General features: G+C 57.1%; 43 protein-coding genes, 1 tRNA gene, 2 rRNA genes, 1 pseudogene and 1 riboswitch (2 of these 48 running past the window's edge). Of the genes and pseudogenes, 29 read left to right on the top strand and 18 right to left on the bottom strand.

The features are described 5' to 3' along the window. From AGR13A_RS20745 to AGR13A_RS20755, 3 genes are all read left to right on the top strand, one after another. Window positions 1-1,093: ribosomal RNA gene (locus tag AGR13A_RS20745) — 23S ribosomal RNA — on the top strand; it begins 1,706 nt to the left of the window's first position. A 254-nt stretch (window positions 1,094-1,347) separates the two neighbouring features. Further along, a 5S ribosomal RNA gene (rrf, locus tag AGR13A_RS20750) occupies window positions 1,348-1,462 on the top strand. Between the two features lie 236 nt (window positions 1,463-1,698). Further along, window positions 1,699-1,775 (top strand) — tRNA-Met (locus AGR13A_RS20755). Between the two features lie 597 nt (window positions 1,776-2,372). Here AGR13A_RS20755 and AGR13A_RS20760 read toward each other — a convergent pair. Both AGR13A_RS20760 and AGR13A_RS20765 read right to left on the bottom strand, forming a co-directional pair. Then, the gene (locus tag AGR13A_RS20760) at window positions 2,373-2,999 is read right to left on the bottom strand and encodes a GDSL-type esterase/lipase family protein (protein WP_080839092.1); all 627 of its coding nucleotides are present in this window, start codon (window positions 2,997-2,999) and stop codon (window positions 2,373-2,375) included. A 68-nt stretch (window positions 3,000-3,067) separates the two neighbouring features. Beyond that, the gene (locus AGR13A_RS20765) at window positions 3,068-3,979 is read right to left on the bottom strand and encodes a 2-dehydro-3-deoxygalactonokinase (protein WP_080839095.1); all 912 of its coding nucleotides are present in this window, start codon (window positions 3,977-3,979) and stop codon (window positions 3,068-3,070) included. 115 nt (window positions 3,980-4,094) lie between these two features. On the opposite strand from AGR13A_RS20765, the gene AGR13A_RS20770 reads away from it, so the two are divergent. The 9 genes from AGR13A_RS20770 (at window position 4,095) to AGR13A_RS20810 (ending at window position 13,822) form a co-directional block, all read left to right on the top strand. Next, window positions 4,095-5,003 carry a dihydrodipicolinate synthase family protein gene (locus tag AGR13A_RS20770; protein WP_080839099.1) on the top strand — a complete coding sequence of 303 codons (909 nt, stop codon included), beginning with the start codon at window positions 4,095-4,097 and terminating at the stop codon, window positions 5,001-5,003. Further along, a complete protein-coding gene (locus AGR13A_RS20775) occupies window positions 5,000-6,166 on the top strand; it encodes a mandelate racemase/muconate lactonizing enzyme family protein (RefSeq protein WP_080839101.1) in 1,167 nt (388 codons plus the stop codon). Before AGR13A_RS20770 ends, AGR13A_RS20775 begins: the two co-directional genes overlap by 4 nt. A 24-nt stretch (window positions 6,167-6,190) precedes the next feature. Continuing rightward, window positions 6,191-7,462 (top strand): ABC transporter substrate-binding protein, encoded by a 1,272-nt coding sequence (locus AGR13A_RS20780; RefSeq protein WP_065116468.1) that lies wholly within the window; start codon window positions 6,191-6,193, stop codon window positions 7,460-7,462. 83 nt (window positions 7,463-7,545) lie between these two features. Next, complete coding sequence (locus AGR13A_RS20785; protein WP_080839103.1) at window positions 7,546-8,472, top strand: carbohydrate ABC transporter permease; 927 nt, start codon at window positions 7,546-7,548, stop codon at window positions 8,470-8,472. A 10-nt stretch (window positions 8,473-8,482) separates the two neighbouring features. Beyond that, window positions 8,483-9,313, top strand: a complete 831-nt coding sequence (locus AGR13A_RS20790; RefSeq protein ID WP_046800465.1) for a carbohydrate ABC transporter permease — start codon at window positions 8,483-8,485, stop codon at window positions 9,311-9,313. Window positions 9,314-9,315: 2 nt separating this feature from the next. Beyond that, window positions 9,316-10,398, top strand: coding sequence for an ABC transporter ATP-binding protein (locus AGR13A_RS20795; RefSeq protein WP_080839105.1), 1,083 nt, complete (start codon window positions 9,316-9,318; stop codon window positions 10,396-10,398). Then, complete coding sequence (locus AGR13A_RS20800) at window positions 10,395-11,378, top strand: NAD-dependent epimerase/dehydratase family protein (RefSeq protein WP_080839106.1); 984 nt, start codon at window positions 10,395-10,397, stop codon at window positions 11,376-11,378. The genes AGR13A_RS20795 and AGR13A_RS20800 overlap by 4 nt, the downstream gene beginning before the upstream one ends. Then, window positions 11,375-13,057, top strand: coding sequence for an SMP-30/gluconolactonase/LRE family protein (locus tag AGR13A_RS20805; RefSeq protein WP_080839107.1), 1,683 nt, complete (start codon window positions 11,375-11,377; stop codon window positions 13,055-13,057). The genes AGR13A_RS20800 and AGR13A_RS20805 overlap by 4 nt, the downstream gene beginning before the upstream one ends. A gap of 3 nt (window positions 13,058-13,060) precedes the next feature. Further along, on the top strand, window positions 13,061-13,822 hold the full coding sequence (locus AGR13A_RS20810) for an SDR family NAD(P)-dependent oxidoreductase (protein WP_080839109.1): 762 nt from the start codon (window positions 13,061-13,063) through the stop codon (window positions 13,820-13,822). A 40-nt stretch (window positions 13,823-13,862) separates the two neighbouring features. Here AGR13A_RS20810 and AGR13A_RS20815 read toward each other — a convergent pair. After that, window positions 13,863-14,454 (bottom strand): annotated as a pseudogene (locus tag AGR13A_RS20815) (IS6 family transposase); the annotation flags it as partial. A 454-nt stretch (window positions 14,455-14,908) separates the two neighbouring features. Here AGR13A_RS20815 and AGR13A_RS20820 point away from each other — a divergent pair. From AGR13A_RS20820 to AGR13A_RS20840, 5 genes are all read left to right on the top strand, one after another. Next, complete coding sequence (locus tag AGR13A_RS20820; protein WP_080839111.1) at window positions 14,909-15,595, top strand: aspartyl/asparaginyl beta-hydroxylase domain-containing protein; 687 nt, start codon at window positions 14,909-14,911, stop codon at window positions 15,593-15,595. 129 nt (window positions 15,596-15,724) lie between these two features. Then, complete coding sequence (locus AGR13A_RS20825; protein WP_080839113.1) at window positions 15,725-16,093, top strand: hypothetical protein; 369 nt, start codon at window positions 15,725-15,727, stop codon at window positions 16,091-16,093. Between the two features lie 105 nt (window positions 16,094-16,198). Next, window positions 16,199-16,540, top strand: a complete 342-nt coding sequence (locus tag AGR13A_RS20830; protein ID WP_080839115.1) for a hypothetical protein — start codon at window positions 16,199-16,201, stop codon at window positions 16,538-16,540. A gap of 152 nt (window positions 16,541-16,692) precedes the next feature. Next, the gene (locus AGR13A_RS20835; RefSeq protein WP_080839117.1) at window positions 16,693-17,571 is read left to right on the top strand and encodes an SDR family oxidoreductase; all 879 of its coding nucleotides are present in this window, start codon (window positions 16,693-16,695) and stop codon (window positions 17,569-17,571) included. A 214-nt stretch (window positions 17,572-17,785) separates the two neighbouring features. Beyond that, window positions 17,786-19,207, top strand: coding sequence for an ATP-binding protein (locus AGR13A_RS20840; protein ID WP_080840378.1), 1,422 nt, complete (start codon window positions 17,786-17,788; stop codon window positions 19,205-19,207). 58 nt (window positions 19,208-19,265) lie between these two features. On the opposite strand, the gene AGR13A_RS20845 is transcribed toward AGR13A_RS20840, so the two are convergent. The 3 genes from AGR13A_RS20845 to AGR13A_RS20855 all read right to left on the bottom strand — a co-directional run bounded on the left by AGR13A_RS20845 (window position 19,266) and on the right by AGR13A_RS20855 (window position 21,819). Beyond that, complete coding sequence (locus AGR13A_RS20845; RefSeq protein WP_080839119.1) at window positions 19,266-20,012, bottom strand: response regulator; 747 nt, start codon at window positions 20,010-20,012, stop codon at window positions 19,266-19,268. A 157-nt stretch (window positions 20,013-20,169) separates the two neighbouring features. After that, a complete protein-coding gene (locus tag AGR13A_RS20850) occupies window positions 20,170-20,988 on the bottom strand; it encodes a MipA/OmpV family protein (RefSeq protein ID WP_308400308.1) in 819 nt (272 codons plus the stop codon). 201 nt (window positions 20,989-21,189) lie between these two features. Beyond that, window positions 21,190-21,819, bottom strand: a complete 630-nt coding sequence (locus AGR13A_RS20855; protein ID WP_080839124.1) for a fused DSP-PTPase phosphatase/NAD kinase-like protein — start codon at window positions 21,817-21,819, stop codon at window positions 21,190-21,192. Between the two features lie 288 nt (window positions 21,820-22,107). Here AGR13A_RS20855 and AGR13A_RS20860 point away from each other — a divergent pair, with 288 nt between their 5' ends. The 5 genes from AGR13A_RS20860 to AGR13A_RS20880 all read left to right on the top strand — a co-directional run bounded on the left by AGR13A_RS20860 (window position 22,108) and on the right by AGR13A_RS20880 (window position 31,362). Then, complete coding sequence (locus AGR13A_RS20860) at window positions 22,108-24,744, top strand: glycosyltransferase family 39 protein (protein ID WP_080839126.1); 2,637 nt, start codon at window positions 22,108-22,110, stop codon at window positions 24,742-24,744. Window positions 24,745-24,951: 207 nt separating this feature from the next. Further along, on the top strand, window positions 24,952-25,986 hold the full coding sequence (locus tag AGR13A_RS20865) for an efflux RND transporter periplasmic adaptor subunit (protein ID WP_308400351.1): 1,035 nt from the start codon (window positions 24,952-24,954) through the stop codon (window positions 25,984-25,986). After that, complete coding sequence (locus tag AGR13A_RS20870) at window positions 25,983-29,063, top strand: efflux RND transporter permease subunit (RefSeq protein WP_080839131.1); 3,081 nt, start codon at window positions 25,983-25,985, stop codon at window positions 29,061-29,063. Before AGR13A_RS20865 ends, AGR13A_RS20870 begins: the two co-directional genes overlap by 4 nt. A gap of 235 nt (window positions 29,064-29,298) precedes the next feature. Continuing rightward, window positions 29,299-30,489, top strand: a complete 1,191-nt coding sequence (locus AGR13A_RS20875; protein ID WP_080839133.1) for a patatin-like phospholipase family protein — start codon at window positions 29,299-29,301, stop codon at window positions 30,487-30,489. A 12-nt stretch (window positions 30,490-30,501) separates the two neighbouring features. Then, complete coding sequence (locus AGR13A_RS20880) at window positions 30,502-31,362, top strand: DUF3313 domain-containing protein (RefSeq protein WP_308400309.1); 861 nt, start codon at window positions 30,502-30,504, stop codon at window positions 31,360-31,362. Window positions 31,363-31,767: 405 nt separating this feature from the next. Here AGR13A_RS20880 and AGR13A_RS20885 read toward each other — a convergent pair whose 3' ends face one another. The 3 genes from AGR13A_RS20885 to AGR13A_RS20895 all read right to left on the bottom strand — a co-directional run bounded on the left by AGR13A_RS20885 (window position 31,768) and on the right by AGR13A_RS20895 (window position 39,164). Beyond that, complete coding sequence (locus tag AGR13A_RS20885) at window positions 31,768-33,024, bottom strand: hypothetical protein (RefSeq protein ID WP_080839135.1); 1,257 nt, start codon at window positions 33,022-33,024, stop codon at window positions 31,768-31,770. Window positions 33,025-33,090: 66 nt separating this feature from the next. Then, window positions 33,091-35,994 (bottom strand): MAC/perforin domain-containing protein, encoded by a 2,904-nt coding sequence (locus AGR13A_RS20890; RefSeq protein ID WP_167377608.1) that lies wholly within the window; start codon window positions 35,992-35,994, stop codon window positions 33,091-33,093. A 62-nt stretch (window positions 35,995-36,056) separates the two neighbouring features. Beyond that, window positions 36,057-39,164, bottom strand: coding sequence for an IPT/TIG domain-containing protein (locus AGR13A_RS20895; RefSeq protein WP_080839141.1), 3,108 nt, complete (start codon window positions 39,162-39,164; stop codon window positions 36,057-36,059). Between the two features lie 384 nt (window positions 39,165-39,548). On the opposite strand from AGR13A_RS20895, the gene AGR13A_RS20900 reads away from it, so the two are divergent. Together AGR13A_RS20900 and AGR13A_RS20905 are read left to right on the top strand one after the other, a co-directional pair. Next, window positions 39,549-41,501 (top strand): sensor histidine kinase, encoded by a 1,953-nt coding sequence (locus tag AGR13A_RS20900; RefSeq protein WP_080839143.1) that lies wholly within the window; start codon window positions 39,549-39,551, stop codon window positions 41,499-41,501. 67 nt (window positions 41,502-41,568) lie between these two features. After that, window positions 41,569-42,330 (top strand): response regulator transcription factor, encoded by a 762-nt coding sequence (locus AGR13A_RS20905; RefSeq protein WP_080839144.1) that lies wholly within the window; start codon window positions 41,569-41,571, stop codon window positions 42,328-42,330. Window positions 42,331-42,684: 354 nt separating this feature from the next. On the opposite strand, the gene AGR13A_RS20910 is transcribed toward AGR13A_RS20905, so the two are convergent. From AGR13A_RS20910 to AGR13A_RS20930, 5 genes are all read right to left on the bottom strand, one after another. Further along, window positions 42,685-43,470 carry an SDR family oxidoreductase gene (locus AGR13A_RS20910; RefSeq protein WP_080839147.1) on the bottom strand — a complete coding sequence of 262 codons (786 nt, stop codon included), beginning with the start codon at window positions 43,468-43,470 and terminating at the stop codon, window positions 42,685-42,687. A gap of 23 nt (window positions 43,471-43,493) precedes the next feature. Further along, complete coding sequence (locus AGR13A_RS20915; RefSeq protein ID WP_046798190.1) at window positions 43,494-44,453, bottom strand: sugar-binding transcriptional regulator; 960 nt, start codon at window positions 44,451-44,453, stop codon at window positions 43,494-43,496. A 20-nt stretch (window positions 44,454-44,473) separates the two neighbouring features. Beyond that, a complete protein-coding gene (locus AGR13A_RS20920) occupies window positions 44,474-45,943 on the bottom strand; it encodes an FGGY family carbohydrate kinase (RefSeq protein ID WP_080840382.1) in 1,470 nt (489 codons plus the stop codon). A gap of 116 nt (window positions 45,944-46,059) precedes the next feature. Next, window positions 46,060-47,016, bottom strand: a complete 957-nt coding sequence (locus tag AGR13A_RS20925) for a transketolase family protein (protein ID WP_080839151.1) — start codon at window positions 47,014-47,016, stop codon at window positions 46,060-46,062. Then, window positions 47,016-47,825 carry a transketolase gene (locus tag AGR13A_RS20930; protein WP_080839157.1) on the bottom strand — a complete coding sequence of 270 codons (810 nt, stop codon included), beginning with the start codon at window positions 47,823-47,825 and terminating at the stop codon, window positions 47,016-47,018. Before AGR13A_RS20930 ends, AGR13A_RS20925 begins: the two co-directional genes overlap by 1 nt. Before the next feature lie 230 nt (window positions 47,826-48,055). On the opposite strand from AGR13A_RS20930, the gene AGR13A_RS20935 reads away from it, so the two are divergent. From AGR13A_RS20935 to AGR13A_RS20950, 4 genes are all read left to right on the top strand, one after another. Further along, entirely contained in the window at window positions 48,056-49,036 is a 981-nt protein-coding gene (locus AGR13A_RS20935; RefSeq protein WP_080839159.1) for an ABC transporter permease, read from the top strand. Between the two features lie 132 nt (window positions 49,037-49,168). Next, the gene (locus AGR13A_RS20940; protein ID WP_080839162.1) at window positions 49,169-50,098 is read left to right on the top strand and encodes a sugar ABC transporter substrate-binding protein; all 930 of its coding nucleotides are present in this window, start codon (window positions 49,169-49,171) and stop codon (window positions 50,096-50,098) included. A 117-nt stretch (window positions 50,099-50,215) separates the two neighbouring features. Beyond that, window positions 50,216-51,694 (top strand): sugar ABC transporter ATP-binding protein, encoded by a 1,479-nt coding sequence (locus AGR13A_RS20945; protein WP_080839164.1) that lies wholly within the window; start codon window positions 50,216-50,218, stop codon window positions 51,692-51,694. A 14-nt stretch (window positions 51,695-51,708) separates the two neighbouring features. After that, the gene (locus tag AGR13A_RS20950; protein WP_080839166.1) at window positions 51,709-52,497 is read left to right on the top strand and encodes an SDR family oxidoreductase; all 789 of its coding nucleotides are present in this window, start codon (window positions 51,709-51,711) and stop codon (window positions 52,495-52,497) included. Between the two features lie 273 nt (window positions 52,498-52,770). Here the strand turns inward: AGR13A_RS20950 and ribB are convergent, their stop codons facing one another. The 3 genes from ribB to AGR13A_RS20965 all read right to left on the bottom strand — a co-directional run bounded on the left by ribB (window position 52,771) and on the right by AGR13A_RS20965 (window position 55,963). Beyond that, window positions 52,771-53,412: a 3,4-dihydroxy-2-butanone-4-phosphate synthase gene (gene ribB, locus AGR13A_RS20955; protein ID WP_080839168.1), complete on the bottom strand. Its 642-nt coding sequence runs from the start codon at window positions 53,410-53,412 to the stop codon at window positions 52,771-52,773. A 119-nt stretch (window positions 53,413-53,531) separates the two neighbouring features. Then, window positions 53,532-53,681, bottom strand: a riboswitch (FMN riboswitch). A 400-nt stretch (window positions 53,682-54,081) separates the two neighbouring features. Then, window positions 54,082-54,621, bottom strand: coding sequence for a carboxymuconolactone decarboxylase family protein (locus AGR13A_RS20960; RefSeq protein WP_080839170.1), 540 nt, complete (start codon window positions 54,619-54,621; stop codon window positions 54,082-54,084). Window positions 54,622-54,637: 16 nt separating this feature from the next. Beyond that, entirely contained in the window at window positions 54,638-55,963 is a 1,326-nt protein-coding gene (locus tag AGR13A_RS20965) for an aspartate aminotransferase family protein (protein WP_080839172.1), read from the bottom strand. A 220-nt stretch (window positions 55,964-56,183) separates the two neighbouring features. On the opposite strand from AGR13A_RS20965, the gene AGR13A_RS20970 reads away from it, so the two are divergent. Continuing rightward, a complete protein-coding gene (locus AGR13A_RS20970; protein WP_208612411.1) occupies window positions 56,184-57,083 on the top strand; it encodes a MurR/RpiR family transcriptional regulator in 900 nt (299 codons plus the stop codon). A 12-nt stretch (window positions 57,084-57,095) separates the two neighbouring features. On the opposite strand, the gene AGR13A_RS20975 is transcribed toward AGR13A_RS20970, so the two are convergent. Further along, window positions 57,096-57,671, bottom strand: the 3' portion of a protein-coding gene (locus AGR13A_RS20975; protein ID WP_080839175.1) for a MurR/RpiR family transcriptional regulator. It continues 357 nt past the right edge of the window; only the last 576 of its 933 coding nucleotides appear in the window; its start codon lies off the right edge, out of view — the gene reads right to left on this strand; it ends in the stop codon at window positions 57,096-57,098.

Raw genomic sequence — 57,671 nt, forward strand, 5'->3', positions numbered from 1 at the left:
ACACAGGGCTCTGCGAAGTAGCAATACGACGTATAGGGTCTGACGCCTGCCCGGTGCTGGAAGGTTAAAGGGAGGGGTGCAAGCTCTGAACTGAAGCCCCAGTAAACGGCGGCCGTAACTATAACGGTCCTAAGGTAGCGAAATTCCTTGTCGGGTAAGTTCCGACCTGCACGAATGGCGTAACGACTTCCCCGCTGTCTCCAACATAGACTCAGTGAAATTGAATTCCCCGTGAAGATGCGGGGTTCCTGCGGTCAGACGGAAAGACCCCGTGCACCTTTACTATAGCTTTACACTGGCATTCGCCAAGGCATGTGTAGGATAGGTGGTAGGCTTTGAAGCAGGGACGCCAGTCTTTGTGGAGCCATCCTTGAAATACCACCCTTATCTTCGTGGATGTCTAACCGCGGTCCGTTATCCGGATCCGGGACAGTGTATGGTGGGTAGTTTGACTGGGGCGGTCGCCTCCGAAAGAGTAACGGAGGCGCGCGATGGTGGGCTCAGACCGGTCGGAAATCGGTCGTCGAGTGCAATGGCATAAGCCCGCCTGACTGCGAGACTGACAAGTCGAGCAGAGACGAAAGTCGGTCATAGTGATCCGGTGGTCCCGTGTGGAAGGGCCATCGCTCAACGGATAAAAGGTACGCCGGGGATAACAGGCTGATGACCCCCAAGAGTCCATATCGACGGGGTTGTTTGGCACCTCGATGTCGACTCATCGCATCCTGGGGCTGGAGCAGGTCCCAAGGGTATGGCTGTTCGCCATTTAAAGCGGTACGTGAGTTGGGTTCAGAACGTCGTGAGACAGTTCGGTCCCTATCTGCCGTGGGTGTAGGAATATTGACAGGATCTGTCCCTAGTACGAGAGGACCGGGATGGACGTATCTCTGGTGGATCTGTTGTCCTGCCAAGGGCATAGCAGAGTAGCTATATACGGAATGGATAACCGCTGAAGGCATCTAAGCGGGAAACCAACCTGAAAACGAGTGTTCCCTATCAGAGCCGTGGAAGACGACCACGTTGATAGGACGGGTGTGGAAGCATGGCAACATGTGAAGCTTACCGTTACTAATAGCTCGATCGACTTCTTCGTTCCCATTGAATATGTTCATCAAGCAAAGCTTGATGACATCATCTTCTGTCCTCACGGGCCACAAGGCCCTGCGGACGGCGCGCCAAACGATTGGCGACGGACTAGCGTCCTGTATGGCTGCCAAACTCAACATCGAGCAAGGCAGGCAAACGGACCAGTCAAAGAAAGACGTGTAAATTAAAACGAAGCGCAAGCTTCCCAGCTTCTCGAAACAACACGCATGTGAAAACATGTTCAATGTTGCGTTTTGCCGACCTGGTGGTTATCGCGGGGCGGCTGCACCCGTTCCCTTTCCGAACACGGCCGTGAAACGCCCCAGCGCCAATGGTACTTCGTCTCAAGACGCGGGAGAGTAGGTCGCTGCCAGGTCTGCAAAACGCAACATTCTATCTTCTCTAAGCAAACTTCGGCCCAGCCGATACATAGGGCCGCTTACGCGGCCTTTTGCAGTTTAAGACAAAGCTTTAAAAGCAATAAAACAGCGTACAAAAATCATGTGCGCCTCTTACAGGAGATAAATTGCTCCGCAATTTACTCCGCCAGAAATCCGTCGTCGCTAAAGCAACGACGTAGTCGCGACATTCGGCTTCACCGAATGCGCTGGACGCGGGGTGGAGCAGCCCGGTAGCTCGTCAGGCTCATAACCTGAAGGCCGCAGGTTCAAATCCTGCCCCCGCAACCAATATCTCATAAGACATTCAAGACTTATCAAAGGGCCCGAGGAAGCTCAGGGCCCTTTTGGCGTTGTGCGGAAATTGTCATTCAAGCAGCCAATCCGGCCGGGCCTAAACGGGTGAATGCAGAAATGCAGGCATGGAACCGCCCTCTGATCGCCTGGCGCGATAGAGGCGGGCGGTGTCGAGTGCCTCCCGGATGGTCACGTCCATGTCGAGCTGTCGAATATGGGCTTCAATACGAGGCTTGACGTGATGAGAGGTCGTTTTTGGTTATGCTCATTCCGTTTCCCTCGGCGTCATTGCCGAGGTCGCGCGGGAATATGAAGCGAGCTTTAATAAAGGACGTATCAGGTGTGACACTTTAAGTGCCGCCTGGTCATCGCATTTATGCTCCTAATGCAAGATCACTTTGAATAAGTGGCCGGAGTTAAAGGTTGGTGCGTTAATTAAGCACGCTTATCCAATAGTGTTGCTTAATTAAATTAAGTGCTCCTTGTTTAAACAAGGGGCAGGGCTGATACTGGGTTATGTCTGCTTCCCGAGCCAAACATCGTCTGGGTCGTTTTGTCGAGACAATCGATGCAAGTGAAACAGTACGCGCCTCAGTTCAGCAGACCCAACGTTTTTCTGAGCGCTTCTGACCAGACCGCATAGCCTGCTGCATTCAGATGAACCAGATCTGGCAAATAACAACGGAACACCGGCAGGCCATTTTCACCGATGAGGCCGGCGTTCGGATCAAGCCATGTCGTGCGTTCGCGGCCGTTGCACCAGTCGCGCGCCGTCTTGTTGAAGAGACCGAATTCATGGCGGTATATCCAGCGCGCCGGACTGTGCTTGATCGCCAGAACAAACACGTCCGCCTGCGGTAGCGTTCGAGAGATGCGATCCCGCAAATCCTGCAGGTGCCGAAGCGTCGTCTGAGCCTTGAGGCCGTCGCTGGCAATATCGTTTTCGCCGAAATAAAGCACCACTCTGCCTGGCTTCAAGGGAACCAGGAGTTGGTGCAGGTAGTGGCTGGCGGAGAGGTAAGTGCCGCCGCCAAATCCCAGATTGACGATATCCAGCGAGCCGAGATCCTCGGTGACGGAGCTCCAGATTCGAAACGAGGATGAGCCATAAAAGGCGATCGGATTGTCTGGAAGGCCGATGCGCTGGAGGCGGGCCAGAATGGCAATGATATCGTTTTCGTGACGGCTGGTGCCGATATTGGCCGGGAAGTCGTACATGACGGTCCTAAAAACATGTGGTTTGAAAGCCGGATGCCGCCATTTCGGCATCCCGCGGTCGGCTGAGGTTACGAAAGCGCTTGGTGCAGGACAGCCAAGGCCCCTTTCGTCAGGGCGTCATCCGCACCCATGGATGTGTTGAGGCCGAATACATCCGCGGCAACCAGGTAGAGGTCGTTCAGCCCGTCATTACCGATGACAGCTGCTTCGTCTCCTTCCGCATACCATCCCGCCTCACGGGCCTGCAGAAACTCCTGCCCGATGACCAGTCCCCTCACATAGGAGCGCAGTTGGTCCGGCGAAAGCTGGCCGGCAAGCCCGCCGGTTCGCGCCGAAAACAGCAGCGACAGCATGACGGCGGATCGTTTTGCCTCTTTCAGACCCCAGCGATAGGCCTCCGGATCATCGACCGGCGGCTGTGTTGAACCGCGCGCGATGAAGGAATGATTGATGAGCAGGTTGAAGATTTCACCGGTCACGAATGTCTGGAAACCGTCGATCCGCCCCGCCTTCACCCGCGCCCATTTGCTATGGGTTCCGGGGATGATGAGGGTGGCGTCTTCACCAAGGCCACGGCCGACGATCTGAGTTTCTTCGCCGCGCATCACGTCTGGAAAGGGCTGGCGGGCGGGGTCGTTGAGACCCGGCAGGAAGACGAGATCGGAGCCGTTCGGCAGCGACCTGCGCACCGTGCCGGCGGCAAGTTCCGCCGGGCCTGCCGGGCACGGCACATAAGCGACTTCGACCCAGCCGTTGCGGCTGGTGATCATGCCGAGGGCGGCGACGGGCAGGGGCCCGTGGCGCGAGAACCAGGGTGCGAGTGCAGCCATCAGCGCCGCCTCGTGCTCACCCTTGCCAAGGCTCGAAATACCGTCGGCGGTTTCCAGATGATCGAGTTCTTCGCCGCCTTCACCGACAAGCGCCGCCCTCAGTGATGTCGTTCCCCAATCAACGATGATCGATGTCGCCGTTGCAGCCATGTCTTGAACCTCCTCGTTCATTTCATCTTGGGGCTTGTCATAGGGTGCGAGTCTATGTAGTGTCAATTAATGAATTCAAGGTATCAATATATGATACTCAATTGGGAGGAGAAAGATGGTGGCTGGCCTCAAGGGGATTTTGCCTGTTCTGCCCACGCCGTTTCTGGCTGATGGCGGCATTGACGAAGCGGGTATGAAGCGGCTGGTGGTCTTTGCGCTCGACAAGGGCGTGGATGGTGTCGTGTTTCCCGGTTTCGCCAGCGAGGTGGAGGCTTTGAATGCCACCGAGCGCGCAACGCTGCTGAAGATCGTCGTGGATGCGGTGGCCGGTCGGGTGCCTGTTGTGGCCGGCGCCAGTGCGGCCGACTGGCGTGAGGTGGTCGAGCATGGGCGGGCGGCATCGGCGCTTGGCATTCGCCACCTGATGGTGCAGCCGCCGAAATCGGTCGGCACGGATGCACCGGCGCTGATCGAATTCCTCGGCAGGATTGTCGAGGCGCTGCCCGAAGTCGAAATCATCCTGCAGAACGCGCCTGCGCCGCGCGGCTCCGACCTCTCGCCGCAGGCGATCGTGGAAATCGTGCGGGCGTTGCCGCAGGTGACCTATGTCAAGGAAGAGACCCTTCCGGCCGGCCCGGCCATCAGCCACATCATCGCCCATGCGCCTTCGACCCTGAAGGGCGTCATCGGTGGCGGCGGCGCGCGTTACATTCTCGACGAATATGCCCGAGGTGCTACGGCAGCGATGCCGGCGCTGGAGATCGCCGAGGAACATGTGGCCATCGACAGGGCGCTTGTTGCCGGGCGGCAGGAAGAGGCTCGCCGGATTTATGTCCGCACCTTGCCGCTTCTGGTGTTGCAGGCGGTCTATCGCATGCGGCTGACCAAATATGTACTCGCCCGTCGCGGCGTGATCGAAGGCGTCGGCGTGCGTGCGCCGACACCCGAGCTTGATGCGGCGGCCATTGCCGATATTGACGCCAATCTGGTCGAACTCGGCCTTGTTGCCGCGGAGGCCGCATGAACAGCCCCATCGCAACCGTCGAAGTCTTCACGCTGACCCAGCCGCGCAAGGTGCCCTATCTTGGCGCGCTCAGGGAAGGCGAGGTGGTCAATCCCAACGGCTACATCGTGCGCAAGGGTAATCGCACGGTCTACCCCACCTTCGACCGCAGCGTGCTGGTGCGCATGACCACCGAGGCCGGCACTGTCGGCTGGGGCGAGACCTATGGCATCGTCGCCCCCGGTGCGGTCGCCGCCCTCATCAATGATCTTCTCGCCGGTTTCGTGATCGGCCGCGATGCGTCCGATCCTTCGGCTGTTTATGACGACCTCTACGACATGATGCGGGTGCGTGGTTATACCGGCGGCTTTTACGTCGATGCGCTCGCCGCGCTCGATATTGCCCTCTGGGATATTGCCGGGCAGGAAGCCGGAAAATCGGTTCGCGACCTTCTCGGCGGCGGGGTGGATGCGTTTCCGGCCTATGTTTCCGGCCTGCCTGAAAAAACGCTGAAGGCGCGCGGGGAACTGGCGAAATACTGGCAGGATCGCGGTTTCAACGCCTTCAAATTCGCGACGCCGGTGGCCGATGACGGCCCGACGGCGGAAATTGCCAATCTCCGGCAGGTGCTTGGGCCGCAGGCCAAGATCGCCGCCGACATGCACTGGAACCAGACGCCGGAAAGGGCGCTGGAACTGATTGCCGAAATGCAGCCCTTCGACCCGTGGTTCGCCGAGGCGCCCGTCTGGACGGAGGACATTGCCGGTCTGGAGAAGGTTTCGAAGAATACCGACGTGCCGATTGCCGTCGGTGAGGAATGGCGCACCCATTGGGATATGCGCGCCCGCATCGAACGCTGCCGCATCGCGATCGTGCAGCCGGAAATGGGCCATAAGGGCATCACCAATTTCATCCGCATCGGTGCCCTTGCCGCCGAACACGGCATTGACGTGATCCCGCACGCCACCGTTGGCGCCGGCATCTTCCTTGCCGCCAGCCTGCAGGCGTCGTCGACATTGTCGATGCTGAAGGGACACGAATTCCAGCACTCGATCTTCGAGCCGAACCGCCGCCTGCTGGACGGCGACATGGATTGCCGCGAAGGCAGGTATCACCTGCCGTCCGGACCGGGACTTGGGGTAAGACCGTCGGAGGCGGCGCTCGGTCTGATTGAACGTATCTGATTTGGTTTTTTGGAGGAGGAAACCATGACCAAAAGAATGAAAAAGCTGGCGCTCAGCACCGCGACCGCCGTGTTGATGACCATGGGCGCTGTTGCGCCCGCCATGGCCGATACCGTGCTGAAGTTCATTTCCTGGCAGACCGATGATGCCGGAACGGGTGAATGGTGGCATTCCGCCATCGCCGCCTTCGAGAAACAGCATCCGGGGGTGAAGATCGAATTCACCAAGGCGGAGCGCAGTTCCTACGCGGATACCATGACCACGCTTTTTGCCGCCAACCAGCCGCCGCAGATCGTGCATCTGGCGTCCTTCGAATTCCAGATGTTTGCCGATAGCGGCTGGCTGGAACCGCTCGACCCGTGGCTGAAGAAGGATGGCATCGACATGACCGGCTGGGCCGGCCAGCAGAAATGCGAATGGAACGGCGAAACCGTCTGCATCATGACCAACTATTTCGGTTTCGTCATGGCCTATAACAAGAAGCTGCTGGAAGAAGCGGGCGTTGCGGTTCCGAAAACCTATGACGAGTTTCTGGCCGCTGCAAAAGCCACGACCAAGGATCTGAACGGCGACGGCATCATCGACCAGTTCGGCACCGGCCACGAAACCAAGGGTGGTCCGGGGCAATATCTGACGGAAATGCTGAACTACATCATCGATGCCGGCGCCTACTGGACCGACAAGGATGGCAACATCACCATCGACACGCCCCAGATGGTCGAGGGCCTTTCACGCTGGAAAACCGTGATGAAGAGCGGCATCAGCCCGGTGGACATGAGCGCCAGCGACGTGCGCAAGCTGTTTGCCGATGGAAAGATGGCCATGCGGCTCGATGGACCGTGGCTTTATGGTACGACCGAAAAGGGTTCGGCCAAGAGCGACATCGTTTATGTCGCGCCGCCGCTTCATCCGCCGCTTGGCGGGTCTTCCAACGTACTGGCCATGCCGGCCGATATTCCCGATGACCAGAAGGCATTGGTCTGGGATTTCATCAAGCTGACGATGACGCCGGAATTCCAGCGCAGTTACGCCACCCTTGGCGGCAACACCCCGCCAAGCCCGAAGGCAGATGTCTCGGGTGTTGAAAAGACCATCCCGCATTTTCCGGTGCTGATCGAAACGATGAAGGCCGCATCTGAAGCCGGTATCGACCGCATTCCGACCGGGCTTGAGCTTTTCTACAACGAGTTCAGCAAGATGGTGATGGAAGAAAGCCAGCGGATGATCATTCAGGATCTCGATCCGGCGGAGGTGGCGAAAACCATGCAGGCAAAGGCCGAAGCCATCAAGGGTTGATCCCCCATCGTCCTGATCTTGTTGTCCTGCCATGGCCCGTAAAGGGCCATGGCCATCATTCGCATCCGGCAGGAGGACCATCCATGACCGAACCCGTTCGGGCTGGGCGTCGCAAGTTCTTCGATCTTGCGCGTCCCAGCCGGCAACATCTCCTCGGCTATATTCTGATCGCGCCCGCGGTCCTGATGGTTGCTGCCATCATCGTCTGGCCGCTCGTGCTGGCCGTTGACCTTTCGTTTCAGCAGGTCAAGATACCAAGGCTTGGCGGCGCCACCCGGCCGTTTTCGCTGAGCAATTACACCTGGCTGTTCTCGTCGCCGGAATTCTGGCTGGCCTGCTGGGTAACACTGAAACTGGTCATCGTCGTTACCGCCGGCAGCGTCGCCGTCGGTCTCAGCACGGCGCTTCTTGCCAATAACCGTTTCAAGGGCCGCACCGTCGCACGGCTGGGAATGGCGCTGCCCTGGGCCGTGCCGGAAATCATCGCGGTCGTCATCTTTGCGTGGATGTTCGACACTTCCTTCGGCCTGTTCGGCTGGCTGGCGATCAAGCTCGGTTTCACCGATCAGATGATCCCGTGGGTCAGCAGCTCCACGGCCGCATTCTGGGCCGTGGCGATCACCATGGTATGGAAGGGTTTTCCTTTCGTCTCGATCATGTGTCTGGCTGGCCTGCAGTCCATCCCCGCCGATTATTATGCGGCGGCCAAGGTCGATGGCGCGAGTGTGTGGCAGCGTTTCCGCTGGATCACCATGCCGCTTTTGATGCCGGTGCTGGGCGTGACGCTGGTGCTGACGCTACTTTGGGTATTCCGCGACTTTTCCATCATCAAGGTTCTGACCGGCGGCGGGCCGCTGCGTTCAACCCAGACGCTGTCGATCATGACCTATGACCAGGCCTTCCAGTATCACAATTTCGGTCGTGCCGCCGCCGTCGGCGTGCTGACGCTGGTGATCTGCATCGTCGCGAGCCTCCTGATGCTCGGCCGGCGTTCGAAATCGATCTATTGAGGAGGCTTTGATGAAACGGACATTTTTACAGAGCCTTGCCCTTTACGCGACTGTGATTTTCACGCTGGTGATGATCCTGTTCCCGGTCTACTGGCTGCTGGTCACGGCACTTTCCACCACCGATGAGCTTTACCGCCTGCCGCCGACCTTCTGGCCGGACGATCCGCAGTGGGACATCTTCGCCCGCGTCTGGGCGGCAAAACCGATCCTGCTGTGGCTTTGGAATTCGATGCTTGCGGCCATCGGCTCGGTGGCGCTGTCGATGCTGGTCTCGGTCAGCGCCGGTTATGCGCTGTCGCGTTATTCCATGCGGGGTGGCGCGACCATGGGTCTCTTCGTCCTGACGGCGAAGATGCTGCCCGCGACGCTGCTCGTCATTCCGCTGTTTTCGATATTTTCCAGCTTCGGCCTGATCGGCAGCCTGTGGACGCTGGTTCTGGCGCATTCGACAATGATCATTCCTTTCGCCACATGGATGCTGAAAGGCTATTTCGACACCATTCCGAAGGAACTGGAACAGGCTGCCATGGTCGACGGATGCTCGCCGATCGGCGCGATGGTGCGCGTCGTGCTTCCTATCGCCACACCGGGGCTTGCCGCCACCGCACTTTATGCCTTCGTGCTCAGCTGGGCAGACTATGCCTATGCGCGCACCTTCCTTGTCAACTCGCCGGACAACTGGACGGCCAATCTCGGCATCACCACGATGCAGGGCGAATATGTCACCTACTGGAACGACATTTCCGCCGCATCCGTGTTCATCGCACTGCCGATCATCGCAATCTACCTGTTCCTGGAACGTTATTTGGTCGGCGGCCTCACCGCTGGCGCGGAGAAATAAGCATGGCCAATATTTCCATTCGCAACGTCAGCAAGTCCTATGGCGCGCTCAACGTGCTCAGGCCGTTTTCGCTTGAGATCGAGAACGGCGAGTTCGTGGTGCTGGTCGGGCCTTCCGGCTGCGGCAAGTCGACGATGCTGAAAATCCTCGCCGGCCTCGAACCGGCAAGCGAAGGCCAGATATTCATCGGCGACAACGAAGTGACGGATCTGGCGCCGGGTGACCGCGACATCGCCATGGTGTTCCAGAACTATGCGCTCTATCCGCACCTCACCGTTCGCCAGAATATCGGCTTCGGCCTGAAAATGCGCGGCACCGACAAGGCCGGGATCGACCGCCGGGTTGATGATGCGGCGCGCATTCTGGAAGTGACGCCCTATCTTGATCGCAAGCCCAAGGATCTCTCGGGCGGCCAGCGGCAGCGCGTGGCGCTTGGCCGTGCCATCGTGCGCCAGCCCCAGGCCTTCCTGATGGATGAGCCGCTGTCCAATCTCGATGCCAAGCTGCGCGTCCACATGCGTGCCGAAATCGGCGCATTGCACAAGCGCATCGGTGTCACCACCGTTTATGTGACGCATGATCAGGTCGAGGCGATGACGATGGCGGACCGCGTCGTCATCATGCAGGGCGGCATCATCCAGCAGATCGCCGCACCCGACGAGCTTTTCAACAATCCGGCCAATCTTTTCGTTGCCGGTTTCATCGGCTCGCCGGGCATGAATTTCCTCAATGCGGAACTGCGTGACGGCACTGTTACCCTGTTTGGGCAACAGGTCTCCCTGCCGGGTGCCGTCGGCCGCCAGGGCAGCGTGATCGTCGGCCTGCGGCCGGAACATCTCGTTCTGGGCGATGCGCCTGTTACCTTCGATGTCCGTCCGACGCTGGTGGAAAGCCTGGGATCGGAAAAATACGTCTATTTCGATGCGGAAGGCGCAAGGGTAGCGGATGGCGAGGAGGGCAAGTCCAAGGGGCTGATCGCCCGCGTCTCGCATACCGGCAGCCTTCCCGGCAATGAGGCGCTCCGGCTCGGTTTCGATCCGGCCCAGCTTTATCTCTTCGATGCAAAGACCGGAGCACGGCTATGATTCTCGTTACCGGATCGGCAGGCCGTGTCGGCCGTGCCGTTGTCGCCGCCTTGCGCGCGCAGGGCCGCGCCGTTCGCGGTTTTGATTTGAGGCCATCGGCAACCGGCGGCGAGGAAGTCGTCGGGTCGCTGGAGGATGCGCAGGCACTGTCCGAAGCCATCAAGGACGTGAGTGCCGTCCTGCATCTGGGCGCCTTCATGTCATGGGCTCCGGCGGATCGTGACCGCATGTTCGCCGTCAATGTCGAGGGCACGCGCCGGCTTCTGGATGCGGCTTCGGCGGCTGGCGTGCGGCGGTTCGTCTTCGCTTCGTCGGGTGAGGTCTATCCGGAAAACCGGCCGGAGTTCCTGCCGGTCACCGAGGACCATCCGCTCTGCCCCAATTCGCCCTATGGGCTGACCAAGCTTCTGGGTGAAGAGCTGGTGCGCTTTCACCAGCGAAGCGGCATCATGGAAACGGTGATCCTGCGGTTTTCGCATACGCAGGATGCGGCGGAACTGCTGGATGAGGAGAGTTTCTTTTCCGGTCCCCGGTTTTTCCTGCGGCCGCGCATTCGCCAGCAGCAGAATTTCGGAAACACTGCCATCGCCGAATTGCTCCAGTCCCGCGATATCGGTGAGCCGTCACACATTCTGGCGCGCAATGAAAACGGCCGGCCGTTCCGCATGCATATAACCGATACGCGCGACATGGTGGCGGGCATTCTGCTTGCTCTCGATCACCCCGGGGCGGCGGGCGGCACCTTCAATCTCGGCGCCGATGAGCCGGCCGATTTCGCCGCGCTTCTGCCGAAAATTGCGGCGCTGACCGGCCTGCCCATCGTGACAGTCGATTTTCCCGGCGACGGCGTTTATTACCATACGTCCAACGAGCGGATCAGAAACACTTTGGGGTTTGAAGCGGAATGGACGATGGACCGGATGCTGGACGACGCGGCGGCCGCAAGGCGGCAGCGACTCGCGAAGGAGCAGAGGCAATGAAACCGGAGACGCCGGGCGGCACGGCGGCATTGGCCAAGGGCCTGACCCTGCTCGACATGGTCGCCGATGCGCCGGAACCGCTGCGTTTTGCCGAGCTGCTGCGGGCCTCCGGTCTGCCGAAGCCGACATTCGCGCGCATCCTGCGCACTCTTATCGCTTATGGCCTCGTCCGTCAGGATGAGGCCCGGGGCACCTATGTGCTGGGCCAGCGTTTTCTGGAAATGTCCCATAAGGTCTGGGAGAGCTTCGATCTCGTCTCAGCGGCGACCCCGGAACTGGAGCGGCTGGCGGCTGAACTGGGTGAGACGGTTGCACTGTGCCGGCTTGACGGCACCATGACGCAATATCTGGCCGAACGTTCTCCGAACGGTCTTTCGGTGCGCGTCGAGGTGGGACGCCGCGTTCCCCTGCATTGCACCGCGCCGGGCAAGGCGCTGCTCGCCTTTCAGGACCCCGCCGTTGGCCGCGCGCTGCTGGATCGCCTGACGCTCGATCTGCAGACACCCAAAACCATTACCAGCCTCGATGCGCTGCAGGCCGATCTGACGCTGACCCGGGCGCGGGGCTATTCGATTTCCTACGAGGAGCATCTGCCGGGCGTGAATTCGGTCGCCGCCCCTGTCATGGGCCGTGACAATACGCCGATGGGCGTGCTCGTTGCGCTTGGGCCGTCGTCGCGGCTGGATTCCTCCAATATCCATCCCGCCGGGCGTGAATTGATTGCTGCCGCTCGCCGCATTACCGGTGCAGCCGGGGCCGTGGCGATCAGCTCGCGGCCACGCCCGCGTTCGGCAACAGGCCGCCCGAGCGCCGAACTCAGCTGCATTCTGCCGTGGGGTGCGCAGCTGGGGGAAAGCCCGGTCTGGCACGAGGGGGAAAACGCGCTCTACTGGGTGGATATCCTGCATCCGGCGGTGCACCGCTTCGATCCTGCCACTGGCCGCAACGAAACCTGCGAGACCGGCAAGCTGGTCAGCGCCGTCATTCCGGTCACCGGCGGGCGGTTGCTGGTGGCGTCGCAGGATGGCGTCGAATGGCTGGATTTTGCCTCCGGCCGGCTGACACCCTTCGTCAGTCCGGAAGCGGGCATTGCCGACAACCGCCTGAACGATGCCAAATGCGGGCCGGATGGCGCGATCTGGGTCGGCTCGATGCGCATCGATGCCTCCAAGCCCACGGGTGCGCTTTATCGCATCAATGCCAATGGCGCATCCGAGCGCAAGGAAGGCGGCATCATCGTTTCCAACGGTCTCGGTTGGAGCCCGGATGGCAGGACCTTCTATTTCGTCGATACCGTGCCTGGCCTCATCCATGCCTATGATTGTGATCCGGCGACGGGCGCGCTGTCGCAGCGCCGTGAATTCGCCCGCATTCCGGTGGCCGATGGCCGGCCGGATGGTCTGGCCGTGGATGCCGAAGGCGGTGTCTGGTGTGCCATCTGGGATGGCTGGTGCGTGCGCCGTTATCTTCCGAACGGCAAGCTGGACCAGGTGATCGACATGCCGGTGCCGCGCCCTTCCAGCATCGCCTTTGGCGGGCCGGACCTGTCGACGCTGTTCATCACCAGCGCCCGCACGCGCCTGCCTGCCTCTACACTCGCCGATGCGCCACTCTCCGGCGGCCTGTTTTCCTGCCGCCCGGGAATTGCCGGCGCGCGCATCTCGCTGTTTGAAGGATAAAGGATGCGTCTCGAAAACGTCTTTGGGTTGAAGGGCCGCACGGCGCTCGTCACCGGTTCCAGCCGTGGCATAGGCGCCGCCATTGCCGAGGGGCTGGCGGGCGCGGGCGCTAATGTCATCCTGCATGGTGTAAAGCCGGGTGCCGCCGCAGCCGTGCAGCACCGGATCGTCGCAAGCGGCGGCACGGCGCAGGACCTGGCGGGCGATTTGTCCGAACCCGGTGCCGGTCGTGACCTCATTGAACGGGCCGAGGCGATTGCACCGGTCGATATTCTTGTTATCAATGCCAGCGCCCAGATCAACGCCGTGCTTTCGGAACTGACACCTGACGATCTGGCGTTTCAGCTGGCGGTCAATCTGGGCTCGACGGTGGATATGCTGCAGGCGGCCCTGCCGCGCATGGCGGCCCGCAAATGGGGCAGGGTGGTTTCCATCGGCTCGGTCAACCAGCTGCGGCCAAAAGGCGTCGTAACCGTCTATGCCGCGACCAAGGCTGCGCAGCATAATCTGATTCAGAGTCAGGCGCGTGATTATGCGCGTGATAATGTGTTGCTCAACACGCTCGCTCCTGGCCTCATAGACACCGACCGCAATGCCCACCGCCGTGATGAGGATCCCGAAGGCTGGGCAGACTATGTCCGGACGCTCAATTGGATGGGCCGTGCCGGGCAGCCGGAAGAAATGGTGGGCGCCGCCATCTTCCTGTCGTCAGAGGCTTGCAGTTTCATGACCGGCGAGAACATTTTTCTGACGGGTGGATATTGACGGATCTTGGAAATTGGGTTGCTGACGCTACGACCACAGGCCCGTCACGGCATTTCCAATGCGCCATCGCGCGGATGCGGTGAATGTGCGTGGCCAGGGCGGATCGTTTGTGATGCGGGGTGACGAAGAGATTTCGGAGCGCCGAGAAGATCGAGATGAACCGCTGCAAGCTGCCGGCTGATCGGAAACCCTGCATCGTGCGTTCTCGTTTTCGGAGCGGCAGATGAGAATTTTCCACAGCCGGCATAACGTCTCGCTTGGCCGCGCCATACGAACGGAGCTTGTCGGTGACGATCCGCTTGGGCGGCATGCCTGCTTTCTTCAGTAGCCTGATCAGCAGTCACCTCGCGGCTTTCTTATCGCGCCGGCTTTGAACGATCTCATCGAGAACATAACCATGTTGGTCAACTGCTCGCCAAAGCCAGTGTTTGCGGCCAGCGATGGAAACTACCATCTCGACCAGTGCGACGGCTGCCGGCGACGGATTTACTTTGCTTAGGCGGTCCGAATTTCCGCCTCCATCGGCGGATCGTTTCATACGAAACGACGATGCCCCGCTCCAGCAGAAATTTCTCGACTGGGCGCAGGCTCAGCGGGAACCGAAAGTACAGCCAGACCGCATGGGCGATGATCTACTGCGGAAACGGTGGCGCTTGTAGCAGATGGCTGAATTCTTCGTCCCACCATCTATACGCCCCACTCACTGACAGCAGGTTTATGTGACAACACCGCCTGACGTTCTGAAGCAGCTCCGGATGCTGCCGGATCCCACCGACGTCCGCGCGAGATAGTGCTTGGGCGACCATCAGCATGTCTTCTTCCCACTTGGTGTGAAAGCCAAGTCGCTGTTCCCGCCACTGCAGATACGATTTGCCCGTTTTCATGGCGCGCCCGAATACAATTCTTAACAAGAACGAACACAACGAAACGATATTTCAGAATAGAACAACGGCGTCGGTTGCGGGAAGATACGGGCGACAGGTGAGCCTCGTTTCGTAACTCCTCCGATATGACAGCCAGCAGAACTTTGGTGCCCGCAGCTAAACTAGTTCAGGTGCGGAACAAAAATATATCGAGGCCAGTGGAATGTCGCGTATCTATGATTTCGGAGCAAATCTCGTCAGGCTTATTTACGAAAAGCGTATAGATGCACCGGAAATTCTCGACACAGATCGTGAATTTCCCAACGCAATCAAGTTCACTTCCGCTTGGCAGGACATTCGAGAAGAAGCGCTCGCTATAAGGGTGAGTAAGGTACCGCGGTTTCACGACATCATGCCGGAACAGGGCGAAATTTCCGCGCAGGATGGCCTCGATTGGAGAATGTTTGTTCTCAAAGCTTATGACATGACGATATCTGAAAACATGGCGCGCATGCCTGTGCTCAGTCGACTGCTGGAGGAATGCCCGGAGGTCAAGTCCGCTGCCATTTCCTTTCTTGCGCCCCATAAGCATATCCCTGTCCATAAGGGGCCTTTTCGCGGAATCATGCGATTTCATCTCGGATTGGTCATTCCGCGCGGGCAGGACGGTCTGCCGGCAACAGTCATGATGATCAACCGCCAGGAGAAGCGTATCGCCGACGGTGAGTGCCTCCTGTGGGATGATACCTTCCCACATGAGGTCACAAACAACGCTGGGGAAATTCGCGTCGCACTTCTTCTTGATGTTTGGCGGCCTCGGATGCCAGTGGATATGGAAATGCTGTCCCGGCTCATCGTTCGGGTGGTGCAGATAGGAATGCGATACAGAGGCGTATCTTTTGCTGGATGACCTGATTGGAAAATCGGTCTCAAAAAACGCTCACTCCTGTTCAGGCTGGGAGGATGTGTGACCACAGATGCGGGCCGCTGAGGCGATTTAGGGCCTTCATGCCAAACAATACTCTAATTGGATCAACCCATGTATTCCCGCCTTTCAGCACGATACTCTTCCGGTTTAGCTGCCCTGTTAACTCTCGCTTTTCTACTTTCCGTCGGTACACAAGTCCGGGCAGATGAAAACCTGGCTGGCATCGTTGCTGATGGCAAGGCATGGGAGATGTATGTCGTCAAACGCAAGGTTTACAATATTCTGGTGCTGCGCCCTGATGGCAGCGGTGAATTAAGCGACGGTCTCGTGAACATCAATCCGACCTGGCGTGCTATTTCAGGCGGTATTTGTATGACGCCGCGTCGCGGAGATAAAGAACGATGTGTGCAGTTGAAGCGCATGGAAGGCGGCATTGTTGCTTCACAAGACGGAGCTGCCATATGGCAACTCAGCCGTTGACGGCGGCATGGTAATGAAGGCTTCGACACACGTCTTAACAAAACGAAATCCACCTTCGAATGGGAATGGTTAAGCTCGAGGACATCTCAAAAAAGGAATTGGTCGATGACCATCGAGCGCCTCTTTCATCCCGTTATAATCTATATTCCCGAGGAGCGGGCATCGTTGCTGGCGGCAGATGTCCTTACAAAGGAAGGGTTTGACGTCATTAGAACAAGCAGCAAAATCGACTTGGAACTACACGTTCCTTTCGGCAAGGTTGTCGTGACCGTCACCTGGAAAATCGTGGAAGTCCGGGAAGTTTGCGCTCTTCCTGTCGTCAATATTCAGGCGTTCGTTTTGCCTGCTGACATATGGTCGCAACCCTCGTTGCCGGGAAAATTTGATCGGCAGGCGTTCCTCGAGCGGGTGAGGGCCGGATTGAAGTCAGAGCCAGCTCGCCACTGAACTCATCAACGTGTCAACGGTCTCTGGGCCAAGGCCCGCGATCCAGCACGTTCGTTCGTTGTGCGGTCTGTGCACGACACCGGCAAGGGAGAGGCTCATCGTCTGTCTTGGTCCATCACATTCTCCGTCAAACTCTCTTATCAGGAGCGCATATGCTTGTCGCAGTCACTGCCGCATCGGGACAATTGGGTCGTAAAGTCGTTAAAAGCCTGCTTGAAAAACTGCCGGCATCAGACATCGTTGCAATCGTGCGTGAACCCGCTCGTGCTGCCGATCTGGGCGTTGCCGTTCGCGTTGCCGACTATAGGGATCCTGCCGCGCTTCGAGCAGCCCTTGCTGGCGTCGAAAGGGTTCTCTTGATCTCCGGCAGCGCGGATTTCGGAAAACGTGCCGCTGAGCACGAAAATGTCGTGAACGCCGCAAAAGCGGCCAATGTCGGGCGGATCGTCTATACGAGCATCCTGCACGTGGATGAATGGTACCTGCCAATCGCCGAGGATCATCGGAGAACAGAAGCCTTTCTCATGATTTCCGATATTCCTTTCACGATACTGCGCAATGGCTGGTATTGGGAAAATCACACTTTCAGCGCTGTAGCCGCACTTGAGAACGGCGTTTTGCTCGACGCCGTCGGAAACGGTAGAATATCCTGGGCTTCCCGCCGGGATTTCGCAGACGCGGCCGCCGCCGTGTTGGTGAATGAAGGTCATACAGGTAAAATCTATGAGCTTGCAGGTGACACTTCCCACACACTGGATGATCTCGCCTTCGAGGTTTCCCGGCAAACTGGAAAACCCTTGATATACAGGGATCTCAGCGAAGCAGAGCTCGCGGATTTTTTTCACAGGATCGGTATGCCGGCGGATTTCGCCGCTATATTGGCCGAAACCAATGCTAAAGGTCTGCGGAAAAATATTCTGCGTGACGACAGTGCTACCCTATCGACGCTGATCGGGCGTCCCACGACAAGTCTTGGTGAAGCGGTGGACGAGGCATTGAGATCTCGTCCTGTGGCTACGGTTCTTCCCTGATCCAACGTTAATAAATAAAAATAACTATATACGTGACATTGCGTGGCATTTCTTCTCATAGTGAGTTGGCTGCAAATTGGTGATTTTCCCTTGAGTACGAGGGAATCGTCGTTCTGAGATCCTTTCGGATCGGCCGGATTTTTAGATTCGCCGGAACTAGACGATCCCACCTCGCCTCGTCGGGAAATTTGCTCTTATGGTAGGGGTACCTTTGATGTTGGCGCGTTTTTTGGCGGGGTCCATTCACAGGCAATTGGTAGCTTTGGCCGTGGGGCCGGTGATGTTGCTGGTCCTGCTCGGGACCATCAGTGAAAGCTTGATGGTGCAGGATTCGGAAAGCATTTCTCAAGCACGCACCGTCGCCATGCGTATCGAAATGGCTCGCGACATGATGTTGTCCGCTGCCACGACAGAGGAGAGGCGCGAAGTCCTCAACGCCGTGACCAAGAGTGGATTGGCGATTCATGAGGTTCCTGTCGCAGAAGCTTTTGGGGGCGTGCAACCAGCGGTGACCGACGACTTCATGTCGGAGATACTGAAGAATCTCCCGTCCGACCTCAAAGCCAAGCTTGGTGGTACGATTGATAGCCAATCGTTGAAGAACGTGCTTCTTGTCACTCTTGACGATAAGAACGCCCTTGCCATCGTGCCGCCGCCTCCAGTCTCCGATTCATGGATTACGGATCGGCAGGTTTCCGGTTTTCTCAAGACGCTCGCTGTTTTTGTACCGGTTATCCTCCTCTCTCTCTTTGGAAGCCGCATGATAGCTTCGCCATTGTTGCAATTCGCGCGCGAGGCTCAAAAACTTGATCCGGGGAATGGACCTGAACATCCTTTCGAGGAAAAAGGCGCTCTGGAAGTCCGGCTCCTTGCCAGATCCCTGAACGACATGCGAAGCCGCGTGCGGGCGATGATCGATGCGCGCACACGCATGCTGCGTGCCATAAGTCATGACCTGCGCACGCCGCTCACCCGCTTGCGTCTGAGAGCCGAACGCTCCACGCAACCGGAACTGCGCAGCGCGCTTTTGGCGGATATAGATTCACTGACGATGATGATGGAGGAAACGCTTACCTACTTGCGGCGGGACAAATCGCGCGACGAGCTGCTTAAAGTCGACCTGCCGAGCCTGCTCGTCACCGCCTGCAACGATTTTGCCGATATGGGGCATTCCGTCAGCTATCAGGGACCGAAGCGCTTCACCTACCGGTGCCGGCCGCATCAACTAAAGCGCGCAATCGCCAATCTGATCGAAAACGCTACCAAATTTGCTGAAAACGTGATTGTGGAGCTTGCTTTCGCGGAAGATGGCGCTCCAATCATCCGGGTATCGGACGATGGTCCGGGGATACCTCCGGAACACCGCTCCGCCGTTCTGGAGCCTTTTTTTAAACTCGATGCCGCGCGGAGTGATCGTGGAGGTTTCGGACTGGGGTTGTCCATTGTCCATGATACCGTTCAGGCCCATTTGGGCGATATGAGGCTGGCGGAGGCGCTGCCACATGGGCTTCTGGTGGAGATAAACCTACCGGCACAAGGCAATACAAAAATAACGCCGCAAGAAGTGAAACGCGACGTCCAATCAAAAAAGACGGTGGGGGACGATAAGAACGGGCTCACGAAAACAAGGAGCTAAAGTCGAGCATCGAAGCGTCATGATGGCTTTGAACATGCCATCTGGAGAAATGTCGCACTCATGAGACGATGGAAACTTCCGGGGTGAAGATGTAGCCGCCAAGGCGAACTGTTTTGATCAGCGTCGGATCCTTGTAGTTGGGCTCGATCTTCTGGCGAACACGGCTGACGTGAACATCTATGCTGCGCTCGACCGGTCCCGCCGAACCTGCATGGGTTCGTACCAATATTTCCTGTCTCGTCATAACCTGGCGGGGGTTACGGCAAAAGACCAACAGAACATCGAACTCCGCTGTCGTGAGCGATACGTGGACACCGTCTCCATCCGTCAACTCGCGTGTGACGGGGTCGATCCGCCATCCCGCGAACGCCATGGCTTCTTCGGGCGGCTTAGCCTGCGTCGAATAGGAAGATCGCCGCAGAAGCGCTTTTATTCTGGCAAGAAGCTCGCGGGAGTTAAATGGTTTGGTAACATAGTCGTCAGCACCCAGTTCAAGACCGACAACCCGGTCTATTTCTTCCGTCAACGCGGTCAGCATCAGGATCGGTGTCGTACCTGCAGCCCTGATCCTTCTACAGATGCTGAAGCCATCTTCGCCGGGCAGCATTCCGTCGAGAATGATGAGGTTGAAATCCTTCTTTTTCAGAAGTCGGTCCATCTCAATAGCGGATCCAACAGTCTCGGCAACATAGCCGCCATCACGCATCAGATCGAACAACATGCTGGCAATATCCCGATCATCTTCAACGATCAGAATCCTGACGGGTACTGCTGCGGGAGTCTTGTCGAAGGCGATATTGTTCATCGCTATACCTTGGTTGAGAACACGTTCTAAAATGGCGCAAGCTCATGCTCACGTCGGCATCCCATGAATGGTTTTGATTCACGCAAAAGCCAGACTGAAGCTCTCCAGTCTGGCCTCTATCAGACGCTCTCTAGGGACCTGTTATATTATGTCTGAGCTAAAATTTATAGCCAACAAACATCATGACCGAGGGCTGGGTTGTCTTTTGGACAACAGGACTTTTCCTTGCGTCGCCAGTGAGAAAGCCCACCTCGGCTTGACCCCGGATGAACCAGTTCTCAGAAACCATGTAGGTTACGGAGGCGGATAGATCGACTCTCTTGAAACCGGCTCCGGCATCATATGTGGCGAGGCCCGAACGGACTGATTGGTCACTGGTCACGCCGAAATAGGATTTCATATGTTTTTTATCTGCCCAGGTTGCCGATGCACCTGCGGAAAACATGAACTGGCCCGCGAAATGTGAAACCTCGGCGCCGAGCTTGCCGGTAAGACCATCGCTGCCTCCGAATGTCTTGTCAATTTCGGCAGTCAGCTCCACCGGACCCATTCGATAGGCAATGACGCCACCCAATATGCCGCCACCGTCAATGTCACCCAGGCCCCGTAGATGCGGGCTGTCGCTTTCGTCACGTCCGAAATCATATCCGCCCTTTACGCTGGCGGTGAAATTCTCGGTCTTATAGGCATCAATGAAAAGTCCGCCGGGGCTGATGCGCAGGTAATCGTTGAAGGTGGCGGATATGAAAGGCACCGGCATCACCTTGTAGTCTTTGGATCCTTCGAATTTTGGACCATAAATGGCGCCGGCCCCCACCATGACTTCCCAGTCGTGGAGTTTTCCACGCCAGCCGCCGAAGCGCTCGCCATCAAATTGTCCGGACGGCGGTACAGTCGCCTCGCTATCCATTGCATTAACGTCAGCAGCATTTGCGACATCTCGCAATGCCAGGGGCAGAGCGAGTGCGGACATCATGATCAAACCCGTATTTCTTTTTAGAGAAGACAACATATGCTCCTGGGTGGTGTTGGAATTGGGAGGCCTCGTCACAGCAGACGTCAGATTGCTCCCTATTCACTTTGGGATGGATTTTGTGTTGTTAAGATTTGTTTCGAGCGAGGGACCAGGGCGCTGGCGTGAAGGCCAGGCCGGATCGAAAGTCCTTTCGGTGAGGACTTATCTGCTGGTCTCGAACTGGATCGCTCTAAATTCGCGCCATGAGCGGAAAATCTCGTATCGTCCGATACCGGGGATCGGAACATGTCCAAAGAAAGGTGATAGCTGCAGGTCTGCCAGCAAAGGATGTATTCCATCGGACCTGGACAAATAAATCGCGGCGGCAAGGCCAGTGCGATTTGAGCCGTGTTCGCAATGGACAAGCAACGGCTTTCGGGCTGTTGTCATTAGTGATGCAAGTTTGCTCATCTCCTCCAGTGAAGGGCCGCGAGCGGATGACATCGGCATATGAATAAATGTAATGCCATGTTCGCGAGCGGCCTGTTCCTCTATACGGAACCACTCACCCTTTTCCTCGTCCCTGAGATTGATGATCGTATTGATTCCAAACCGCTGCCGGTAGTCTGCAATGTCTTCGGCGTCCGGCTGAGCGGATCGGTAAAACTCACCTTCGAGTACCTCGTGAAAGTTCCCGACGAGTTGCTGCAGCCCCATGTTGAGGGCTAAAACGATGATAATCGCGAGGAAAGACGCCGATAGAGAACAAAGCAATTTTCGCGCAGCCTCCGATATTCCCAAAAAGGTTATGGCTGCCCCGCGAAGTTGCGCGTGGCGATGAGAGAAAAACATGAAGAATAAATCCGGATGTGTGCCCAGTACTGGAACTGGTACTTAGCCGCGCAGTCAGCGAACTTGTGTTTGATGATATTAAGAAATATTGCGGCTCTGCTCACCGGGGACTGCCGGGTTTCACAAGGGCGCGCAAAAAGCCGACTGCCGGCGTCGGCGCAGCCGGCCGCAACAAATCCGAGCGTGCGTTAACAACACTTAAAACCGCCAGGTCATGAGAACGGTTAGGTCCGGACGACAGCGCATCGAACCGCCGATTGCGTCATCGCTTCCTACCTGGAGAATGTAATGTTTTCATATCTGGCATCGCCGGGCCTGGCGCATCAGGCCCGAGGACACGTTGCCGTGTCCGAACTTGAACAAGTGCGTCCCGCCGTTTCGATCATCATCCCAACTCTCAATGAAGTCGACAATATTGAGACAACCATCAATGATGTTCTCGAAGAGGTTGCGCCGTGTTTTGATTTCGAGATCTTGGTGGCGGACGGGGGATCGACCGACGGCACACGAGAACGCGTCCGCGATATGGCAGGGCATCATGCCGTGCGGCTTGTCGATATCCCTGCGCCAGGAGGGCTTGCAGAAGACGTGTTTGTCGCAGCGAGGAGCGCGATCTATCCGGTAATCGTGGTTCTTGATGCAGATGGAAGCCATCCTGCCTCATTTATAAAAGATATTGTTTATCCCGTTGCCAAGGGCGATTGCGATATGGCGGTTGCAAGCCGTTATGTCGAAGGCGGAACGGTCAGCAACTGGCCACTGCACCGCCGCGTGCTGTCGCGTCTAGGCGCCGCATTTGCCGCGCCGTTCACTGATATCCGCGATCCGCTTTCGGGGTTTTTCGCACTCCGACGCGACCGTCTGCTGTCGACGGGCGCGCGGGCCAAGGGTTTCAAGATCGGATTGGAGGCGGTGGTTGCCGGCGGAGACGCACTGCGGGTGAGGGAACTACCTATCCCCTTCCAGGATCGACTCAACGGGACATCCAAGATTGGTCTGGGTCAGTTTACGGCCTATTTCGAACAGTTGGTACGTTTCTCAAGAGGAACGGTATCGGGCGGCACTATACACCGCTTCGCCTCGGTAGGGATGGCTGGTTTCGTTCTGGATTTTTTTGTCGTTGCGGCAATGCGCGCATTTGGCGCAGATATCGTGGTTGCTCACATCTGCGGCTTTTGCCTTGCCGCGCTTTTTAACTACGCTGCCAACGCGAAATGGTCTTTCGAAGGCCGCGGCCGCGATGAACTACGGTTCTTTCGGTTCCTGATCGTCGCAGCGCTTGCCCTATCGATGCGCGGTGGCCTCATCGCGACAAGCGCCGATCTCGGCCTGCCATTTTTCTGGATAGCGTTAGCGGGCATCGGTGGCGGCGGTATCGTGAGCTACCTTGGGAATGAGTTTTACGTCTTCCGCAATGCGACATCTGCCGCTTCCGCAGTGCCGTGGAAACTGGCGGCCATCGCCATTGCCGCTTACGTTTTTGTCTTGAAAATTGTCTATCAGGGCAGTGTCGATCTGATGCCCCAGGAAGCCTATTACTGGAATTACGCGCAGCACCCCGCTCTGAGCTATCTCGATCACCCTCCCATGATCGCCTGGCTCATCTCGGCCGGCACTGCGATCTTTGGCGATAGCGAATTCGGAGTACGGGCGGGAGCGGCGCTCGCATGGCTCATGACCGCCCTTTTTGCATGCGGACTGGCAGCGAACCTTTACGGACGAAGCGTAGCGTTTCTCGTCCTTCTTCTTATCTCCTGTCTGCCATTCTTCTTCACCATCGGCCTTTTGGCGACGCCGGAGGCTCCTCTTGCTGCCGCTTGGGCGGGCGCACTCTATTATCTCGAACGTGCATTGATGAAGAGCCGAAAAAGAGCGTGGCTGGGCGCGGGTATCTGCATAGGTGTCGGCCTCCTGTCAAAATACACCATCGCTCTGCTAGGCCCCGCCACCATCGTGTTCATGATCATCGACCCGTCTTCGAGACGCTGGTTCCTGACGAAATGGCCATATCTTTGCGCGATACTCGCCATTGCCGTCTTTTCGCCCGTCATAATCTGGAATGCGGCCAACGATTGGGTATCGTTCCAGTTTCAGGGAAGCCGGAGATGGTTTGATGAAGACCTCCGGTTTTCGACGCCCAAGCTCCTCGGCTTCATCGCAGCGGTCCTTGGTCCTCTCGGCGTCGGGCTCGCAATAGGAGCTTTTAAAGCATTGCTGCGTCCCGCAGGGGAGAAGCGTGCGCAGGCCGTGTTCGGTCTCGTCTTCTGCGTCGTTCCGCTTTTTGTGTTCCTGATCTTTAGCCTGTTTCATAGCGTCAAGCTGAATTGGACAGGTCCTGTCTGGCTCGCGCTTTTACCCGGCATGGCGCATGTCCTCTTGAGTGCAATACAGAAACGGGCGGTGCCGCCTTCCGTCGCCGGCGTGAAGGTTGCCATTGCTGTCAGTGTTCTGGTTTGCGGGCTTTGCCTTCATTATCTAGCGCTCGGCTTGCCCTTTGTTGGTTATTCCGGAACGTTGCGCGGGTTACCGGTCGCATGGGAGGAGTTTGTCGAAGGGGCAGAGCAGATCAAAGCCAAGATCACCGCCGAGACCAGACAAAATCCATTGCTAGTCGGGATGGATTCGTATGGCATTGCGAGCCAACTTGCCTTCTATCGTAGCTCGCAGACAATCTCGAAAGACATCACCAGTGAAAATCTGATTGGCGGAAATGGTCTGATGCACCGCTTCTGGTGGGGTGACCGTTTGCCGATTGGCCGGGTTGTCATCATGTACGGGTTGAAGGAGGGCACTCTTTCTCCCGACGGCCTGGAGCGGCAGTTTGAAAAACTCGGACCGATTGAGCGGCGGGTCGTTCGGAAAAACGGCGCCGTGGCCGGCCATTTCTTTTATCGCGTCGGTTATGGTTTTCGTCAGCGGGATTGATCACGGGCGCGGCGAGCCTTCCCGCTCAAACAAACGCCAGCGGACACTCGACTTAATCTAACTTAACCGAACTTGACCTTACTTCACGCCCGATCCGCTAAACCATCTTCAAGCGGCGCGCGCTCGTGCCGATGCTTCTCAGGCAGAGCCACAAGGAACTTTATACTGATGCATTCGATGAAATTTGTGCTCGCGCTTTTTCTGAGCATGAACATTCTGTTCGTTTCAAGCTCGGCTATTGCGCAAGGTGATGAAGCGGCGACGCTCACAGTCACGCTGACCAGACCGGTGCAGCGGCAGTGGCCGGAGACCGTGCCGGCCAGCGGCTGGCTCAAACCGTGGCATGAGGCAATTATCGCGGCGGAAGCAAACGGGCTGCGCGTGACGGAGGTCCTTGCGGATGTTGGTTCGGTCGTCTCGCGTGGACAGCCGCTTGTCAAGCTCACAGATGAAACCGTGCGGACTGAGCTTCGCAAGGAAGAGGCGGCCCTTGCGTCGGCGCAGGCTGCTCTTGCCAAGGCGAAATCGAACGCGGACCGTGCACGTAAGGTGGGTGAAAGCGGTGCAATTTCTGAAGAGAAGGCAACGGACTATCTTATTGCCGAACAAACAGCCGTTGCCGGCGTTGCTTCCGCCGAAGCTGCCCTGGATAGTCAGAGGATCAAACTCGCTCAGACGACGATCCGTGCCGTCGATGACGGGGTGGTTACCTCGCGCTCAGTGCAACTCGGTAGCGTTGTCTCGCCTGGAACGGAACTTTTTCGAATTATCCGCCAGCGGAAGATCGAATGGCAATCGGAAGTGTCCGCACGGTATCTTAACCGCATAAAAGAGGGGCTGCCTGCCAGAATTGCCCAACCCGGTGGTCAACTGGTCAAAGGCGTTGTCCGTCTCGTCAGTCCCACGATAAGCACCGATACTGGCCGGGCGCTTGTGTATGTCGAATTGCCGCGAGACGCACAAAACACTTCTGGTCTTTACGTCACCGGCTGGATTGAACTCGAGACCATAACGGCGCTTACCTTGCCAGAAACCGCGCTCGTGATGCGTGATGGCATCGCATATGTTTTCACCGTCGACACAGACGGACGCACCTCTCGTATTCGTGTGGAAACGGGGCGTCGCAATGACGGCGAAGTCGAAATCGTGTCTGGTCTGAAGAATACCGCAAAGGTGGTTTCGTCCGGCGGCGCTTTTCTGTCGGACAGGGCCGTCGTACGCGTCGAAGGTGAAGTGCGATGAATTTCTCCTCTCTGTCGATCCGCAACCCCGTTCCGGCCATCCTGCTGTTCATTCTTTTGACTGTTGGCGGTCTTCTCGCCTTTGATCGGCTTGCAGTACAGAATTTTCCCGACATGGATGTGCCAACCGTTCAGGTTAACGCGACCCTTGAAGGTGCTGCGCCAGCACAGCTGGAAACTGAGGTCGCACGCAAAATTGAGGACAAGCTTGCTTCGTTGAACCGGCTCGACCACGTCACGACGACGATCTCGGATGGCAGCGTCATGATCAACGTCTCGTTCGAAATCGGAAAAAACAGTGAGGAGGCCCTGAACGAGGTGCGTAATGCCGTCGATAGCGCGAGCGGCGACCTTCCCTCGGAAATGACCACGCCGAGCGTCACCAAAATAACAGTCCAAGGGTCACCCTTGCTTACTTATGCGGTTCGCTCCAGCACGCTCAACGAAACCGAGCTTTCCTGGTTCGTCGACAATGAGATGACGAAGGCGTTGCTTGCCGTCTCCGGCGTCGGACAAGTCAGTCGGGTGGGCGGCGTCAATCGCGAGGTGCAGGTGGACCTTGATCCGAAGGTCATGGCAACACTAGGGCTCAGTGCGGCGGCAGTCTCGTCACAGCTTCGATCGGTACAGGCGGATACATCCGGCGGCCGTGGGGAAATTGGTGGGAGCACGCAATCGATCCGCACACTTGGCGCCGTCGCGTCTATTGAAGAATTGGAAGCGCTTGCCATACCACTCCCGGGCGGCGCGCGGGTCAGACTGAGTGAAATTGCCACCGTAAAAGACAGTTTCGCTGAGCGTTCGTCAATTGCCTATCTCAACGGTGGACGTATCGTTGCCGTTCAGGTCAAGCGCTCAAACGGGTTTTCGGATCTCGGCGTCGCTGAAGAACTGCAAAGGGCGATGAAGGATTTTGCCGCCGTCAATCCCGATGTCGAGATTGTTGAAGCCAATAGCACCATCGGCCCCATCATTGAGAACTATGAGGGTTCGATGCACATGCTTTACGAGGGCGCAATTCTTGCTGTCGTCGTGGTTTGGCTGTTTCTCAGGGACTGGCGGGCAACTTTCCTTTCCGCTGTAGCTCTGCCCCTGTCTGTCATTCCCACGTTCCTCGTGATGTATTTTGCTGATTTTAGTCTCAATACCGTGACGCTGCTCGCATTGTCGCTAGTTGTTGGAATTCTCGTGGATGATGCGATTGTCGAAGTCGAAAATATCGCACGACATTTATCGATGGGAAAAAAGCCCAGGGAAGCTGCGCTTGAGGCAGCAGACGAAATCGGTCTTGCGGTTATTGCAACCACATTGACGCTCGTTGCCGTGTTCTTGCCGACGGCGTTCATGAGCGGGATTCCAGGCCTTATTTTCCGTCAGTTTGGTGTAACCGCATCCGTTGCCGTGCTGGCCTCGCTGGTTGTTGCGCGCCTGCTGACCCCGATGATGGCGGCCTACATGATGAAAGTGCATCCCGTCGAACAAAAAGACGGGCGCATCATGAAAACCTATGTCTCCTTCGTCAAAACATGTCTTCAGCATCGAATGGCGACCTTGCTGTGCGTGTGCCTGTTTCTCGGCTTGTCGCTTGCGACGATACCGATGCTGAGTTCAGCCTTTCTTCCCGCATCGGACGATGCGCAGACCCAGGTGACTTTGACACTGCCACCGGGCAGCGCGATCGAGCAAACTGACGCCTTGACGGGGCGCGCCACAAAGATTCTTTCCGATATGCCTGATGTGACCCGAGTGTTTTCTTCTGTCGGAAGCGCCACCTCCAGTGATCTGATAGATTCCTCAACGATAAGTGACACCGCAATCGCCACGCTCGTGGTTGATCTGAAAAAGATCGGTGAGCGAAAGCGTAAGCAGCACGAGATCGAGGGCGATATTCGCCAGGCACTTGCCGTGCTGCCGGGGGCAAGGATCGAGGTGGGTGCCGGAGGCAGCGGCAGAACGCTTGATATTACGCTCGCCAGTGATGATTCCAACCTTCTTGAGCAGGCGGCTGCGGCTTTGGAGGAGCAGTTGAGGGCCTTGAAAGGGATAGGCGCGGTTACATCCAGTGCCTCCTTGCAGGCTCCCGAAATCCAGATCATCCCGCACCTTGACCGCGCAGCTGCTCTCGGCATTACGCCGCAAGCGATCTCCGACACCGCGCGTATTGCGACAGGTGGTGACTATTCATCCGCCCTTGCAAAAATGAATCTTCCTCAACGCCAGCTTTCTATTCGTGTGCGGTTCGATCCATCCAATCGCATGACATTTGATGACATCGCCAGCCTCCGCATTGCCGGCGCAAGGGGCAGTGTCGATCTCGGTTCGGTCGCCGATATTCGCATGGGCGGAAGCCCCTCGGAAATCAATCGTATTGACCGCTCGCGAAATGTGACGCTGACAATAGAGCTCAACGGCCGTATTCTTGGTGAGGTTTATAGCGAGGCGCAATCCCTTCCGGCATTGCGGAACCTTCCCGATGGCGTTCGGCTCATTGAGCAAGGTGATCTGGAACGTAGTTCCGAGTTATTTGGAAGCTTCGCCATTGCGATGGCGATCGGCGTATTCTGCATTTATGCCGTTCTTGTACTGCTCTTTCATGATTTCCTGCAGCCGCTGACGATCCTTATGGCACTTCCGCTTTCTCTCGGCGGCGCATTGCTGCCTTTGATACTGACCGGAACCAGTTTTTCCATGCCGGTGGTTATTGGGCTGCTTATGCTGATGGGAGTAGTGACAAAAAATTCTATCCTGCTGGTCGAATATGCGATCATGTCGCGCAGGGCCGGGTTCTGCCGTTTCGAGGCGCTTGTCGACGCATGTCATAAGCGTGCCCGGCCGATCGTCATGACAACGATTGCCATGGGTTGCGGCATGCTTCCTGTGGCGCTGAGCTTAAGTGGCGGTGACCCGAGCTTTCGCCAGCCCATGGCAATCGTCGTCATTGGCGGGCTGATCACCTCTACTGTTCTGAGCTTGGTTGTGATCCCTGTCATCTTTACCTTTGTCGATGACTTCCTCGAACTTTTACGGCGGGTATTTCACGCCGGGTCTGTGAGGAAACGGTCTGTGTCGGTGTTCTGAGCATCTGGTCTTGGTCTCGATGCTACGGCCCAACAATTCTTAACAATAGAAAATCCAAGGCAATGCCGAAACCGGGACTATGTCCGCAGGGATATTCCTGAGGTTCGAGAGCGTGAATTACCAAATCTTTTCAAACACACACCGCGTCAGCAAGCCAGTCGCCATTGAAGATGCGAGCGACGGGGTAAAGGTCGTTTCCTGCTTCCATCATGGCCAATAGGTGGTTGTGACGAATATGCGTCTGTTCCTGCTTCTGTTCGCTCTCAGTCTTCTTACCAGCTGCATGTCTCCGACACGCATTCCGTATGGATCATATGCTGCATCGGCGGCGATGGTGGACGGCTTTACGGATATTCGCATTTATGCGGATGCAAGCGACAACCTGCCGAATGATCGCGCGTGGCTTCCCGCTTCAAAACACAAGGAAATTAATTACCTCGTTCTGTCGGGCGGCGGGGCGGGTGGCGCCTTCAGCGTTGGAGCCCTGAAGGCGTGGTCTGATGTGGGAGGGCGCCCCGAATTCGACATCGTCAGTGGCGTCAGCACAGGCGCGCTTATCGCTCCTTACGCCTTCCTTGGCTCCGAATACGATAGCACGCTTGTCGATTTGTATACGAGTGGTGTCGCTGAAAAGCTGGTTGACATGGATTTTCTGCCAAGGGGCCTGCTTGGTCCAAGTCTTCTGAAGCAGGAGCCCCTTCGACGAATGGTCGAACGGTACATGACCCGCGAGGTGTTGGCGAAAATCGCGGCCGAGCATCGCAAAGGACGACGGTTGTTGGTGCTGACCTCCAATCTTGATTCCCAGAGAGCGGTAATCTGGAACATGGGCGCCATCGCCAACAGCAACAGGACTGACGCCCTGAAGCTTTTCCAGGATATTCTCATCGCTTCGGCCAGTATCCCCGGCCTTTATCCGGCGGTGCTTATCAAGGCGCGTTCGGGTGGACAGGTATTCGAGGAAATGCATTCCGACGGTGGGTCCGCTTCGCAGATATTTGCATTTCCGGAAGGCTGGATCGCAAATGCTGACAGGGGCGCATGGCCAACGGGGCAGAAATTCAACATGTACATCCTCGTGAACAACACGTTGATGCCAGAGTTCGCGATGACCACGAACAACACCTTTCTCGTCATGGCGCGCGCCAGTTCCTTCCTCATCAAAGCACAGACCCGTAGCGCTCTGCTGGCTACCTACGCCTATGCAAAAAAGACCGGCGTCCGGTTTCGCATGGCCTCAATCGACGTGCCGGTCTCCTATTCCATGACGGATCCTTTCAACACCGCTTACATGCGCGCTGTCTACAATCTCGGATACGCGAAAATGGTCACCGGCTCACTCTGGAAAGACAAGCCGGTATTCACGACCATTCCATCCGAGCCATCCGGCACCATCACGGCGTCGGTCGTTGCTTCACAAAAATGACAGGAGACAGAAATGTCAAACTCCCGTAGCGTCACAGCTTCCGGTAAACCGCCATATGTGTTTATGGGTCGGACCTTTTTACCTATTCTCGCTGTATCTTTCGTGACCAGCTGTGCATCTGTACCAATCGAGCAGGCAAATACGTTAGCCTCATACGATGGGCTGACATCGGCAGACGGGCTTGCGCGAAAAACGAAGTTCAAAGCTTCCGCCAGGGAACTTGCCACCGTCCGGACCATATATGTAGAACCCACTGTGGTTTCACCGGGTGCTGCTCTGTCCACACGAAACGCCTCGGACCGCGCACTCGTTGCGAACGCGATCAGCCGCTCTCTCTGTGTCGGTGTCAGTGATCGTTTTCAGGTTGTCGATACGAAAGAAGATGCGGACCTGGTAGTTCATGCGACGGTCACCCGCATTGTGCCAACAAACCCCACGGTCGCTGGCTTGTCTACAGCGACGTCGCTTGGGGCATCATTCGTAGTTCCTGTGCCAGTGCCGAGAATACCAATGGGGCTCGGAGGGCTTTCCGTTGAGGCGGAGGCTACGACGAGCGACGGCAGACAACTCGGCGCGATGGTGTGGGCAAAGGGTGCAAATGCCTTGACAACAAGTCCTCGCGCTTCGCAGATTGGTGACGCCTATTCACTTGCTAGCAGTTTTGGCAACGATTTCTCCAAGATGCTCGTTACGGGGAAAACTCCATTTAAAGGCCTGCCGAAGCTGCCTTCGTCTCAGAAGCTGAAGTCCGGTCTTGGTGGCAAGCCCAAATATCATGGTTGTGAAAAATTCGGCCGAGCACCTGGACTGAAGGATTTTGCAGCCTCCCAGGTCGGATTGCCGCCATCATGGACTGACAAGGCAGAGCGTTGAGTATTTTTGGGGGGAAATCTCCCAATTTACGCCCAAACATTCTTTCAGCCATTGAGTCCGTATTCGACGTTCGATGGGTTTTCAGTGGGAGCCTTCTCTGGCAGGTGTATTTGCACTAGGTCGATATCGTAGGGGTCACAGGTTCAATCCCTGTCACGGCGAACCTGTCATCGCCAGGTGTCAGCCAACCATTTCGCTTGCTTCGGGGCGACGCCCGCTGCTCGACAAAGGTCGACATGATAAGGATGCGTCTTGCGAGAACGCTGGCTTTCCGCAAGAGCCGAATCGCTGTCACGCCCATTGCCACGCCTTGGACCCTGATGATTGTTAAGGGCTGAGATATCCGGGTTGCGGCGAAGAAGTCGCCGCGCCGCCGCCGAGGCCACTGGAGATACCAGTCACCTCCTAAACCAGTTGTCGTTTCGGAGGGGGCGCCATACGAACCACCGCCCGGAGCAAAAAGTGATCCGAAATGTAGTTTGAACTTGCAACCGTTTTCTTCCTCGTGACGACGGGTGCTAGCTTGTTCGCGGGTTTCTTCGGAGGCGGATAAGCGACCGTCCTCCGTACGTCTAATTGACTAGACGCTTTACTCAGGAAAACTCTGTCAAGCGGTCTTCTGCCATTGCGTTGTTCTTTTGTTCCTACGGTCGTCCTCCGAACTTCACCAGTCTTGTCTTCATAAGCAAAGTGCTCGATTTTCCCGTACACATTTAGGTCGCCAATTATCAGGTCTGCGCCTCTCGCTGCTGCAGCGTCGAAATACGATTCAACTATTTCCTTGACCTTTGAATGGTTTGGTCCAGGCAGATGAGCGGAAGCTATTCTTACTGTGCTTCCGTCAGAAAACGTCCCGGATATCAAAATACCGTCTCGATACCATTCAGAATCTTGTTTTGAAAAAGTAGCGTGATTCTCAATGAGATTTTTAACAAATTCCGAGTATTTTTCATCACCGTGTAAGCGCATTGCAGCTTTTTTTATGCTGTCAAACAAAGAAATTTTTGCCTTATATTTTCCTTCTGTATTATTCTGGTCGAACTTTGGATCAGTATTGACGTAATAAATGCTATCGTAAAGCATTTTTTTATTATCTGATATCTCGTCTTCAAAAGGTTCGGAGTCTTTTTGATTTTCTGACTGGTTGTAATCAGATTTTATTTTTTTTACTGGAGATTCCCCTCGTTCCGTTTGTTTATCGTAGTTGCGAGCCATTTCCGCAGTCTTTTTTGCTTGAATTTGTCGGACTAGGTGTCTTGGCCGCTGCTCGATTTTGTCGATAATTCGCAGCGCAGATTTGATGATTGATTCATTGATTCTACGCTCGAGGATTACCCCCGCGTCCAGCCAGCTCACTGTCACGTCCACTCGGCTATAGAGACAAATTATCCATTCGCGGGTATGATTTAGCCCACCCAGCTCTACTGCCTGTCCCAATAATTCGGGAATGTCTGATAGGTTGTCCAATATTGACTGCAGCAATTCGGTAGCATCAGCCTTATCCTTTGCTTTTACCTCAAGCAATGTTCCAACAAAAGGCCTCTCTTTCGCAACGTCTGATTTCACCGAATAAAGTATTTTATCCGATATCAGCTTGGCGGCCGTGTTGCTCTTGTTCGTGTTATATTTCTCAAGATTCCAAGTGAATATGGAAAATTCCATTAGTTTTCCCGGTAGATCATCTCGATGTTGCGGATGTGAGAATATTTTTGATCACAGTTCGCGAGGCTATCGCGTGAGGAGCTTCGGCATCAGGAAGTTGGCCCGGCGATCCCAATGCAAGCCAATGGCGACAACCGTTTTTTCGTCATCTGCGATCACCGCCTGATCTGAAACGACTACATCGTCTGCACTCGATGACGAGGCGTAGTCCGATGGATCGGAGAATATCCAGTCAGATTTCGCCGCGGTACGATACATGGGGGTTAGGACGCTCGAGCCTGGGGCAAAGGCGAACCTAAACTCGGTAAGGTCATCTGAGGGAAGATATAAAAGCGCTTGTTCGAAATAGCAGTCGCCTTTCTTCTTGTCGCTCCAGATATAGCTCACCTCTTCGGAATTATCCTCGTCTAGGTCACGGTCAACGCTAATCCACCTGCAATCGCTGGAACTCTCTCTTTTCACAAACAATTCGCATCTAAGGCCCCAGCCATCCCGTCCTACGCCCCTGTTATATGCATTTAGCCGCATGCCGCGAATTTTGCCGAAGACAGGGAGCGAGATGCTGGCAAATGAATATATTTTGTGATTATGAACGGTTCCGTCCTTGGGGCAGGTAAGAACTAACGCGTTTTTGTCCGTGTTTTCGTGCTGAAGAGCACTCCAACGTTGACGAGAGCCGCTTGTTTGGTCCTGCAGGCTGATGGAATATGCGAGGCGGCTGATGCGCTCCGATCCGCCGGCGGTTGCGATCTTATCCGGCCTGGTCACCGATTTTAAGAATCCCTCACTCGTTAATGCCCATCGCTGGTGTTCACCGGCTGCCTTTGTTTTGACAGAAAGCACGTCATCGCTTCCAACTGTCAAAAGCAATCTGTTTCGAATTCCGCCGTCTGCTGCGTCGATACGGCTGACCAGCTGCCCCTCGTCAGTCATCATCCAGAGCTGGTGGGCTCCTGAAATATCAGGAAGCATAACAACGGCGCCGCCATCGGCGGCCGTTTGCAGGTTGCCGTCCTCTGCGTTGCGAATGGAGAGTACATGAGCGTTGTTTCCGGCGCGCAATTTGAACCAGCCGGCAATTCTCGTGGCCGCAGCGGCAGTCGCGCTTTTCTTGAGCGTCGCGGGACTAACCTCCGTCAGATCCCATACCTCGCTTCGACGCACAGTGGTTGATCTAGGCATGGCAACCAATTGCTGTTTCTCATTCACGGCAAGTACATAGTTTCCTTTTACCGTCGCACACTGAAAGGTTCCGGCGCCGGTGTAGTCCCACACTTGATGTTCGGTCTGGTTGAGCTGACGCAAAACAACCGGAATTTGAGCCGGCGGTTTTTTCATATCGAAGTCATCCAGCGAGACCGCGAACTCCGTACGTCCTCGCCCTCTCAGCTTGTTGGTGCGCGTAACGTAAGCGATCAAATGTCCGTCCGGGCTGATGCGCCACGTTTGAAGATCGAGAGGTTCGACGGGCGCCAGCCCGATCGCCACTCCATCTGTAAGCGAGCTATCGCTTATGGTCATTGCGGTAAGGTGCGCCTCGTTTTGCGCCACGAACCACGTTTCCACCGCCAGATCCTCGAGTTCAGAGGCATAGTCCCCGTAAAATACGAAAGCGGCATCTTCATCGAACAACAGTTCGCGCTTGGTGCGCATCGCGACAAATGTCTTCAACACCGACCAGCAATCTTTCTTGAGGTCGAGCGGGAGGACATCAATGCTCGGTATCAGGTTTTCACGCTGCACAGCGCTCCATCGACGGTAGTCCGAGAGTGAACGTATCCAGCCAGCGGCGTCTTGAACCAGCCCGCCTTCTCCCCCCATTGCATGGAAGGTCGAGGATTGACTTTCGTCCTTCGACTTGTCGTCAGACTGAATCTGCTCGGAGCGCTCCGCCGACACCTCGCTCTCGACATTCGCGGAAACTGTTTTCAGATTGGCTTTCACAGAAGCCGCAAAGCGTTCTGTCGCGTTCCTGGTCGTTTGCAGGCCATCGTATTTTTTGCTTTCGGTCGCGAAAAGGCGTCCGCCAATCAGGGTCATTGTTGGTACGAAATGGCCGAACTTTTCGAGCACTCTCTTGAGGGCTGTGAACTTGCCGTCAGCACTATCGTAATTTTTGACTGCATCCTGACAAGCGCTGATGAATTCATTGCTGGCGCAGGGTTCGCGATCGTCGAAAGACAGCTCGATGCGGGGAAGGAAAAAATTCGATGTTATAAAGACCTCTTTGCCGACCGAGCCGTCATTGGTCTGGTTTTGCTGGCCATAAGCAGCGCCGACGCCAACGCCGCCCCGTACCGCCAAACCCGCACTTGCGCTTAAGGAGAACTTTAAATTCGTAACACCGTTTTTTTGATTTTGGTGTACTGCTTCCGAAAATGTGAAGTAGTTCTCGAAATAGCCTGCAAATGCAGGTTTTCTATAGAGAGGCTTGGCGACGTTGACCGACAGGTCTTGCAATAGCGCGTCTTTACTTGGATTACCTTGTGACGCGCCTCTTTCGTCAGAGCGCTTCAGGACGTCTCTGAACCCCACCTGAACCTGATTTGCTGAATCCGTACTGATCGAAATGCCGCGATAAAAGCCGACGCGGTCAAGGAGGTCATCTCTTTGAGCCGAGTTAAGGTCGAAGAAATCCTGGCTATCGGCGAGCTGAAGGTTTGCAAGGTTCATGAGCGTCGTCTTGTCGCGCTCTGTGAACTCGTGATCCTTGACGCCCAGCTCGTCCATTTTCTCGACAAGTCTAGAAGTCAGGTCGGGTGTTGTGGTTCGTACGGCCGCAAGTATGGCTGCCCGGTCATCAGCAGCCTCCTTTTTCAGTTGCGCTTCCCTTGCCTGAAGCTCCTTGCTTGCTTCATTTAACTCCAATTCCGTCCGTCTGATGACATGCTCGCGCGAGCGTTCGCCCAATGCGGCATAACGACTATCAAAATCGTTGTGCCTGCTGCCCTTCTCGTCGCCATCCGACATCAGATACTGCTCCATTGATCGATGAAACCCTTAAAGGCTCTCAGGCCGGGCACACTTACAGGTTAAAAAATTCTGCTTGCGCCGAGCCGGGCGCCAACAGATCTCTCGCCTTCACCTTCTATATTGAAGAGCAGGCTCGCATCGAGTGTCCACAAATCGACCGTTTGCATTGACAGGCCTGCTTTAACCGTGCCGAAGGCGCCGGAGCCGTCAAGAGCGGCAACGCCTCCCGTTACTGCGAAACTGGGTTTGATCACTGATCCGTTTTCAAGGATGAAGGAGCGGGCAATCTCGGCACCGAGGCTGACGCGGAACTGCCTTGCATCGAAGCCATCGATCGTGATGGTATCGCCGGCAGCATTTCCGATCGTGTAGTCCTCGACCTTTTCCGAAAAGTACACGGCCCTGAGTTTCGGTGTCAGCGTCGCATCGTTGCCGAGATCCCATTGGCCTTCGATCGAGGTATCCGCCATCCAGCGCTTGGTATCGAATGAGCCGTCCCAGAACCGCGTATCGATGTCGTTGGATGAACCCCCATAGAGCAGGCTGCCGTTCCAGAATACGCCCTTACCGATTTCAACGGACGCGTAAGGACCGGCGAGCCAGCCATTGCCCTTCAATTCCGCGTCTTCGTCCGTTGGGCTGGTCATACGGTCGTAATGGAAGGAGAGACCAAGCAGAACCTTCTCGTTGAGGAGGTAGTCTGCCCCCATATTGAGGATGGCGAAGCTACCCCATTTGCCGCCATTAGCGTCCTTGTCGTTGTGAGCAAGGAAAGCGCCATCGATCCAGATATTGAAATTGGAAGAGAAACCGCCAGCAATACCATCGGCATTGTCGCGTGCTGATTCCATCTGCGCGAGGCTGGTGGAGACATTTAGTGTCATGCCGTTTTCGGACGGGGTCATGCGTGCAGTGACAGGATCGGTAGCCTCAGCTATGCGCCGACGCTCCAGCAGGCCCGGGACATGGATCGCCGACGAAATCATGTTCTGACGGCTCTGGACGAAGCTACGTACCAACCGATCAGTGTCGGAAGCAACCTGTTCGGCATCGTAGGCGACGTTGTAGGTCACTGTGCCGGTGTTGGAAATACCGAGCGCGCTGGTCAGTCTAAATCCGACACGGGCCTGACCCTTGTAGGCCGGGTTGGGCGTGAACTGAAGATACCATCCAACCGGTGTCGTCACTGGACCGCTCTGTGCCAGTTGCCCCTGAATAATCGTCGCTGTTCCGGCATTTGGTGGCTCTACGAAGGTCGTCTCGGCTTGCACGAACGGCCCGCCAGTGGCACCACGGTTAAGGTACACATCGGCAGGTGACGAACCGGGTTCGACATTGACGACCTTGTCAGTCACAGTCACGGCACGAGCTTTGACAGAGAGCGTGTAGCTCGCCGTACCGGTCGCTCCATTGCGGTCGCGCACCTGAACCGTGAAGGCGTAATCCTTTTCTTCTGCATCTGCCGTCAGCGGCCCTGTCAGTTCACCGGTTGACAGGTTCAACACCAAACCGTTTGGCAGGCTTCCGACTGAAAGGCCATAAACAAGAGGGTCATTTCCGCCGTTCGCGCTGATCGTCTGGTTGTAGTCCTCGCCCGCCATAGCTTCCTTCAAGGCGCCGGCAGATGGCGTAAACACAAAGCTCGTTTGCGGCGGATTGACTGTCAGCGCATAGGTTGCAGCGCCGGTCAGATTGTTGGCATCACGGACCGTGATCGTAAACTCGTATGCCCCAGCGTCCGTCGGCGTTCCGGAAATCGTTCCCGTTGCAGGGTTGACGGCGAGACCTGCAGGCACAGATCCCGATGCTCCGAACGAAAACGGCGCCGCTCCGCCTGTCAATGAAAGCGCTTGGTTGTAGGCTGCTCCGACTGTCGCGTTAGCCAATGTCCCGCTCGCCGGTGAAATGGCTATTCGCGCTGCCTCGTAGGTAAAGCCGTTGACAATGACAGCTGTGCCGCCAGGCGTGGTGACCGCTACGTTCGAGGGACCTTCCACATGTGGAGGTGTCGTTGCGGTGACCTTGGTCGGCGAAACAACGGTGACGTTCGTGGCGGCCGCACCGCCTATGCTGACGCTCGTTGCCCCCGTTAGATTGGTGCCAGTGATAGTGACTGACGTGCCGCCGGTGGTTGGACCAGAGAAGGGGCTTATACCGTCAAGAGTTGGTTCCGGCGCCACAACAGAGAGAGATACCGTTGCTGGCGTGGACGTTCCGTCGGCATTGGTGGCGGTGTAAGTGAAACTGTCCGAACCGATATATCCTGCGTCAGGTGTGTAGCTGATCGCAGTCCCTGATGCTGTTGCCGTGCCATGACTTGCCTGGGTTCCGACTGAGACGGTGGTTGCCAAACCACCTGTAATATTAAGGGTAATTGGGCTGTCGCGAGAGTCGGCTGCAACGCTTGCCGACACGGCATTGGCGACAGGCGGATTCGTTGCGACATAAGTGAAACTGTTGACCATGACGGCAGTCCCACCCGGCGTCGTGACCGCGACGTTGAATGGACCCGCTCCGTGCGCCGGTGTCGTCGCGGTGATCTTGGTCGACGAAACCACAGTAACGGCCGTTGCCGCCACGCCGCCGACGCTGACGCCCGATGCACCGGTCAGGTTGGTGCCTGTAATGGTTATGGATGTTCCGCCTGCCGTTGTACCACGATCGGGCGTGACGCTGTCCAACGTTGGTTCCGAAATCGGAGCCGAACAGACGATTGTAATCCCGCTGAGAAAGCTCTTTGCGTTAATTGTGATGGCCAGGCCGCTCGTGCTGAGTGCGGTATGGCTCCCTGAATATGTTCCAGCTGAGCCCGTGTAGGTGGAGTAGCGGTAGAAAACCGTGCTGCTGTCCGAACTGTTCAGTCTTATCTGACCGGAGTTGATCTCCGGCACGGTTTTAGGGTCTGTGCCGTTGTCCGTAAATGATACGGTGACCGATTCCCCAGCCTGGAAATCCGAGGCGCTGAACACTTTTGAGTATGAGGTGGTTCCGCTATTGCTATTCAATGCCTCGCAGGCAGACGAGAGCGCAAATGCAGGTGAAGAAAATGCTGCGAAACCTGTCACGAACAAAAATGTAAGAAAGACTATTCGTAAAAGAAATCCATGAAACAGTTTTAAGACTAATGCCTGTCTTACATGGAGTTCTTTGGCCTCTGAACCGATCATTTTCCGAAATTTTCCGTCAAATCCGCGTTTGTTGAGTGCACGTGCGGCAGCTACAGGGATCTTTAGATCGGTTTGCTCATTCCTGGTAGGACGCAATTGGAACGGTTTGGAACGGTTTGGAACGGAAATCGTGTTGGCGCGGCAACAGCCTCAACGAATGCAGGACCGCTTTTGAATTGGCGCAAGTTTGGAGTGTTGTTTTTGCCGGTGGAGCGGGTCAAGAGCATACGATATGTGAGTGTTGTTGGCTGAGCGGGTACCGCGTAGGCTGAACAGCCGTATTGCGTGCCTTGGCCGCTTTAGGACTCGATATCTTGGCTTGAGCGCAGCTGCGGCAAGCATCGGACGAAGCGAGCGTTCCTTCGTTCACGCAATGTGTGGAACATGTCGATAACGAAGGTCCCTTTAATACTGTTACTGGCAGTCTTTTTCAACGCAGCGGTCGTCAGCGCGAACGACACCTTTGCCGAAAGCCGGGTTCGAGATGTCCCATCAGGCCTTACCGGTTCCTTGTCTCTTAACGGCTCCATAGATGTGGCGCTTGTCGATCGTGAGTCTGCAAGTCTTCAGGACATGCTCGATCACCCGTCGCTCTTCTCGCCGATCGCGGGGCACGATATCAATCTGGGTTTCGTGCAGACCTCTGCCTGGATGCGATTTGCTCTTGCACTGTCTCCGCAGGCCCGCGACCCGCAAAAGCTGCTTCTCTCAATTACGCCAAATTTCACGGACGAACTGGAAATCTATGTCAGCCGCCAGAAAGGCAGCATGAGCGCTTCAGATTTTGATCGGTACGAGATGGGCGACCATTCACCGCGCTCGCAGGCGCATTTCAATACCTCAGCGAACGTTCTTCCTCTTGAGTTATGGCCTGGTCAAACAGCAGTTATATACCTAAGAGCACGCAATCTGGATGCGAGTTTGAACGTGTCCGTGGAGTTGTTGTCTCCGTCTGAGTACGAATTCAGATCGATCACTCAGAATTTGGTAAGAGGCATGTGGTTTGGGGGTATGGCGATATTGTTCGTCATCCAGTTTTTCTTCTTTTATTTCGATCGGAAGAAATTCTACATTGCTCTCGCCTTGGACATATTGGCAGTAGGTTCGACGTACTTCGGAAGCCTCGGTTTGGCGCGGCTCCTGCTTTTCAGTGAAGGCGGTCCCGGTAATGACTATCTGACCAGCAGTTCATCCTGGTTTGGTCTTGCGGCGGGCGCCCTGTCGATTGCAGGGATCCTTGATCTTCGACAACGTTACCCAAGGCTTGAACTTTTTTGTCGAGTTTCCACGACGGCTGGCCTAATTGGAGTTTTATGCGTCTTTGCAGGCGTGAATCGCTATTTTGTGACCGTAGCTGGTCCGATCATCTTGATACTGACAACATTAGCTATGGTTGTTGCTTTTGTGGATTTCAATCGGTCGCGCGACGCTCAACATGGCTTGAATTTTGCGGCATTCAGTTTGCTCTGGGCCGGTTTAATGGTGACAAACAGCCAACGCTACGGTCTCCTGCCGCTGCCGGGTTGGGTTGCCAGTTCCTATGCCGCAACCAGCATAGTTCATTTTACCTTGCTCACTGGATCGTTGGCGGTTCGCCTTCGTAAGGCGGAGGTTGCGTTGCAAGCCGAGTTGCATGCGCAGGAGCAGCAAGTTCAGTTCATGGAAGTCATTTCGCATCAATATCGGACCCCTCTAGGCGTGATACGTACCAATCTCGACAGCGTCCGACTGACATTGCCCCAAAGCGATGTCTCTAATCGTGAGAGACTGAACCGTGCGAACGGGGGGATCAAGCGGCTGGTTGAAGTACTCGAGGTGAACCTATCACGCAGCAAAATACAGGGGCCAAGTTACCGGCCGAGCTTTTTGGATACAATTGTCACGGAATTGACAGAGGTCGCAGTCAGTCATGCAGGGGACCTCCTTCCCGGCGCGACGATCAATCTGGCAGTGAGTGCGGAAGCAATAACCGCCAGGGTTCGTGCTGATCGCGAGATGCTGCGACTTGCCATTATCAATCTTCTCGAGAACGCCGCAAAATTTTCGGCTCCGCTCGGGTCTACGACGGTGGAGCTCAACGTGTTTTGCGTTGGGCAGGAAGTCTTTTTGCAGATCACGGATAACGGAATTGGTATTGGAAATGACCAGGCAAATGACCTTGTCGAGCATAGCATGCGTGGGGCAAATACGGTTCACGTAGAAGGAAGAGGCATAGGACTCTCTCTGGTAAAGCGTACTGTGGATGCCCACGGAGGACACTTCTTGCTTCGCAATCGATCAAATGGTGGCGCAGAAGCAACGATTGCTCTGCCGCTGCTAGAGCAGTTGCAAGATTGATGTTGTCGTGGACATTTTTTGACTGCCGCCGGGATGTGAACGGCTTGATGGGTGGGAGTTCGCTGATTTGGGTAATGGAGTTTCTAGGCTGACGTCCTCTGAACTAAATGAAAAAAGTGCCAATCGACCCGTTCGCGTTATCCTCGTTGAGGATGATTTTGATCTTCGGCAAAGCCTGACCGATTTTCTTCGTCTGAACGGATTTGCGGTAACGTCAGTTGCAAATGAGGCAGAGTTTGCGCTTGCAGTTAAGACGGACCTTTTCGACGTCGCAATCGTGGATATAAATCTACCAGGTATCAACGGCTTCGAGATTACACGATCCTTATCCGAGAGAACAAACTTGGGAATCATTATCGTGACTGCTCGAACATTGCGTGACGACAAGATTCGGGGATACGCCGAAGGCGCAAATCTCTACCTGACCAAACCCGTCGATGGGGACGAATTGGTTCTTGCGATCAAGAATCTATCAAATCGTATCAAGCGCGTTGGGCATACTCAGGCAGTGCCGCAAAAGCCGCGCTTGATTTGGTGTATCGATGGCGCTAGCCAGCGTCTAATTTCACCAGATGGCACAGAGATCAGGTTATCCGGACGGGAAGCGAAGTTGATTCTGTGTCTCGCCGAGGCAGGTGGTCGCATAGTTTCCAAAGAATATCTCGCCGAGGCTCTGGGTTATAAAGATCTTAGCCCTGAAACGCGTAGTCTCGATGCAGTCGTTCGACGGGTGCGCGCAAAGACACGTGAAGCGGGTTTAGAATTGCCCGTTCATGTCGTGCATGCGGCAGGCTTTCAGTTTTCCGCTTCTATTCAAGTGTTGGGGTAAATGCTGCCTTTTTCCTTCCTGTCGAAGTCAAGGCCTGCCTGTACCTCGCTGTCCCAGCATCGCTGAGACCTCGTTGCCTGATCCAGCTTTTTGATATGCTCCCGACAGAGCATGTGGATTAGGGTGTGGAATTCTGCCGCGCGTTCTTGAAGCCAGACATGGCTTCCTCGGAAAGCACGCCTTGAAGTATGCCGTGTTGAGACTGTTGTATCACGCCGTAAGACGCTGACGATCGCGCGGCCAGATGTCGGCCAGCCGGCGATCACGCCCCTCCGAAAGTCCGCACAAGAAATTCTCAGTGTGCGAAGTAGGCTGGATGTCCAGTTTTCCGAAACTGGCACTCACCAAGACCCCTTACGACATAATCAACCCGCCATCGACATTGATCGTCTGGCCGGTGATGTAGGCGGCATCGTTGGATGCCAGAAACGCCACCAGCGCCGCCACTTCGGCGGGCGTTCCTGCGCGGCGCATGGGAATGTTGCGTACCCATTCGGCCATCAGTTCGCCCGGCTTGTAATCGCCCAGCATCTGGCCCCAGACGCGGTCGTTATAGTCCCACATTTCGGTATGGATGATGCCCGGGCAAATGGCGTTGACGGTGATGCCCTCCGGCGCCAGTTCCTTGGCAAGGCTTTGCGTCAGGCCGATAACGCCGAATTTCGAGGCGGCATAATGCGGGGTATAGATGAAGCCCTGACGCGCCTGGCCGGAAGCAGTGTTGACGAGGCGGCCTTTGGTGCCGCTTTCGCGGAAGCGGCGGATCGCCTCCTGGCAGCAGAGGAACGCGCCCTTGGTATTGACGTCAAGATTGAAATCCCACTGTTCCTGCGTCAGTTCCTCGATCTTGGAAATGGTGATGACGCCGGCATTCTGGACGGAGATGGAAAGCGGGCCGATCGCCTCTTCGGCTGCGCCATAGGCCTCGCGCACGGCTGCCGCGTCGCGCACATCGAGGATGACGCCGTGTGTGACGGTGCCGGTTTCGTCCGCCAGTTTTCTGGCGGCGTCATGGGTGTCCCTGTCGACAGAGGCGATGGCGACTTTTGCGCCTTCCTCGGCAAAACGGCGGGCGATGCCGTATCCGATGCCCTTATTGCCTCCGGTCACGAATACGGATTGACCTTCAAAGCGCCTCATGTCTCCTCCTTATGGGATTTTGGCTATGTTTCCTTGCCGACCAGTCGTTCGGCGGTGAATTTATCGGTGACGAGCACGTCGATCACACCGGTCCTGAGGGCTCCGGCAATCGCCTCGGTCTTTTTCGAGCCGCCGGCGAGTGCAATGACGCGGTCGACATTGGAGAGGTTTTCCAGCGGCAGGCCGATGACCCGGTCGTCGAGCGGCGTTTTGACCGGCTTGCCGTCCTTGTCGAAGAAACGCAGCGAGATGTCGCCCACCGCACCCGCCTGCGCGAGATCGGCCAGTTCCTTGGCGGAAAAGATGTTGCCGGAACGGGCGAGAAGCTCCGATGGTTCGACCGCGCCGACGCCGACGATGGCGAGCGTGATCGATCCGAAGAGATCGATGGTTTCGCGCACGAAGGGATCGGCGAGCATCAAGAGCTTGGCTTCGCGCGAGGTGGCGACACCCGGCACCGGCAGCAGTTTCGGTTCGGCCTCCGTCAGGCGCGCCAGCCGGGTGGTGATCTGGGTCGCATGCGTCTGCACGGAAGGATCGCCCATGCCGCCCAGTGTCTGGACGATATAACGCGCCTTGGCACCTTTAAGCGGATGGATGTTTTCCACCATCTTGAAGATCGTCTGGCTCCAGCTGGAGACGCCGATGATCTCGTTCTGCGACAGCGTCACCTCGAGGAAATGGGCCGCTGCCTCGCCGATGCGGGCCATGATCGCACCGTCGCGATCCTCGCTGCAATCGACAACGATGGCTTCCGGCAGGTCGAAACGTTCGCGCAGCTGCGCTTCCAGATCGCTATAGGTACCGGGCGGCGGAATGATGCTGGTGCGGACGATGCCTTCGGCCTCGGCACGCTTCAACATGCGCGAGACGGTGGCCTGCGACAGGTTGAGATGCTGCGCAATTTCCGCCTGCCTTTTGTGCTCGCTGAAATACATCTGCGCCACGCGGGATATCATTCGAAGTTCGTTTAGCCTGCCCATAAGCCCTCCAGGGTGAATTTTTATTCACCATTACCCGAGGTTACAGGCAAGGTCGAGCGGGCAATCGCATCGCGCCAGACGCTGAGCCGCTGGCTGTTTTCGCTCGCGAACGGCGTGATGGTGTTGCCGTTGCTGTTCAACGCCGCGATGGCATCGAGATCGCTCCAGACACCGAGGGCGAGGCCGGCGAGATAGGCGGCACCCAGTGCCGAGGCTTCCGGCGCGTCGCGTTGGATGACGGGGTGTTGCAGCATGTCGGCGACACATTGCATCAGGAAACGGTTCTGGCTCGGGCCGCCATCCACGAACAGCCGTCCAAAGCCGGAAGGCGACTGCGCGCGCATGGCGGCGAAGACGTCATGGACCTGAAAGGCAATCGAGTCGGTGACGGCGCGGGCCATCTGGGCACGCGTGGTGCTGAAATTGATCTGCGAGAACAATGCACGCGCATTGGTATCCCAATAGGGTGCTCCAAGGCCAACGAAGGCCGGCACGAAACCGGGGCCGTTTGGCTCGGCAGTGGCGGCGAGTTCCACCAGCGCGGCGACATCCGGCAGGCCGAGAATCTCCGTCATCCAGGGCAGGGAGGCTGCCGAAACGAGAATATTGCCTTCAAAGGCGAAGGTCGGTTTGCCGCCGAGCCGCCATGCAACGGTGGTGGTGATGCCGCGTTCGGGCGCGATGAAATGCGGCAGGGTGGTCATCACAGATGAGCCGGTGCCGAAAGTGATTTTGCCGTCGCCGGGGTTGAAGGCGCCGTGGCCGAAGAGGGCTGCGTGGCTGTCGCCGATGGCGGCGAGGATCGGTGTGCCGTCCTTGATACCGGGAACGCCTGATGTGGTGCCGAAATCGCCGCTGCTGTCGCGCAGATCGGGCAGGGTGTCGATATCGATGCCAAAGAGCGCACAAAGCTCCTCGCTCCACACCTGCCGGTTTAGATCGAGCACCTGGCTGCGGGCGGCGTTGGAGGCGTCGCAGGCATGGACTTTACCGCCCGTGAAGCAATGGATGAGCCAGCTATCGATGGTGCCGACACGGAGCCTGCGCCCCTTCGGGGCACCCTCCAGCAGCCAGCGCATTTTTGCGCCGGGAAACATCGGGTCGATCGGCAGGCCGGTCAGCGCCATGACGCGCTCGGAATGGCCTTTCTCGATGAGCTCAGCGCATTCCTCCGCGGTGCGGCGGCACTGCCAGCTGAGCACCGGGCCGAGCGGTTCGCCGGTCTCGCCATCCCAGATGGTGACGGATTCGCGCTGGTTGGAAATGGCGATGGCCGCGACATCGATGTCAGAGGGGGCAGCGGCGAGGCAGCCGGAGATCGCTTCACGGACCGAGGCCCAGATGCGGTTCGGATCCTGTTCCACCCAGCCGGGCTGCGGATAGGCGATGCCGACGGGAGATGAGCCGCGCGCCAGCAGCTCTCCGCTTTCCGAGACGAGGATGGCCTTGGAATTGGTGGTGCCCTGATCGATGGACAGAATGGCGCGCATCATGGGAGTCTTTCGTCGGCAGTTTTTCGTTTCGGCCTTGCGGCGATTAAACGACGATATTGCAGAAAGGGTGTCGCCGCGCATCCGAAGACACGCGACGACTCTGGGAGGAGACCTTATTTTCTCTTGATCAGCGCTTCGGCCGCATCCGCAATGGCGGCCGGCGCCATGCCGAATTCATCCAACAGCCATTCGGCCGAACCGGTGTGGGCGAAGACGCCGGGAACGCCGAGACGCTTCATCGGCACGGGGGCCTGTTCGACCACGACTTCGGCAATGGCCGAACCAAGGCCGCCGAAGATCGAATGTTCTTCAGCCGTCAGGATCGCGCCGGTTTCCTTAGCTGCGGCGACGATCGCCGCCTCATCGATGGGACGTACGGTCGCCATGTTCAGCACCCGAGCCTTGACGCCACGGCTCGCCAGAATATCGGCGGCCTTGACGATACGGTGGGTCAGCGTGCCATTGGCGATCAGTGTCAGGTCGGAACCTTCACGCAACAGATTGGCGCGGCCGAGTTCGAAGACATGGCCTTCCGGCAGCAGATCAGGCACGCCGACGCGTGACAGGCGCAGGAAGCAGGGGCCGGCATATTCCGCCGCCCATTTGACGGCGGCGGCCGTTTCGATGCGGTCGCAGGGGGCGATGACCGGCAGGTTCGGCAGAACTCGGATCCAGGCGAAGTCCTCGATGGAGTGATGCGTCGGTCCCAGTTCGCCATAGGCCATGCCCGAGGATATGCCGATCAGCTTCACATTGGCGTTGGAATAAGCGAGGTCGGCCTTGATCTGCTCCAGCGCGCGGCCGGTGAGGAAGCAGGATGCGCCGCAGACGAAGGGCAACTGGCCGCCATTGGCGAGACCGGCGCCGACGCCGACCATATTCTGTTCGGCAATGCCGACATTGACGAGACGTTCCGGGAATTTCGACTTGAAGCCGCCGAGCTTCGAGGAGCCGACCGAATCGTTGCAGACGGCGACGACCCTGTCATTGCCGGCGGCCAGCGCTTCCAGCGTTTCGGCGAAGGCGTCGCGGCAGTCATAAAGCTTGGCGGCGGTTACGGGCGCGTTCATTACAATGTCTCCGAAAGTTCTTTGACGGCGATTTCATATTGTTCCCTGCTCGGAACCTTATGGTGCCAGTCAACGCGGTCCTGCATGAAGGAAATGCCGTGACCCTTGTTGGTGTGGGCGACGATGCAATGCGGGCGGTTGCCGCGATGCTCCAGCGCCGGCACGACTTCCGCCATGGCGTTGCCGTTGATTTCGCTGACTTCCCAGCCGAAAGCCTCGAGCTTCGGGCGAAGCGGCGCGACATCATTGGTTTCCGAAAGCGCCGCACCCTGCTGGAAGCGGTTGTGATCGACGATAAGCGTCAGATTGTTGAGGCCGAATTGTGCGGCGGACATGATGGCTTCCCAGTTGGAGCCTTCCTGCATCTCGCCGTCACCTGTCATGACATAGGTGTGGTAGTCCGCGCTGGAAAGCTTGGCCGCCTTGGCCATGCCAACGGCAACCGGCAGTCCGTGACCGAGCGGGCCGGTATTGGTTTCCACACCCGGCACCTTGTTACAGTTGGGATGGCCGTTAAGGCGCGAATTCGGCTGCAGGAAGGTCGAGATTTCCTCTTCCGGGATGAAACCGCGCTTGGCAAGCGTCACATACAGCGCGCAGGCCGTATGGCCCTTGGAAAGCACGAAGCGGTCGCGGGCAGGGTTCTTCGGATCATCCGGCCAGATGCGCAGGACGCGGAAATAAAGGGCCGTCATGATGTCGATGGCCGACATTTCGCCGCCGACATGGCCCGCACCCGCTTCAAAAACAGCCTGTACATCGCGAAGGCGAATCTGGCGCGCAATGCGCTCTAGCTCCTGGGACTGCATGGAATCCTCTTCAAAACATGCGTGTGAATATTTATGCATCTATTTATATAATTGCAGACATGGCGTTTCTGTCAAGATGGAATTGCGGATTGTTTATCGTCAGGCGGTATCGGCATTGCCTTTAAAGCCCTATTGACAAGCTTCTCTCAACTAGCTTATGCATGTTTCACCGATGATGAATAATTATTCTAATCGGTTTAAAAAATGCAAGACAGTCATCGGGAGGAGCCATGTCCGCGCTTGAACGCAATGAGGGGGTCACGCACAGCAGGAGCCCGCTTGCCTGGCTGAGTGGTGCGACCGGACCGCTTTTGGGCCTGCTGCTGCTGTGTGTCTTTTTGACTTTCGCCAGCGAGAACTTCCTGTCGCTCCGAAACGGGCTCAACATTCTCGACCAGATCACCGTGCTCGGCATCATGGCCGTCGGCATGACCTTCGTGATCCTGCTTGGCGGCATCGATCTGTCTGTCGGCTCGGTGCTGGCGCTGTCGATGATGATCATGGGCTGGACGGCCAATGTCGCGGGCATGCCGATGGGCATGGCCATCGTGCTGGCGCTTGTCGCCTCTGCCGCCTGCGGCCTCGTGGTCGGTATTCTGGTGACGGCCTTCCGGGTGCCTGCTTTCATTGCCACGCTGGCGATGATGTCGGTGGCGCGCGGTCTCGCCAATATGATCACCGATGGACAGCAGATCGTCGGTTTTCCCGACTGGTTCATGATGCTGGCGATTGAGCGCCATTTCGGCGTGTTGACCGCAACCGTGCTGCTGATGCTGATCGTGGTGCTTGTTACCTGGATTTTCCTGCGTTTCCGCTCCGAAGGCCGCACGGTTTATGCTGTTGGCGGCAACCCGGAAGTGGCGCGTCTTGCCGGCATCAACGTGCCGCTGGTGACGATCTGCGTTTATGTCGCCTGTGCGGTTCTGGCCGGTCTTGCCGGAATCGTTCTTGCGGCACGTCTCGACTCGGTGCAGCCCTCCAGCGGCTTCGGTTACGAGCTGGATACGATTGCGGCGGTCGTCATCGGCGGAACCTCGCTTTCCGGTGGTGCGGGTGGCATCGGCGGCACCCTCATCGGCGTGCTGATCATCGGCGTTCTGCGCAATGGCCTCAATCTGCTCAACGTCTCTCCCTTTTTGCAGCAGGTCATCATCGGTGTGGTCATCGTGCTGGCCGTGGGTGCTGAAACCTTGCGTCGTCGCAGAAGCTGAATTTGCCTGCGGATGGCGAAGAGCCGTCTGCGCAATAAACGACCCTCCCGGCATGGGAGGCGTGAAAAACGGCCGGAGGGGAGGAGGTTTGATCTGCCCGAAGGTCAACAATCAACAAATGGAGGAATAATCATGAAATTTTCACGCATTCTGCTGACATCCGCCGCCCTTCTCGCCATGTCGCTCGGCCAGGCCAATGCCGCCGAAGTCAAGAAGATCGGCCTTGCCGTCGCCAATCTGCAGGCGAACTTCTTCAACCAGATCAAGCAGGCCGTTGAAGCCGAAGCCAAGACGCGCGGCATTGCCGTCGTCACCGTTGACGCCAAGGGCGATGGCCCGACGCAGGTGAACCAGATCCAGGATCTGCTGACCCAGAACATCGATGCGCTGATCTACATTCCGGCCGGTGCCGCCGCCGCGACCGTTCCGGTAAAGCTTGCCAAGGCTGCCGGCGTTCCGGTCATCAACATCGACCGCAATGCCGATGGCGCGCCGGGCGATACCTTCCTCGCCACCGATTCCGTCGCCTCCGCCAAGTCGGTTTGCGATTACATCATCAAGCAGGCCGGTGGTTCGGGCAAGATGGTCATCATCCATGGCCAGAAGGGCACGACACCGGAAGTGGACCGCACCAAGGGCTGCATGGAATCGGTAAACGCTAATTCCGGCGTGAAGATCGTCGCCGAACAGTGGTCCAACATGTGGAGCCAGGATGAAGGCTTCCAGATCATGCAGAACATGCTGCAGGCCAATCCGGATGTTTCCATCGTCTTTGCGCAGGCCGACGGTCTGGCGCTCGGCGCTGCACAGGCAATCAAGGTTGCCAACCCTTCGCAGAAGATCGTCGTTGGCGGCTTCGATGGCGATACGGCAGCGCTTGAGGCGCTGAAGAATGGCGTGTTCGACGTGACCGCGACGCAGCAGACCCAGAAGATGGGCCGCATGGCTGTCGAAATGGCCGTCAAGATCGTCGGCGGCGAGAAGGTTCCGGCCGTGCAGCTCTCCGATGCGACGCTGACGAGAAAGGAAAATGTCGAAGGCTTCATCGCCAACCATCCCTGATCCTGCTGCCCCGCGCGACCCTTGGGATGCGCGGGGCATTCACTGGTTTGTCTTTAGATTATTTCGGACGCAAGGCTTGGGCATTGCCGCTGCTTATGTGTCCTGGGAGGTCCCGTCATGCGCGAGCCGGTTCTTTCGCTCCGTGGCATCAGCAAACGTTATGGTCCGCTTGAGGTTCTGAAAGCCGTCGATCTCGATGTCTATCCGGGCGAAGTGGTGGCGTTGCTGGGTGAAAACGGTGCGGGCAAATCCACGCTGTCAGGTATCATCGCCGGTTCTCGTGAGCCGTCCGAAGGTAAAATGACATGGCTTGGACAGCCTTACGCGCCTGCATCGCCGCGCGAGGCGATCGATAAGGGCATCGTGCTCATCCATCAGGAGCTGAAGCTTCTGCCGGAGCTTTCCATCGCTGAAAATGTCTTCATTGGCCGCTGGCTGATGAAGAACGGCGTTATCGACCGCGCCGAGATGGTGCGCAGAGCCCAGCAGCAGCTGGCGCGCCTCAATCTCCACATTCCCGCCACCCGCAAGGTGGCCGGCCTTTCCACCGCCAACCAGCAGCTGATCGAAATCGCCAAGGCGCTGGCGCTGGATGCGAAACTTCTGATCCTCGATGAGCCGACGGCGGCGCTTGGCGGCGCGGAAACGCAGGCTCTGTTCGAGCAGGTGCGCAAGCTGCGCGCCGAGGGCGTCGGCATCATCTATATTTCCCACCGCATGGAAGAGATCAAACAGATCACCGACCGCATCGTGGTGTTGCGCGATGGCGAGCGGGTGCATGAATTTGCCGATAGCGCAACACCGGTGCGTACCATCGTTGAAAGCATGGTCGGCCGCTCGCTGGAGCGCCTGTTTCCAGCGCTGCCGGAACCGCAGGACAAGGTGGTGCTGGAGGTCAAGGGGCTGACCGGCGCGACCAATGCCTTCCGCGACATCAGCTTCGGCGTTCGCGCCGGCGAAATCCTTGGTATCGCCGGTCTTATCGGCGCGGGACGCACCGAGCTGGTGCGGGCGATTTCCGGTGCCGACCCGACGAGTGCGGGTGAGGTGCTGCTGGATGGCAAGGTACTGACGCTGAAAAGCCCGGCGGACGCTATCGACAAGGGCATCGTCATGGTGCCGGAAGACCGTAAATTGCAGGGACTGGTGGTGGAGCACGAGATCGGCGAGAACCTGATCTATGCCAATCTCGACCGCGTCGGCACCGGCTGGATCACGCCGCGCATCAAGCGTGCCTTTACCAGGGAAGCCATCGCCAAATTCGGGGTGAAGGGCCGCAGCGAACAGCCGGCGTCCGATCTTTCCGGTGGCAACCAGCAGAAGGTGGTCATTGCCAAATGGCTGGCTCGCAATCCGCGCGTGGTGGTGCTGGACGAGCCGACCCGTGGCATCGATGTCGGCGCACGCGCGGGCATTTACGATATTATCGTCGGTCTGGCGAAAAGCGGCGTGGCCGTCATCGTCGTCAGTTCCGATCTCGAGGAAGTGCTGGGCGTATCGAACCGCATCCTCGTGCTCGCGCAGGGAAAACAGGCCGGCATTCTCAACCGTGACGAAGCAAACGACGTCTCGGTCATGGAACTGGCAACCATCTGAAGAAGGAAATACCGATGTCCACCATCACGCTTAACGCGCCGAAACTGTTCGATCTTTCCGGCCAGGTGGCACTTGTCACCGGTGCCGGTTCCGGCATCGGCCAGCGGATCGCCATGGGGCTTGCCCAGTCCGGCGCTAATGTCGCGCTGCTTGATCGCCGCACCGATGACGGCCTGGCGCAGACGGCCGATTTTATCGCCAAGGCCGGACGCAAGTCGATCCAGATTGCGGCTGACGTCACCAGCAAGCAGGCATTGACTGAAGCGGTCGCGCGTACTGAGGCCGAGCTTGGCGCGCTTTCACTTGCCGTCAATGCGGCTGGTATCGCCAATGCCAACCCGGCCGAGGAGATGGAGGAAAGCCAGTTTCAGACGATGATGGACATCAACCTGAAGGGCGTTTTCCTCTCCTGCCAGGCGGAAGCCAGTGCCATGCTGAAGAACGGCCGCGGCGCAATTGTCAACATCGCCTCCATGTCCGGCGTCATCGTCAATCGCGGGCTGATGCAGTGCCATTACAACGCCTCGAAGGCCGGCGTCATCCACATGTCGAAATCCATGGCGATGGAATGGGTGGGACGCGGCATCCGCGTCAACACCATCTCGCCGGGTTACACGGCAACACCGATGAATACGCGGCCGGAAATGGTGCACCAGACCAAGCTGTTCGAAGAGCAGACGCCGATGCAGCGTATGGCTGGCGTGGATGAGATGGTTGGTCCGGCGATCTTCCTGCTGTCGGATGCGGCGAGCTTCGTGACGGGCGTGGATCTGCTGGTGGATGGCGGTTTCTGCTGCTGGTAGGGTTTTTGATGCGTTAGCGCTGAGGTGGATGATAGGCGCGCCAGACCTATGGGTCAGGTTGACGCGGCTTTTTCCCTCCGTCACCCCGGACTTGATCCGAGGTCCAGTGCGGTCAAGTCTTTGATCGCTAAAGACTCTTCTCACGGCGCAGACGCGCCGTGGCTGGATGCCGGATCAAGTCCGGCATGACGGAAGAGGAGAAGCCAGACGGTTTCACAAGCATCACGCCCGGCTTGCGCCGGGCGTTTTTGTATTCACACCACAAGCAGCAGCTCACGCAACCTGCTTCTGCACAACATCCTCGACAACCTCGCCCTTGAGATAAGAAACAAGGTCCTTGATCGTCACGACCAGCAGGCCGTGACGTTCGGCGAAGACTTCGAGCTGGGGCAGGCGGGCCATGGTGCCGTGGTCATTGGCGACTTCGCAGATGGTGCCGGACGGAAACTTCCCGGCAAGGCGGCAGAGGTCCACGGCGGCTTCCGTGTGGCCGGTGCGGCCGAGAACACCTTGCGGATTGGCGCGCAGCGGGAAGATGTGGCCGGGACGGGCGAAGTCTTCCGGGCGCGAACCCTCCGACACCAGCGCACGCACTGTCTCTGCCCGGTCGGCGGCGGAAATGCCTGTCGTGGTGCCCGGAATATAGTCCACCGAAACGGTGAAGGCCGTCTTGAGGGATTCGGTGTTGCGCGACACCATCAGCGGAATGTCGAGCGCATCCAGACGCTCGCCCGGCATGGCGACGCAGATCAGCCCGCGCGCATGGTTCATCATGAAGGCGATCTGCTGCGGAGTGATGCTGTCGGAGGCGGCGATGATATCGCCTTCGTTTTCGCGATCCTCGTCGTCGACGACAATCACCATCTCGCCACGGGATATGGCCTCGATGGCGTCTTCAATTCTAGCAATGGTCATTTTCTTTCTGGCCTTTCAAGGGTTATGCCGTGTTGCGGCATTTTCGCGCTTCAAGAAGCGCCAAATATCCCTTGGGCGAACAATGCAATGCGAAGCCCGCAGCGCGCGGGTGTCCTATGCCTTGTCCTCTTCCATCCGGACTATACCGTCGGCTCCGGCCTCTCACCGGATCTGCTGACCTTCCGGCTTTGGAGACCGGAAGCGCTCGCGGGCTCCGGGAAAATCCCGATACCGCCGGTGGGGAATTGCGCCCCGCCCTGAGAACATTGCCAACATAAATTATCAATCGAGAGGGAATCAAGGGGCAATGGCCCGCCGTTATCCCCGTGCGCCAAAAGAATATTCCGATTACGGTCACGACGAGTAGAGAGGAGACTGAACTGCTTCCGCTGCTGAACACGGTTGGCGATTTTCGCCGGACGGGCCGTTTCTACGAGACGCGTATAATACCAAGGACGATTTTCGCGGTGATAAGTATGGCCGATAACACAACCGCTTCATTTTAACCGTGAAAAATTCCCGAAGCATGAGTTTGAGGAATATCCAGGTAGCACGTCGTGGGTTCATATCCCTTCAAAAGCTTCAAGCCGAGCGCTTCTGTCTACCCGCCCTTAGGGCCGCGGGGGAGACGGCCAGCGTCAGTTGCTGCGAGTGTGAACGCCACATGATCTAAGATAACGGTCTTTCAGCCAGCTCCTTGGCAACAGCCTCATCGACTGGTGTATCGTACGTCATCAGCATGTAGCCGAGCACCGAATAGAAACCGACCGTGGCGATGAGGTCGAATACACCTTGCTTTCCAAGCAGAGTAGAAAGCCTCGTTTGCAGATCAGGTGGCAGGCGATGCAGATCGAGTAGCGCGTCGACGGCCTGGGCAATAAGACCGTCTTCTCCCTCAGGCATCCCGCGTATCGTGCGGATGCGCGTATCGGTCATGCCGAGCGCGCGGGCGCGGCTGACGTGGTGCGCCCATTCGTAGACGGAGCCCATCCGGTAAGCGACACGCAGGATCACAAGTTCAGAGCGTATGGGGCCAAGGGCGCTATCCTTGACGATGTGCTGACGCAATGGAGCCCAGGCTTTCAACAGCGCCGGATGATGCGCCATGGTGCGATAGACGTTCAGTGCACCTGCGAATCCGGGCAGCATGGCGGCGATTTCATCTGGCCAGTTATCGTCTGAAACGGGCTGGCAGTGGGATGTCATCATCGAAGGGACCCTGGAGTCAGGCCAACACGGCGGCGTTGATGGCGTCGGTCAGCCGGTCGGCGATCATATCAATTTCGTCCGGACGGATGATGTAGGGTGGAGCGAGAAGGACATGGTCGCCGTGGCGGCCATCGATAGTCCCTCCCATGGGATAGCACATCAGGCCTCGCTGCATGGCTTCCTTCTTGATCCGGGCGTGGATTTTACGCGACGGATCGAAAGGTTCCTTGCTGTCTTTATCCGCCACGATCTCGACGCCGCGAAACAGACCGCGTCCACGAATATCTCCGACATAAGGCGATTGCCCAAGCCGGGCTTCAAGCCCTGCCTGAAGGTACTCGCCCATCGTCAGGACATTATCCATCAGTCCGGGACGCGTCAGGATTTCGACGACTTTATTGGCGGCAGCAGCGGCCATTGGGTGGCCGATATAGGTATGACCGTGCTGGAACAGTCCTGAACCTTCAGCGAAAGCCTGGTAGATCCTGTTTGACAGCATCACTGCGCCGACAGGCTGGAAACCGCCGCCGAGACCTTTTGCGATGGTAACGAGATCGGGCACGATACCTTCCTGCTCCAAGGCGAAAATCGTTCCCGTCCGTCCCATGCCGCACATCACCTCATCGAGGATCAGAAGCACACCGTATTTGTCGCAGACCTGCCGGATCTTCTTGAAATAATCAGTAACCGGACCGACCGCGCCAAGCGTGGCGCCAACGACGGGTTCGGCGATGAAAGTCATGACCTGATCAGCGCCGAGCTCCAGGATTTTCGCTTCCAGTTCCACTGCCAGACGCGTTGCATAGGCTTCAGGCGTTTCTTGCGGTGCCTTGTCGCGGTATGCGTAGCAGGGCGAAATATGGTGGGTCTCCGGCAGGATGGGCTGGAATTGAGCGCGTCGCCATGCGTTGCCGCCTGCCGCCAGCGCACCGATGGTGTTGCCGTGATAGCTCTGCCTGCGCGCGATGATATGACGCCGCTGCGGCTCACCGATCTCCACGAAATACTGGCGGGCCATTTTGAGAGCAGCTTCCACGGCTTCCGAGCCACCCGAAACCAGATAAACGTAATCGAGCCCTTCCGGTGTTAGCGCCACAAGTTTCTCGGCAAGCTCTTCGGCCGTATCCGTGGTGAAAAAGGACGTGTGGGCATAGCTGATGCGGCCCATCTGCTCCCTCATAGCCTCCAGAACTTCGGGATGATTGTGTCCGAGGCAGCTGACGGCCGCGCCGCCTGAACCGTCCAGATAATGCCGGCCTTCGCTATCAATGATGTAGGCCCCCTCTCCAGCAACGGCGCGGGGCAGATCGGATGCGATGGAGCGGTGGAGTATTTTGGTCATCGGTGTGTCCTGGCTGCGCGCCTGTTGCGTTAACGGAGGGAGTGTTGTCGCGAGCCAGATTGCAGGTTTGGAGAAAAATTGCAACGATTGTTTTATAATATGTAAAATGAAACGATTGTATCGTTTCAGGCGGAGTGCTTGCCGAGCGAAGCGGTCGCCCTGAAACATTGACTTTCATGCCGGTCTCGGGAACAGCATGATTGAAACAGTGAGGTACGGTATGAACCAAGTGTTGCAAAACGATCCTCTGCGTAAGCGTATTGTCGAACGCTTCGATGGCATGTCGCCGCAGCTGCAACAGGCGGCCCGTCACATTATCGAGCACCGACAGGAAGTGGCGCTCGTCTCCATGCGGGAACTTTCGCGCAACGCCGGTGTGCAGCCCTCGACCATGACAAGACTGGCAAAGTTCCTCGGCTTGTCCGGTTATGACGACATTCGCATGCATTATGCCGAGCTTATCCGTGGCGGTGGCGAGGGTTTTGCGGCTCGAGCGGCGCTGAAAGGAGAGCGTCGCAGTGGTGAGGAGAAACGAGGCTTCGCGGAACAAATGCTCGCTGGGCTTTCGGAACAGATTGCCGGTCTGTGCGAGCCCCAGTCGCTCGCACGGCTCGGTGCGGCCGCAAACCGGCTGCACGAAGCGCGGCGGATCTACGTTCTCGGGCTACGCTCATGCCACTCCGTGGTATGGCATTTCCACTATGTCATGAACTTGCTCGGCGAAAAATCGGTGCATCTCGATGGTCCTGCCGGAACGGGCGGCGACGGGCTCATTCGCTCCGGCGCGCAGGATGTTCTCCTGGTCATATCGATCAACCCCTACGCCCGCGAGACGCTTGAACTGGCGGAAGTCGCCCGCGGCAAGGGAATGGGGATCGTTGCGATCACTGACAGCGAGGTTTCTCCGTTAGTGTCCATCGCCGACGACGTCATCCTCTGCCCAACCGAAAGCCAGACCTTCTTTCACACTTTGACGCCGGCGCTCGCCATTTCAGAAGTTCTATGCGGGCTGCTGGCAGCGCGGGATGAGTCGGCGGGGCTTGAGGAATTGAAGCGCGCGGACGAACATCTCAAAGCCCTGAATACCTATGCGACATCCATTCCGCGCCGGAAGATATAAGCCAGGTGGAAATCATGGACTTTCCGTTTCAATCCCAAGTTCCTTGATCAGGGTTTCACGTTTTGCAAGGGCATTGACGGCGCTCTCGCCCAGACTGCGCGCAACAAGGTTAAGCAAGCCCTCGCAGAAAACGACATAGGCACCCATGCTGTTGCTGAAGAAGCTGCTGGCGTGCGGAACAAAAAAGGCATGTTCGGAAGGTGCCACGAGCGGCGACGATCGGGTATCGGTTACGGCAATCACGCGAATGCCGTAACGCGCAGCAATGATCGCGACATCCGCCACATTGCGCGTATAGGGCGCGCAACTGGCGACAACCAGTACGTCGCCCGCCGAAAGCTGGGCTATCCCTTCCGCTTCACCCAGGCGCGGTGCGTCAAGAAGGCCGATGTCGTCGCGCAGCATCGAAAGTCCATAGGTCAGAAAGCTTGCGAAGGCATGGAACTGCCGCACGCCATATACCCGAATACGGGGCGCGTGGGCCAGCAGCGCTGCAGCTTCCCGCAGGTGCCCATCGTCGAGTTGGGCGAGGAAACCGTCGATATTGGCTTTCGATTCCGCTGCCAGCCTTTCCAGGATCGCGTGTTC

The sequence above is a fragment of the Agrobacterium genomosp. 13 str. CFBP 6927 genome (assembly GCA_900012615.1).
Taxonomy (GTDB): domain Bacteria; phylum Pseudomonadota; class Alphaproteobacteria; order Rhizobiales; family Rhizobiaceae; genus Agrobacterium.

Coding starts and splice junctions, on each gene's coding strand:
- AGR13A_RS20760 (WP_080839092.1), bottom strand. CDS start 2,999: ATGTACGACTTCCCGGCCAATATCGGCACCAGCCGTCACGAAAACGAT.
- AGR13A_RS20765 (WP_080839095.1), bottom strand. CDS start 3,979: ATGGCTGCAACGGCGACATCGATCATCGTTGATTGGGGAACGACATCA.
- AGR13A_RS20770 (WP_080839099.1), top strand. CDS start 4,095: ATGGTGGCTGGCCTCAAGGGGATTTTGCCTGTTCTGCCCACGCCGTTT.
- AGR13A_RS20775 (WP_080839101.1), top strand. CDS start 5,000: ATGAACAGCCCCATCGCAACCGTCGAAGTCTTCACGCTGACCCAGCCG.
- AGR13A_RS20780 (WP_065116468.1), top strand. CDS start 6,191: ATGACCAAAAGAATGAAAAAGCTGGCGCTCAGCACCGCGACCGCCGTG.
- AGR13A_RS20785 (WP_080839103.1), top strand. CDS start 7,546: ATGACCGAACCCGTTCGGGCTGGGCGTCGCAAGTTCTTCGATCTTGCG.
- AGR13A_RS20790 (WP_046800465.1), top strand. CDS start 8,483: ATGAAACGGACATTTTTACAGAGCCTTGCCCTTTACGCGACTGTGATT.
- AGR13A_RS20795 (WP_080839105.1), top strand. CDS start 9,316: ATGGCCAATATTTCCATTCGCAACGTCAGCAAGTCCTATGGCGCGCTC.
- AGR13A_RS20800 (WP_080839106.1), top strand. CDS start 10,395: ATGATTCTCGTTACCGGATCGGCAGGCCGTGTCGGCCGTGCCGTTGTC.
- AGR13A_RS20805 (WP_080839107.1), top strand. CDS start 11,375: ATGAAACCGGAGACGCCGGGCGGCACGGCGGCATTGGCCAAGGGCCTG.
- AGR13A_RS20810 (WP_080839109.1), top strand. CDS start 13,061: ATGCGTCTCGAAAACGTCTTTGGGTTGAAGGGCCGCACGGCGCTCGTC.
- AGR13A_RS20820 (WP_080839111.1), top strand. CDS start 14,909: ATGTCGCGTATCTATGATTTCGGAGCAAATCTCGTCAGGCTTATTTAC.
- AGR13A_RS20825 (WP_080839113.1), top strand. CDS start 15,725: ATGTATTCCCGCCTTTCAGCACGATACTCTTCCGGTTTAGCTGCCCTG.
- AGR13A_RS20830 (WP_080839115.1), top strand. CDS start 16,199: ATGACCATCGAGCGCCTCTTTCATCCCGTTATAATCTATATTCCCGAG.
- AGR13A_RS20835 (WP_080839117.1), top strand. CDS start 16,693: ATGCTTGTCGCAGTCACTGCCGCATCGGGACAATTGGGTCGTAAAGTC.
- AGR13A_RS20840 (WP_080840378.1), top strand. CDS start 17,786: ATGTTGGCGCGTTTTTTGGCGGGGTCCATTCACAGGCAATTGGTAGCT.
- AGR13A_RS20845 (WP_080839119.1), bottom strand. CDS start 20,012: ATGAACAATATCGCCTTCGACAAGACTCCCGCAGCAGTACCCGTCAGG.
- AGR13A_RS20850 (WP_308400308.1), bottom strand. CDS start 20,988: ATGATGTCCGCACTCGCTCTGCCCCTGGCATTGCGAGATGTCGCAAAT.
- AGR13A_RS20855 (WP_080839124.1), bottom strand. CDS start 21,819: ATGTTTTTCTCTCATCGCCACGCGCAACTTCGCGGGGCAGCCATAACC.
- AGR13A_RS20860 (WP_080839126.1), top strand. CDS start 22,108: ATGTTTTCATATCTGGCATCGCCGGGCCTGGCGCATCAGGCCCGAGGA.
- AGR13A_RS20865 (WP_308400351.1), top strand. CDS start 24,952: ATGAACATTCTGTTCGTTTCAAGCTCGGCTATTGCGCAAGGTGATGAA.
- AGR13A_RS20870 (WP_080839131.1), top strand. CDS start 25,983: ATGAATTTCTCCTCTCTGTCGATCCGCAACCCCGTTCCGGCCATCCTG.
- AGR13A_RS20875 (WP_080839133.1), top strand. CDS start 29,299: ATGCGTCTGTTCCTGCTTCTGTTCGCTCTCAGTCTTCTTACCAGCTGC.
- AGR13A_RS20880 (WP_308400309.1), top strand. CDS start 30,502: ATGTCAAACTCCCGTAGCGTCACAGCTTCCGGTAAACCGCCATATGTG.
- AGR13A_RS20885 (WP_080839135.1), bottom strand. CDS start 33,024: ATGGAATTTTCCATATTCACTTGGAATCTTGAGAAATATAACACGAAC.
- AGR13A_RS20890 (WP_167377608.1), bottom strand. CDS start 35,994: ATGTCGGATGGCGACGAGAAGGGCAGCAGGCACAACGATTTTGATAGT.
- AGR13A_RS20895 (WP_080839141.1), bottom strand. CDS start 39,164: ATGATCGGTTCAGAGGCCAAAGAACTCCATGTAAGACAGGCATTAGTC.
- AGR13A_RS20900 (WP_080839143.1), top strand. CDS start 39,549: ATGTCGATAACGAAGGTCCCTTTAATACTGTTACTGGCAGTCTTTTTC.
- AGR13A_RS20910 (WP_080839147.1), bottom strand. CDS start 43,470: ATGAGGCGCTTTGAAGGTCAATCCGTATTCGTGACCGGAGGCAATAAG.
- AGR13A_RS20915 (WP_046798190.1), bottom strand. CDS start 44,453: ATGGGCAGGCTAAACGAACTTCGAATGATATCCCGCGTGGCGCAGATG.
- AGR13A_RS20920 (WP_080840382.1), bottom strand. CDS start 45,943: ATGCGCGCCATTCTGTCCATCGATCAGGGCACCACCAATTCCAAGGCC.
- AGR13A_RS20925 (WP_080839151.1), bottom strand. CDS start 47,016: ATGAACGCGCCCGTAACCGCCGCCAAGCTTTATGACTGCCGCGACGCC.
- AGR13A_RS20930 (WP_080839157.1), bottom strand. CDS start 47,825: ATGCAGTCCCAGGAGCTAGAGCGCATTGCGCGCCAGATTCGCCTTCGC.
- AGR13A_RS20935 (WP_080839159.1), top strand. CDS start 48,056: ATGTCCGCGCTTGAACGCAATGAGGGGGTCACGCACAGCAGGAGCCCG.
- AGR13A_RS20940 (WP_080839162.1), top strand. CDS start 49,169: ATGAAATTTTCACGCATTCTGCTGACATCCGCCGCCCTTCTCGCCATG.
- AGR13A_RS20945 (WP_080839164.1), top strand. CDS start 50,216: ATGCGCGAGCCGGTTCTTTCGCTCCGTGGCATCAGCAAACGTTATGGT.
- AGR13A_RS20950 (WP_080839166.1), top strand. CDS start 51,709: ATGTCCACCATCACGCTTAACGCGCCGAAACTGTTCGATCTTTCCGGC.
- ribB (WP_080839168.1), bottom strand. CDS start 53,412: ATGACCATTGCTAGAATTGAAGACGCCATCGAGGCCATATCCCGTGGC.
- AGR13A_RS20960 (WP_080839170.1), bottom strand. CDS start 54,621: ATGATGACATCCCACTGCCAGCCCGTTTCAGACGATAACTGGCCAGAT.
- AGR13A_RS20965 (WP_080839172.1), bottom strand. CDS start 55,963: ATGACCAAAATACTCCACCGCTCCATCGCATCCGATCTGCCCCGCGCC.
- AGR13A_RS20970 (WP_208612411.1), top strand. CDS start 56,184: ATGAACCAAGTGTTGCAAAACGATCCTCTGCGTAAGCGTATTGTCGAA.